This window comes from Phenylobacterium sp. (assembly GCF_030651755.1).
In the GTDB taxonomy this organism is placed as follows: Bacteria; Pseudomonadota; Alphaproteobacteria; order Caulobacterales; family Caulobacteraceae; genus Phenylobacterium.
This window is the reverse complement of sequence record NZ_JAUSBZ010000017.1, coordinates 1-42,418: the sequence shown is the minus strand read 5'-3', so window position 1 is coordinate 42,418 and position 42,418 is coordinate 1. Positions and strand designations below refer to the sequence as shown.

37 protein-coding genes, 4 pseudogenes and 1 riboswitch are annotated in these 42,418 nt (G+C 69.4%); of the genes and pseudogenes, 22 read left to right on the top strand and 19 right to left on the bottom strand.

All coding sequences use genetic code 11. The features are described 5' to 3' along the window. Together Q7V15_RS01630 and Q7V15_RS01625 are read left to right on the top strand one after the other, a co-directional pair. A pseudogene (locus Q7V15_RS01630) lies at positions 1-492 on the top strand (5-methyltetrahydropteroyltriglutamate--homocysteine S-methyltransferase); the annotation flags it as partial. A 44-nt stretch (positions 493-536) separates the two neighbouring features. After that, positions 537-1,175, top strand: a complete 639-nt coding sequence (locus tag Q7V15_RS01625; protein ID WP_304753285.1) for a pentapeptide repeat-containing protein — start codon at positions 537-539, stop codon at positions 1,173-1,175. Positions 1,176-1,184: 9 nt separating this feature from the next. Here the strand turns inward: Q7V15_RS01625 and dnaN are convergent, their stop codons facing one another. The 3 genes from dnaN to hrcA form a co-directional block, all read right to left on the bottom strand. Continuing rightward, a complete protein-coding gene (dnaN, locus tag Q7V15_RS01620; protein WP_304753284.1) occupies positions 1,185-2,303 on the bottom strand; it encodes a DNA polymerase III subunit beta in 1,119 nt (372 codons plus the stop codon). A gap of 129 nt (positions 2,304-2,432) precedes the next feature. Next, the gene (gene grpE / locus Q7V15_RS01615) at positions 2,433-3,053 is read right to left on the bottom strand and encodes a nucleotide exchange factor GrpE (protein ID WP_304753282.1); all 621 of its coding nucleotides are present in this window, start codon (positions 3,051-3,053) and stop codon (positions 2,433-2,435) included. A gap of 14 nt (positions 3,054-3,067) precedes the next feature. After that, complete coding sequence (gene hrcA / locus Q7V15_RS01610; RefSeq protein WP_304753280.1) at positions 3,068-4,135, bottom strand: heat-inducible transcriptional repressor HrcA; 1,068 nt, start codon at positions 4,133-4,135, stop codon at positions 3,068-3,070. 151 nt (positions 4,136-4,286) lie between these two features. On the opposite strand from hrcA, the gene rph reads away from it, so the two are divergent. Next, the gene (gene rph, locus Q7V15_RS01605) at positions 4,287-5,003 is read left to right on the top strand and encodes a ribonuclease PH (protein ID WP_304753278.1); all 717 of its coding nucleotides are present in this window, start codon (positions 4,287-4,289) and stop codon (positions 5,001-5,003) included. 353 nt (positions 5,004-5,356) lie between these two features. Here the strand turns inward: rph and Q7V15_RS01600 are convergent, their stop codons facing one another. Further along, positions 5,357-5,593 (bottom strand): helix-turn-helix transcriptional regulator, encoded by a 237-nt coding sequence (locus tag Q7V15_RS01600; RefSeq protein WP_304753277.1) that lies wholly within the window; start codon positions 5,591-5,593, stop codon positions 5,357-5,359. Positions 5,594-5,604: 11 nt separating this feature from the next. Continuing rightward, on the bottom strand, positions 5,605-6,135 hold the full coding sequence (locus tag Q7V15_RS01595) for a DUF2975 domain-containing protein (protein WP_304753275.1): 531 nt from the start codon (positions 6,133-6,135) through the stop codon (positions 5,605-5,607). Positions 6,136-6,528: 393 nt separating this feature from the next. On the opposite strand from Q7V15_RS01595, the gene rdgB reads away from it, so the two are divergent. The 7 genes from rdgB (at position 6,529) to Q7V15_RS01560 (ending at position 13,157) form a co-directional block, all read left to right on the top strand. Continuing rightward, on the top strand, positions 6,529-7,131 hold the full coding sequence (gene rdgB, locus Q7V15_RS01590) for an RdgB/HAM1 family non-canonical purine NTP pyrophosphatase (protein WP_304753273.1): 603 nt from the start codon (positions 6,529-6,531) through the stop codon (positions 7,129-7,131). Further along, the gene (gene hemW / locus Q7V15_RS01585; RefSeq protein WP_304753272.1) at positions 7,128-8,282 is read left to right on the top strand and encodes a radical SAM family heme chaperone HemW; all 1,155 of its coding nucleotides are present in this window, start codon (positions 7,128-7,130) and stop codon (positions 8,280-8,282) included. The genes rdgB and hemW overlap by 4 nt, the downstream gene beginning before the upstream one ends. 45 nt (positions 8,283-8,327) lie before the next feature. After that, the gene (gene rsmI, locus Q7V15_RS01580; protein ID WP_304753270.1) at positions 8,328-9,212 is read left to right on the top strand and encodes a 16S rRNA (cytidine(1402)-2'-O)-methyltransferase; all 885 of its coding nucleotides are present in this window, start codon (positions 8,328-8,330) and stop codon (positions 9,210-9,212) included. Continuing rightward, complete coding sequence (locus tag Q7V15_RS01575; RefSeq protein WP_304753267.1) at positions 9,199-9,597, top strand: YraN family protein; 399 nt, start codon at positions 9,199-9,201, stop codon at positions 9,595-9,597. Before rsmI ends, Q7V15_RS01575 begins: the two co-directional genes overlap by 14 nt. Before the next feature lie 10 nt (positions 9,598-9,607). Further along, the gene (locus Q7V15_RS01570; protein WP_304753266.1) at positions 9,608-10,426 is read left to right on the top strand and encodes a transglutaminase family protein; all 819 of its coding nucleotides are present in this window, start codon (positions 9,608-9,610) and stop codon (positions 10,424-10,426) included. Between the two features lie 82 nt (positions 10,427-10,508). Beyond that, positions 10,509-11,456, top strand: a complete 948-nt coding sequence (gshB, locus tag Q7V15_RS01565; protein ID WP_304753289.1) for a glutathione synthase — start codon at positions 10,509-10,511, stop codon at positions 11,454-11,456. Positions 11,457-11,624: 168 nt separating this feature from the next. Further along, positions 11,625-13,157: a YifB family Mg chelatase-like AAA ATPase gene (locus tag Q7V15_RS01560; RefSeq protein WP_304753264.1), complete on the top strand. Its 1,533-nt coding sequence runs from the start codon at positions 11,625-11,627 to the stop codon at positions 13,155-13,157. Here the strand turns inward: Q7V15_RS01560 and Q7V15_RS01555 are convergent. Continuing rightward, positions 13,112-13,558 (bottom strand): hypothetical protein, encoded by a 447-nt coding sequence (locus Q7V15_RS01555; RefSeq protein ID WP_304753262.1) that lies wholly within the window; start codon positions 13,556-13,558, stop codon positions 13,112-13,114. The two genes, Q7V15_RS01560 and Q7V15_RS01555, sit on opposite strands and share 46 nt — an antisense overlap. 89 nt (positions 13,559-13,647) lie before the next feature. After that, positions 13,648-14,004 carry a hypothetical protein gene (locus Q7V15_RS01550; protein ID WP_304753260.1) on the bottom strand — a complete coding sequence of 119 codons (357 nt, stop codon included), beginning with the start codon at positions 14,002-14,004 and terminating at the stop codon, positions 13,648-13,650. Between the two features lie 56 nt (positions 14,005-14,060). Between Q7V15_RS01550 and Q7V15_RS01545 the strand changes: the two genes are divergently transcribed. Continuing rightward, a complete protein-coding gene (locus tag Q7V15_RS01545; protein ID WP_304753258.1) occupies positions 14,061-14,207 on the top strand; it encodes a hypothetical protein in 147 nt (48 codons plus the stop codon). Here the strand turns inward: Q7V15_RS01545 and Q7V15_RS01540 are convergent. Continuing rightward, positions 14,204-14,536: a hypothetical protein gene (locus tag Q7V15_RS01540; RefSeq protein ID WP_304753257.1), complete on the bottom strand. Its 333-nt coding sequence runs from the start codon at positions 14,534-14,536 to the stop codon at positions 14,204-14,206. The two genes, Q7V15_RS01545 and Q7V15_RS01540, sit on opposite strands and share 4 nt — an antisense overlap. Before the next feature lie 145 nt (positions 14,537-14,681). Next, positions 14,682-14,852 (bottom strand): annotated as a pseudogene (locus Q7V15_RS16460) (response regulator transcription factor); the annotation flags it as partial. Between the two features lie 102 nt (positions 14,853-14,954). On the opposite strand from Q7V15_RS16460, the gene Q7V15_RS01535 reads away from it, so the two are divergent. From Q7V15_RS01535 to Q7V15_RS01525, 3 genes are read left to right on the top strand one after another with little or no spacing between them, the layout of a single operon-like run. Then, the gene (locus Q7V15_RS01535; RefSeq protein ID WP_304753255.1) at positions 14,955-15,371 is read left to right on the top strand and encodes a helix-turn-helix domain-containing protein; all 417 of its coding nucleotides are present in this window, start codon (positions 14,955-14,957) and stop codon (positions 15,369-15,371) included. A gap of 56 nt (positions 15,372-15,427) precedes the next feature. Then, positions 15,428-16,984 (top strand): response regulator, encoded by a 1,557-nt coding sequence (locus tag Q7V15_RS01530; RefSeq protein ID WP_304753253.1) that lies wholly within the window; start codon positions 15,428-15,430, stop codon positions 16,982-16,984. 34 nt (positions 16,985-17,018) lie between these two features. Then, positions 17,019-18,779: an MFS transporter gene (locus Q7V15_RS01525; protein ID WP_304753252.1), complete on the top strand. Its 1,761-nt coding sequence runs from the start codon at positions 17,019-17,021 to the stop codon at positions 18,777-18,779. A gap of 89 nt (positions 18,780-18,868) precedes the next feature. On the opposite strand, the pseudogene Q7V15_RS01520 reads toward Q7V15_RS01525, so the two are convergent. The 3 genes and pseudogenes from Q7V15_RS01520 to rlmN form a co-directional block, all read right to left on the bottom strand. Beyond that, positions 18,869-19,693 (bottom strand): annotated as a pseudogene (locus Q7V15_RS01520) (serine protease); the annotation flags it as partial. 7 nt (positions 19,694-19,700) lie between these two features. Then, a complete protein-coding gene (locus tag Q7V15_RS01515) occupies positions 19,701-20,129 on the bottom strand; it encodes a DUF350 domain-containing protein (protein ID WP_304753251.1) in 429 nt (142 codons plus the stop codon). A gap of 68 nt (positions 20,130-20,197) precedes the next feature. After that, the gene (gene rlmN / locus Q7V15_RS01510; RefSeq protein WP_304753250.1) at positions 20,198-21,397 is read right to left on the bottom strand and encodes a 23S rRNA (adenine(2503)-C(2))-methyltransferase RlmN; all 1,200 of its coding nucleotides are present in this window, start codon (positions 21,395-21,397) and stop codon (positions 20,198-20,200) included. Between the two features lie 194 nt (positions 21,398-21,591). Here rlmN and Q7V15_RS01505 point away from each other — a divergent pair, with 194 nt between their 5' ends. From Q7V15_RS01505 to Q7V15_RS01495, 3 genes are all read left to right on the top strand, one after another. Beyond that, entirely contained in the window at positions 21,592-22,593 is a 1,002-nt protein-coding gene (locus tag Q7V15_RS01505; RefSeq protein ID WP_304753249.1) for an NADPH:quinone oxidoreductase family protein, read from the top strand. Between the two features lie 180 nt (positions 22,594-22,773). Next, positions 22,774-23,640, top strand: a complete 867-nt coding sequence (locus Q7V15_RS01500) for an SDR family NAD(P)-dependent oxidoreductase (protein ID WP_304753248.1) — start codon at positions 22,774-22,776, stop codon at positions 23,638-23,640. A 70-nt stretch (positions 23,641-23,710) separates the two neighbouring features. Next, positions 23,711-24,574 carry a DMT family transporter gene (locus tag Q7V15_RS01495; RefSeq protein WP_304753287.1) on the top strand — a complete coding sequence of 288 codons (864 nt, stop codon included), beginning with the start codon at positions 23,711-23,713 and terminating at the stop codon, positions 24,572-24,574. Here Q7V15_RS01495 and Q7V15_RS01490 read toward each other — a convergent pair. After that, on the bottom strand, positions 24,571-25,005 hold the full coding sequence (locus tag Q7V15_RS01490) for a YkvA family protein (protein WP_304753247.1): 435 nt from the start codon (positions 25,003-25,005) through the stop codon (positions 24,571-24,573). The genes Q7V15_RS01495 and Q7V15_RS01490 overlap by 4 nt on opposite strands. 55 nt (positions 25,006-25,060) lie before the next feature. Here Q7V15_RS01490 and Q7V15_RS01485 point away from each other — a divergent pair, with 55 nt between their 5' ends. Continuing rightward, on the top strand, positions 25,061-25,843 hold the full coding sequence (locus Q7V15_RS01485; RefSeq protein WP_304753245.1) for an SDR family NAD(P)-dependent oxidoreductase: 783 nt from the start codon (positions 25,061-25,063) through the stop codon (positions 25,841-25,843). A gap of 93 nt (positions 25,844-25,936) precedes the next feature. Then, positions 25,937-28,252 carry a PAS domain-containing sensor histidine kinase gene (locus Q7V15_RS01480; protein ID WP_304753243.1) on the top strand — a complete coding sequence of 772 codons (2,316 nt, stop codon included), beginning with the start codon at positions 25,937-25,939 and terminating at the stop codon, positions 28,250-28,252. A 59-nt stretch (positions 28,253-28,311) separates the two neighbouring features. Here Q7V15_RS01480 and Q7V15_RS01475 read toward each other — a convergent pair whose 3' ends face one another. Further along, on the bottom strand, positions 28,312-29,805 hold the full coding sequence (locus tag Q7V15_RS01475) for a helicase HerA-like domain-containing protein (protein ID WP_304753242.1): 1,494 nt from the start codon (positions 29,803-29,805) through the stop codon (positions 28,312-28,314). Between the two features lie 492 nt (positions 29,806-30,297). On the opposite strand from Q7V15_RS01475, the gene Q7V15_RS01470 reads away from it, so the two are divergent. Next, the gene (locus Q7V15_RS01470) at positions 30,298-35,172 is read left to right on the top strand and encodes an NAD-glutamate dehydrogenase (protein ID WP_304753240.1); all 4,875 of its coding nucleotides are present in this window, start codon (positions 30,298-30,300) and stop codon (positions 35,170-35,172) included. A 68-nt stretch (positions 35,173-35,240) separates the two neighbouring features. On the opposite strand, the gene purH is transcribed toward Q7V15_RS01470, so the two are convergent. From purH to Q7V15_RS01445, 5 genes are all read right to left on the bottom strand, one after another. Then, positions 35,241-36,854, bottom strand: a complete 1,614-nt coding sequence (gene purH / locus Q7V15_RS01465; RefSeq protein WP_304753238.1) for a bifunctional phosphoribosylaminoimidazolecarboxamide formyltransferase/IMP cyclohydrolase — start codon at positions 36,852-36,854, stop codon at positions 35,241-35,243. A gap of 26 nt (positions 36,855-36,880) precedes the next feature. Further along, a riboswitch (ZMP/ZTP riboswitch) is annotated at positions 36,881-36,964 on the bottom strand. Positions 36,965-37,006: 42 nt separating this feature from the next. Beyond that, positions 37,007-38,695, bottom strand: a complete 1,689-nt coding sequence (locus Q7V15_RS01460) for a heparinase II/III family protein (RefSeq protein WP_304753236.1) — start codon at positions 38,693-38,695, stop codon at positions 37,007-37,009. Between the two features lie 62 nt (positions 38,696-38,757). Beyond that, entirely contained in the window at positions 38,758-39,420 is a 663-nt protein-coding gene (gene rpe / locus Q7V15_RS01455; protein WP_304753234.1) for a ribulose-phosphate 3-epimerase, read from the bottom strand. A gap of 75 nt (positions 39,421-39,495) precedes the next feature. Beyond that, on the bottom strand, positions 39,496-40,779 hold the full coding sequence (locus Q7V15_RS01450) for an RsmB/NOP family class I SAM-dependent RNA methyltransferase (protein ID WP_304753232.1): 1,284 nt from the start codon (positions 40,777-40,779) through the stop codon (positions 39,496-39,498). 48 nt (positions 40,780-40,827) lie between these two features. Further along, the gene (locus tag Q7V15_RS01445; protein WP_304753229.1) at positions 40,828-41,220 is read right to left on the bottom strand and encodes a hypothetical protein; all 393 of its coding nucleotides are present in this window, start codon (positions 41,218-41,220) and stop codon (positions 40,828-40,830) included. A gap of 228 nt (positions 41,221-41,448) precedes the next feature. Between Q7V15_RS01445 and Q7V15_RS01440 the strand changes: the two genes are divergently transcribed. Together Q7V15_RS01440 and Q7V15_RS01435 are read left to right on the top strand one after the other, a co-directional pair. Further along, positions 41,449-41,646: a DUF1674 domain-containing protein gene (locus Q7V15_RS01440; protein ID WP_304753227.1), complete on the top strand. Its 198-nt coding sequence runs from the start codon at positions 41,449-41,451 to the stop codon at positions 41,644-41,646. A gap of 125 nt (positions 41,647-41,771) precedes the next feature. Further along, positions 41,772-42,418: pseudogene (locus Q7V15_RS01435) on the top strand (hypothetical protein); the annotation flags it as partial.

Sequence of the window (42,418 nt, the reverse complement as noted above, 5' to 3'; positions counted from 1 at the left end):
GACGAGGCGGCCCTGCGCGAAGGTCTTCCCCTGCGTCGGGCGCAACAGGCTGAGCACCTGAAATGGACGGTGGACTGCTTCCGGCTCAGCGCTGCGGTGGCGGCGCCGACGACCCAGGTCCATACCCACATGTGCTATTCGGAGTTCAACGAGATCATCGGCGCCATCGGCCAGATGGACGCCGACGTCATCTCCATTGAGACCGCCCGCTCGCAGATGGAGCTGCTGGAGGCCTTCGCCGACTATCGCTATCCGGCCCAGATCGGGCCTGGCCTCTATGACATCCACTCGCCCCGGGTTCCGGCGGTGGGAGAGATGGCCGATCTGCTGCGTCTGGCGGGCCAGCGCCTCTCGGCCGAGCAGCTGTGGGTCAATCCCGACTGCGGCCTGAAGACCCGGGGGTGGGCCGAGGTGAAGCCCGCCGTGGCCGCCATGGTCGAGGCGGCTCAGCGCCTGAGGGCCGAAGCGGCCCAGGGGCGGGTGGGCCAGTAGGTTCGCGCCTTGCGGCTGGGGGCGGCCTTGGGTAGCGGTGCGTCATGACCCGTGGCGCCCCCCTGTTCGAGCCGTCTCCACCGCAGGGCCGCGCTGACCGGGCGGCGCTGACCCAGGTCCTGGAGGCTCATGGCGCCGCCCGGTTCGTCGCCTGGGACCTGGGGGAGGCTGATCTCTCGGACCTGGACCTGGCGGGATGCGTCTTCGCCCGCTGTCGGGCCGGCCACGCCAGTTTCGCCAGCGCCGACCTCACCGAGGCCCGCTTCGAGGCCTGTGATCTCAACAACACCGCCTGGCGCGGGGCGCGGCTGGCGGCGGCCCATCTGGTCGACTGCAAGCTGACCGGCGCCCAGTTCCGCGAGGTCAGCGCGCTGGGCCTGACCTTCGCCCGGTGCCTGCTGGTGAACGCCTATCTGCGGGGGGTGAGCTTCCGCAAGGCCGAGTGCGAGGCCCTGGATCTTCAGGGCGCGGACCTGGCCGGCTGCGATTTCCGCGAGGCCGTGCTGAGCGACTGCAATCTGCGCGACGCTCACCTGACCGACGCCCGGTTCGAGGCCGCCGATCTGCGCGGCGCCGACCTGGGCGACCTGCGGCTGTCGGATGCGGCCCGGTTCCGGGGCGCCTTCATCTCCAAGGCCCAGGCGGCTCAACTGCTCATCGGGCTGGGCCTGAAGGTGGTCTAGGCGCAGGCCTTAGACCCGCAGGGGCATCAGCACATACTGGACGTCGCCGTCCGCCGGATCGAGCACCAGGGCCGGATCATTGGGGCCGCCAAAGCGGAACTCAGCCTCCGGCGCGGTGATCTGGTCGGTGACGTCGAGGATGTAGCGGGCGTTGAAGGACAGCTCGAAGGCCTCGCCGGAATAGTCGGCCTCGATCTCCTCCACCGCCTGGCCGGCTTCCATATTGCGGACGGTCAGAACGATGCGGCCGGGCTCGATGGCCATGCGCACTGAGCGGCTCTTCTCGGCCGAGATGGTGGCCACCCGGTCAACGGCCTTGGCGAACAGCTTGTTGTCGACCCGCAGGATGCGGTCGTTGTCCTTGGGGATCACCCGGCCATAGTCGGGGAAGGAGCCGTCGATGACCTTGGAGGTCAGCGCCGTGGCGCCCAGCTCGAACCGGACCTTCTGCGGCGAGAGCTGCAGGTCAATCTGTTCGCCGGCGTCGTCCAGCAGGCGACGGGCCTCGCCAATGGTCTTACGCGGCACGATGACGCCCGGGGCGCCCACCGAGCCCGCCGGGGCAGGCATTTCGGCCAGCGCCAGGCGGTGGCCGTCCGTGGCCACGGCGCGCAGCTTCTGAATGCCCCCATCATTGACCACGTGCAGATAGAGGCCGTTCAGATAGTAGCGGGTCTCTTCGGTGGAGATGGCGAAACGGGTCTTGTCGATCAGGCGGATGAGTTCGTTCACATCGACGCCGATGCGGGCCGACAGCCCTTCCGCCGACATGATGGGGAAGTCGCCGGCCGGCAGGACCGGCAGGTTGAAGCGCGAACGTCCCGCCTGGACCGTCAGACGCGGATCCTCGCCGGTGAAGCTCAGGGAGACGTCGGCGCCCTCGGGCAGCTTGCGGACAATCTCGTAGAGGGTGTGGGCCGGCGCAGTGATCTGGCCCGGCTGGTCCACCTGGGCCAGGGCCTCGTCGGTGATTTCGAGGTCCAGATCCGTGGCTGAGAAACTCAGGCGCTCACCCTCGGCCGAAAGCAGCACATTGGAGAGGATCGGAATCGTGTTCCGACGCTCCACGGCGCTCTGCACATGACCCAGCGCCTTTAGGAGCGCCGCCCGTTCGATCGTCAGCTTCATGATTCCGTCCGAACCTCCCTGCGCCAGCGAGACGATTCGCCAGCGCCCCCCGGGTGGAGGGGACTTGGGACTTTACTCATTTGGCCAGCCCGCGAAAGCCCTGGCGGGGCTCAAGAAGTCGCTTCTGCCTCAGGCCTTGGTGTCGACCGCGCCGCCGGCCTCCTCGGTCTCGCTGGCGGCGTAGGGATTGGCGCCTGCGCTTTCGGGGGCGGCCGGCGCCAGATCGGCGCCCGAGCCCTTGGCCGCGACCACCACCATGGCCGGCCGCACGATGCGGCCAAACAGCTCGTAGCCGGTCTGCAGGGTCTGCAGGACGCCGCCCGCGGCCACGTCCGCCGCCGCCTGCTCCATCATCGCCTGATGCTTGTGGGGGTCGAACTTTTCGCCGCGGGGGGGCTCGATCTTCTTCAGGCCGTTGCTCTCGAAGGCGGTCTGCAGCGCCTTCTCCGTCATTTCGACGCCCAGCACGAAGTTCTTCACCGCCGGGTCGTCCAGGTCGGACGGCGCGGCCGCCGTGGCCCGCGACAGGTTGTCGGCGGCGCCCAGCAGGTCGCGGGCGAATTTCTGGATGGCGTAGGCCCGGGCGTCATTGGCCTCGCGCTCGGCCCGGCGCTTGGTGTTCTCGGCCTCGGCGGCGAAGCGGAGCACCTGCTCCTTGAGGGAGGCGTTCTCGGCCTTCAGGGCCTCCATCATCTCGATGGCGGCGTCGGCGACGGCTTCGGTCTCGGCCGGCGTGTGATCGTCGGACATGGTCTCAAACTTCCTTACGCGTTCATCACCTGGCCCAGCACCTTGGCGGTGTAGTCCACCAAGGGGATGATCCGGGCATAGTTCAGGCGGGTCGGGCCGATCACGCCGATCGCGCCCAGAACCTTCTGTCGGCCCGTCATATAGGGCGCAGCGATCACGGAGGAACCCGAAAGCGAAAACAGACGGGTTTCGGCGCCGATGAAAATGCGCACCCCTTGGGCCTCGCGGACCCCGTCCAGCAGGCCGATCAGCTGTTCCTTCTGCTCCAGATCATCGAACAGCATGCGGACCCGCTCCAGGTCTTCCAGGGCGTCCCGGTCCCCCAGCAGGTTGGCGCGCCCCCGCACGATCAGCGCCCGCTCCGCGCCATCGCCGCCGCCCCAGGCGGCCAGGCCATCCTCCACCAGGCGCGCGGCCTTGTGATCCAGCTCCCGGCGGGCGCGGTCGAGGTCCAGGCTGATTTCGCTGCGGGCGTCATCCAGGGTCTTGCCGCGGGCCCGGGTGTTGAGGAAGTTCGAGGCCTCCTGCAGGGAGGACGGGGTGACCCCCGCGCCCAGGGCCATGAGCCGGTTCTCCACCGTCCCGTCCTCGAAGACCATGATGGCCAGGGCCTGGTCTCCGCCAAGGGCGACGAACTCCACATGCTTGACCTCGGCGTCCCGCACGGGGGTGACCACCACCCCGGCCCCGCCGGCCAGGCCAGACAGGAGGACGCTGGCCTCGTTCAGGGCCTCTTCGAAGCTGCGCCCCTGGACCCGCAGGCGGGTCTCGATCAGGCGGCGCTCATCCTCGCCCACATCGCCCACCTCCAGCAGGCCGTCGACGAACAGGCGCAGGCCTGCATGGGTCGGCAGGCGTCCGGCGCTGGAATGGGGGGCGCCCAGCAGGCCAAGCTGGGTCAGGTCCTGCATGGTGTTGCGGATCGAGGCCGGCGACAGGGAGACGCCGCCCCGGGACAGGGTTCGTGAGCCGACGGGGTCGCCGGTGTCGAGATAGCTCTCGACGATGCGGCGAAAAATATCGCGCGCCCGCTCGTCCAGTTCGGCGAGCGAGGGCCCGCGGGAGAGCAGTGGTGTGTTCACGTTCTGGCGGCCGAAGCCTTCACCTGTTGCGAGGGCCCATGGACGGGCGGTTCAAGTTTTAGGATAAGCGCGCGCCACGGCCGCGCAAGTGACGCGGCGCTTCAGCGGCCTGGATACCACGTCGCCTACGACCTCAGGAAAGGTTCTCGCCATGCGCCCCTCTCAACGCGCCCCCGACATGCTGCGCGCCGTGACCCTGGAGACCGGGGTCAACCGCTATGCCGAGGGCTCGTGCCTGGTAAGCTTCGGCCACACCAAGGTCCTGGTCACCGCCAGCCTGGAGGAGGGGGTGCCCCCCTTCCTGCGCGGAAAGGGTCAGGGCTGGGTGACGGCGGAGTACGGCATGCTGCCGCGGGCCACCCACACCCGGGGCCGTCGCGAGGCCGCCCAGGGCAAGCAGTCGGGCCGCACCCAGGAGATCCAGCGGCTGATCGGCCGGTCCCTGCGGGCCGTCACCGACATGAAGGCGCTGGGCGAGCGGCAGATCTCCATCGACTGCGACGTGATCCAGGCTGACGGCGGCACCCGCACCGCCTCGATCACCGGCGCCTGGGTCGCCCTGCGCCTGGCCACCCGCTACCTGATGGACGAAGGCGTTCTCACCGCCGACCCGATTCTCGACCAGGTGGCCGCGGTCAGCTGTGGCGTGCACCAGGACACGCCGGTGCTCGACCTGGACTATGAAGAGGATTCCGACGCCGAGGCCGACGCCAACTTCGTGCTCACCGGGGCCGGCGACATCGTCGAGATCCAGGCCACGGGCGAGAAGCGCGGCTTCACCCAGGGCGAGTTCGACGCTCTGTTCGGCCTGGCCCGGAAAGGGATGGACGAACTGTTCGCCCTGCAGCTGGCCGCCGTCGCCCGCTGAGGACGATCACCCAAGAAAAAACGGCCGGCTGCGGGGGTCCGCAACCGGCCGTTCTGATATCTCGAACCTGAAGCGGAGGCTCTGAGGGTGCTCGCCCTTAGAGGCCGATCAGCAGATCCCGCTGGGCCGAAGGCGGCATGCGGGCCAGTTCATTGGCCAGCGGCGCCATCCAGCGGGTCAGGAAGCGTTCAATCGCTGCAAACATGTTCTGCCCCTTTGTGCAGTGCAAAATGTTGCATCGCACATAGGCCTGGGCCTTAGCCCTCGCAACGGCTGAGTGGGAAAAACTGACAGTTGCGCCGCAAGATCACACCGATGTGTTGTCGCAATGCAACATTGCGCCTGGCGGACACCTAGTCGTCTTCCTCGAAAGCCTCATCCCCCGGCCCGGGCTCATACTGCAGCAGGTCGCCGGGCTGGCAGTCGAGCTCGCGGCAGAGGGCCGCAAGGGTGGAGAAACGCACCGCCCGGGCCTTGCCGGTTTTGAGGATCGACAGGTTGGCGATGGTCACCCCGACCCGATCGGCCAGTTCGGTCAGGGACATGCGCCGTTCCAGGAGCACGCGGTCGAGAAGCACGCGAATGGGCACGACTGCGCTCCTCAGATCGTCAGTTCGGCTTCGCGGCGCAGGCGGGCGCCTTCGCGAAACACTTCGGCCAGAACAAAGACCACCAGCACCGAGAACCAGGCCGTCAGGCTGAGCGACGGCTCCATGGCGTTGGACTCCGGCAGGATGGCGCTGGACAGGGCCCAGAAGGCGTAACGGCCAAGCTCCAGCCCGGCCAGGATCAGTCCCACCATGCGCAGGCGGCGCACATTGTCCGGATGGAAGGGGTCTCCGGCGGTGAGGGTGGCGAAGATCTTCCGCAGCTGGGCCACGATGATCAGGATACCGCCCATATAGACCGCCGCGGCCAGCAGGCCGAGGGTCACCACCGGTCCGCGGTTCTCGATCTCCTCTCCCCCAGCCGTGACCGCGATGTCGGCCAGCAGCTCGGGATTGAAGGAGAAGAGCAGGGCCGCCAGCATCAGGACGCCGACGACGCTGACCCCGATCCAGAGGGCCACATAGACCACGTCGAGGATGATCTTCAGAAAGCTCGACACCGAGCCTGGCCCTAGAGCGCGCATGGTTTTCTGGCCCCGCCTATTTCCCGGCCTCAGCCTAGAGGATGCCGGCGCCGGCGACCACGGTGACGATGGGCAGGACGGCCAGGCACAGGGCGCAGACCAGGGCGAAACGTTCAAAACCGTTGGAGAGGGCGAAGCGGGGCATGGGTTCAGGTCCTTGATTCAGGGTCGCCCGGGGGCGGGAAGGGGTTCGTGGAGCGCCGTGCTCCATGTCGTTAGTCGATACGGGCATGCCGTTTTTCGATCAAGAAAATTATCGAATATCGATATTAAATCGTCGTAACGAAGTGAACGAACTGTCACCCTCCCGGCCGCGTCGTGGCGATGGGGATGGCGGTTTGCCCGGCGCGCCCGGGCTGCCTATGTTCGCCCCGTCTCACGAAAGGATGGCCCATGGCCCTGAAGCTTGACCCCGGCGCGCGGCTGGTGGTGGCCACCCACAATCCCGGCAAGGCCCGCGAGCTGGCGGCGATCCTGGAGAACCGCTTCGAGCTGGTGACGGCTGGCGAGCTTGGCCTGCCCGAGCCGGAGGAGACCGAGACCACCTTTGTCGGCAACGCCCTGCTGAAGGCCCGCGCCGCGGCCCGGGGGTCTGGCCTGATCGCCCTGGCCGATGATTCCGGACTAAGCGTGGCGGCCCTGGACGGGGCGCCGGGGGTCTATTCGGCCCGCTGGGCGGGACCGGGCAAGGACTTCGCCCTGGCCATGGCCAAGGTGGAGGAACGGCTGGAGGCCACGGGGCTCAAGGACCGCGCCGCCTGGTTCAGCTGCGCCCTGGCGGTGGCCTGGCCGGATGAGGGCCCGGCCCTGGTGGTGGAGGGGCGGCTGGATGGCCAGCTGGTGTTCCCCGGCCGCGGCGATCGGGGCTTCGGCTATGATCCGATCTTTGTGCCCGAGGGCGGAGGGGAGACCTTCGGCGAGATGGAGCCGGCCGCCAAGGACGCCATGAGCCACCGGGCGCTGGCCTTCGCCAAGCTCAAGGCCGCCCTGCTTTGACGCGCCCCGCGCGCCCCCTGGGGGTCTATGTCCACTGGCCCTATTGCGCGCGGATCTGTCCCTATTGCGATTTCAACGTCTATCGGGACCGGGGCCGGGCGGATGAGCAGTCGGCCCTGGTCGGCGCCATCATCGATGACCTGACCGCCCAGGCGGCCCTGACCGGCCCGCGGACCCTGGTCTCGGTCTTCTTCGGCGGCGGGACGCCGTCGCTCATGGCGCCGGGCGCCGTCGCCCAGGTGCTGGACGCCGCCCGCCGGCTCTGGACCCCGGCCCCCGACCTGGAGGTCAGCCTGGAGGCCAATCCCACGGACGCCGAATCGCGCCGGTTCGTAGCCCTGGCTGACGCCGGTGTCGGTCGCCTGTCCCTGGGGGTTCAGGCCCTCGACGACGACGCCCTGGCCTTTCTCGGCCGAGACCATGACGCCGCAGCCGCCCGCCGCGCCCTGGAGATCGCCGCCAAGGCCTTTCCGCGCCTGTCCCTGGACATGATCTACGCCCGTCCTGGCCAGACGCCCGAGGCCTGGGGCGCGGAACTGCGCGAAGCCCTGTCCTATGGCGCAGAGCATGTCTCGCCCTACCAGCTCACCATCGAGGCCGGGACCGCCTTCGACCGCGCCGTGCGCCGGGGACGTCTTACGCCGCCGGATGATGAGGTGGGCGCGGCCCTCTATGACACCACCCAGGCCGTGCTGGAGGCCGCAGGCTTCGAGGCCTATGAGGTCTCCAACCATGCCCGCGGCGAGGCGGCCCGCTCGCGGCACAATCTCGTCTACTGGCAGGGGCTCGACTATGTGGGCGCAGGCCCAGGGGCGCACGGCCGGATAACTGTTGAGGGCGTCCGCTGCGCCACCGAGGCGATGGCGCGCCTCGCGGACTATATCCGTCAGGTGGCCGAATCAGGCCGCGGCTTTGTGGACCTTGAACCCCTTTCGCCGGTCGCCGCCGCCGAGGAGCGGGTGATCAGTGGCCTGCGTATCTGGCCAGGAGTCACTTTCGTAGAAGTGGCGCCCCTGGGCCTGTCTCCGGAACATGATCGGATCAAAGCCCTTGTGGGAGCGGGCCTGCTGGAAGAAGACAACTCTAGATTGCGCGCCACCCCGGCTGGGCGGCTGTTGCTTGACCATGTGGTGCGACAACTGTTGGTCTGAAGGCGACGCTTGCTTTGCGGGCTCCGACCGGCGAACCCTTGTCCCATGGCCCATCCCGTCGCACCGCCCCCCCTGTCCGACGCGCCCCTGGCCCCCGGGCTCTACATTGTCGCGACGCCTATCGGCAATTTGCGAGACATCACACTTCGCGCTCTGGATGTACTCTCCGCCGCCGATCTGATCCTCGCCGAGGACACCCGGGTGACCGGCAAACTGCTGGCGGCCTTCAAGATCTCCGGGAAGATGGAGCGCCATGACGAGCACGCCGCCGAACGGGCGCGGCCCAAGGCCATGGCGGTCCTGGAGCAGGGGGGCCGCGTGGCCCTGGTGTCCGACGCCGGCACGCCGCTGATCTCCGATCCCGGCTACCGCCTGGTGCGGGAGGCCGCCGCCGCGGGCTTTCCCGTCCATCCCATCCCGGGCGCCTCGGCCCTGCTGGCGGGGCTGTCGGTGGCGGGCCTGCCGTCGGACCGGATCCTGTTCGCCGGATTCCCGCCGCCGAAGGGGGGAGCGCGCCGCACCTTCCTGCAGGAGGTGGCCGGCGTACGGGCGACCCTGGTCTTCTTTGAGGGCGCCTCCCGCCTGGGGGAAAGCCTGGCCGACATGGCCCAGGTGTTCGGTCCCCGGGAGGCGGTGGTCTGCCGGGAGCTGACCAAGCTCTATGAGACCGTGGTGCGCGGTCCCCTCGATGTGCTGGCGGCCGATCCCACCCTGCAGGCCCCCAAGGGGGAGATCGTCATCCTGGTGGGGCCAGGCCGGGATGCAGAGGCGACGGCGGCTGACGCCGACCTCGCCCTGCGCGAGGCCCTGGCGCGCCTGAAGCCCGCAGAGGCCGCCGGCGAGGTGGCCCGGGCGCTCGGTCTGCCAAGACGTGATCTCTATCGCCGGGCCCTGGAGCTGAAAGCCGAACAGGCCGATGCGCAGGCCTGACCTCCCCAGCGCCCCGCAAGCGCGGCAGGCCCGCGGCGCCCTGGCCCGCCGCACCGGCCGGCGGGCCGAGGCCTGGGCGGCGGCCTGGCTGATGCTCAAGGGCTACCGCATTCTGGGCTTTCGCCTGCGTACGCGTCTGGGGGAGATCGACCTGCTGGCCCAAAAGGGCGGCGTGCTTGCGGTGGTCGAGGTCAAGAGCCGCACAACGCTGGACGACGCCCTGGCTGCGGTCAGCGCCGAGCAGCGTGACCGCCTGCGTCGGGCGGGTGAGGCCGTGGCCGGCGGGCGGCCGGCCCTGAAGACCCTGGCGGTCCGCCTCGATCTGGTCGCCGTGGCGCCCGGCCGCTTGCCCCAGCATCGCCCGGACGCCTGGCGCGGCGCATGAGGGGGGCGATGTGACGCGGGAGGAGGCCGAAGAGATCCTTGGGCGGGCGGGGACCCTGGCCAGGACCGACGACTTCCCCCTGCTGGAAGCGGCCATCGCCTGCGCCATTCACGAGGACCCGACCCGCGACCCACAGACCGCCCGTGACCTCGCCGCCGCCGGCGTCGAGCGGCTGACCGCCCGGCTGCGCCTCGAAAGCCAGGAAGAGGCCCTGGCTGAAGCCCTGGCCGGCGATCTTCGTCTGGCTGGCGACCTGTTCACCTACGACCATCCGGACAATGCCGACATCATCGCCACCGCCCAGCGACGCAAGGGTCTGCCGGTGACCCTGGGCATCTTCTATCTGCATGTGGCCAAGCTGGGCGGGCTCGACGTCAAGGGCGTGGACTTCCCGGGCCACTTCTTGCTGCGCATCAATACGCCCGAGGGCCCCCTGGCGCTGGACCCCTTCAGCGAGGGACGGGTGGTCCTACCCTCGGAGCTCACCCGCCGGGCCCTGCATGCGGGCCTGACCCCGAATGTGGCCGATCAGCTGGGCCTGTTGATGGCCCCGGCGCCAGATCCGGCGGTCCTGATCCGGCTGCAAAATAACATCTTCGCGCGCGCCGCGGCGGCGGGCGACTTCCCCCGGGCCGAGCGGGCGGCCCTGCGCCGAGCCCTGCTGGACCCGAAGGATCACCGCCCCTGGCTCGACGTGGCCGCGGCCCGGGAGGGACAGGGGGCTTTGGCGGGCGCCCTGGAGGCCCTCGCCCGGGCGGGGGAGCTGGACCACGGGGCGGCCCTGGCCGCGCGGGCGCAGCGGGAGCGGGTCCGCCTCCGCCTCAACTGACGGCCGCCTGATCGCCATCGCCGGCTAGCGCTCGCCTGCCCCGCCGCCTATGTCGTGGAGGTTGCAAATGCGGGAGAACGCCATGGCCTTGAAGGTCGCCGTCCAGATGGACCCCCTAGAGTCGATCAACATCGAGGGGGACACGACCTTCCTGATGATGCTCAGCGCCCAGGCCCGCGGCCACAGCCTGTGGGTCTACACCCCCGACAAGCTGTCCCTGGAAAACGGCCGGGTCACGGCGAGCGGCCGCTCTGTGCGGGTTCAGGACGTCAAGGGCGACCATGCCGCATTCGGGGCGTGGGAGCGAGGCGACCTGGCGGAGATGGACGTGGTCCTGCTGCGCCAGGACCCGCCCTTCGACATGGCCTACATCACCGCCACCCACATCCTTGACGCCATCCACCCCAAGACCCTGGTGGTCAACAACCCCACCGAGGTGCGTAACGCCCCGGAAAAGCTGTTCGTCACCACATTCCCTGGGGTGCAGCCGCCGACCCTGATCACCTCGGATGTCGACGCCATCTACGCCTTTCGGGCCGAGCATGGGGATGTCGTGCTAAAGCCCCTGCACGGGCACGGCGGCTCGGGCGTGGCGCGCCTGCTGGCCGATGATCCCAATCTCGACGCGCTGCTCGAGCTGCACGCCGCCATCGGCCGCGAGCCCGTCATCATCCAGAAGTTCGTGCCCGACGTCACAAAGGGCGACAAGCGCATCCTGCTGGTGGACGGCGAACCGGTGGGAGCGATTAACCGGGTGCCGGGCGCAGGCCAGATCCGCTCCAACCTGCGGGTCGGCGGCCGGGCCGAGGCGGTCGAGCTGACGGCCCGGGACCGGGAGCTCTGCGGCATCATCGGCCCGGAGCTGAAGGCCCGCGGCCTGCTGTTTGTCGGCATCGACGTGATCGGCGACTACCTTACCGAGATCAATGTCACCTCGCCCACCGGCGCGCGGTCCTTGCAGAAGTTCACCGGCATCGACGCCACCGACCTGATGTGGGCGCGGGTGGAGGCGATTCGCGGCGCGGCATAGTATAATCGTCACAAACCGCCAAACCATTTCAGCCTTGCCCAAGCTTCACCTTCTGTTCTAACTTTGTTCGCGTTCCGGGCCGCAACGACGGGGCCTCTGTGGATAATTTCGCCCCAGCGCCCCAGCGCCCCAGCGCGTCCGGGCGGAAGACGGCGGGGAGGATGAGCCTTGGCAGGTGTCGTCACGGTGGCGTTCGACGGGGTCGAGGCCCGGCGGGTGGATGTCGAAGTCCAGCTGACGGGGGGCGCGGTGGCCTTCGTCGTCGTGGGTCTGGGGGACAAGGCTGTGGCCGAGAGCCGCGAGCGGGTCCGGGCGGCCTTCGCCGGCCTCGGCCTGGCCCTGCCCGCCCGTCGGATCATCGTCAATCTCGCCCCGGCGGACCTTCCCAAGGAAGGCAGCCACTATGACCTCCCCATCGCCCTGGCGGTGATGTCGGCCATGGGGATCATTCCGGCCGACGCCCTGCAGGGCTGGGCCGCGGTGGGGGAGCTTTCCCTGGATGGCCGTATCGTGCAGGTGGCCGGCGCCCTGCCGGCCGCCGTCGCCGCCGGGGGCATGGATCTGGGACTGATCTGTCCGGAGGCCTGCGGCGCCGAAGCGGCCTGGTCCGGTGAGACCCGCATTCTGGCGGCCCCATCGCTGATCGCCCTGGTCAACCACTTCCGGGGAACCCAAATGCTGGCGCCGCCGCTGCCTGGCCCGGTGGTCGAGGGAGAGCGGCCCCCTGACCTGCGCGACGTCAAGGGCCAGGAGAACGCCAAACGCGCCCTGGAGATCGCTGCCGCCGGCGGTCACAATCTCCTGTTCATGGGACCGCCGGGATCGGGCAAGTCGATGATGGCGGCTCGCCTGCCGGGCCTGTTGCCGCCGCTGTCGCCGGCCGAACTTCTGGAAACCTCGATGATCCATTCGGTGGCGGGGTTGATCGCCAAGGGCGAGCTGACCCGGCGGCGGCCTTTCCGTACCCCCCACCACTCCGCCAGCATGGCCGCCCTCACGGGGGGCGGACTCAAGGCCAAGCCTGGGGAAATCTCCCTGGCCCACAACGGCGTGCTGTTCCTCGACGAACTGCCGGAATTCTCAGCCCAGGCCCTGGATTCATTGCGCCAGCCGCTTGAGACCGGTGAGGTGGTGGTGGCGCGCGCCAACGCCCATGTGCGCTATCCGGCTCGCTTCCAGCTGGTGGCGGCGATGAACCCCTGCCGCTGCGGGATCGGCGGGCCAGGCCGCGGCGCTTGTGGCCGGGCGCCCCGCTGCCAGAGCGACTATCAGCGCAAGATCTCCGGCCCGATGATGGACCGCATGGACCTGGTGGTGGAGGTTCCCCCGGTCACCGCCGCCGACATGGCCCTGCCGCCGCCGGCCGCCGGAACAGCCGAGGCCGCCGCCCGGGTGGCTCAGGCCCGCGCCATCCAGATGGACCGCGCCGCCGCGGCCGGGGAGACCGCAGCCCCTCTCAACGCCCAGGCCTCAGGCGAGCGGCTGGAGGCGATCGCCGACCTGGAGCCGGCCGCCCGGGCGCTGCTGTCGCGGGCCGCCGAGGGGGCGGGCCTCACGGCCCGGGGCTGGACAAGGACCCTGCGCCTGGCGCGGACCATCGCCGATCTGGAAGGGGCCGGGGCCGTCCGGCGGGTTCATCTGGCTGAGGCCCTGATCTATCGGCGGATGTCAGCCGACGGGGCGCCTGTTCTGGCCGGTTGAGTCCGATGAACCCAGGCGCCGACCCCCAGGGACGCCAGGGTCAGATAGCTCCAGATCACCAGTCCCCAGCGGTAGGGCAGGGCTGGCACGCCCTCGTCGACCCCCATGGCCACGTGGGTGACGATGCCGAGAAGTTGGAAGGCGGTGGCGAACAACAGCCAAAGGCGGTCGGTGGTCAGGGCCAGGAACAGAAGATAGGCGAGGAACAGGGCGTCGACCCCCAGAACCCCCCACTGAAGCCCCAGGGCGTCCCGATCATAGGCCAGGGGGGTGAGAAACCAGGCCGCCACATTGGCCACCGCCACCCGCTTCTCCGGAACGCCACCCCGCCAAAGGGCCGCCCCGGACACCAGCACCATGGCGACGAACCAGATCTGTTGCGGAAGAACGACGAAATACAAGGCCTGGGTCCCCAATGGGCGCGCGCCCGCCAGGGTGGCAGAGGCCGACGTCCAGGCAAAGGCGCCGGCCTCGATTGTCGGGGGATCGATCAGGCGGCGTTGGTCTCGCCCACCGCGCGCAGGGAGGGCGCCCTCGCCGGTTCGGCGGGCTTGGGCGCTCCGTCGCCATAGAGCACGGCGCCCAGGCCGATCTGCTTCTGGGCGATGCTGAGCTCCTTGTGGGCCTCGATGACCGCCCGACGGGCCTCAGCCAGGGCGGTGATGGAGCGGCTCGTCCACTCCACGGCCTCCTGGCCGATCAGGGCTGAAAGTCCAGCTTGGGCCCGAAGGCCCGGCATGACCCCCGCCAGGGCGGCGGTCTTGGCCAGGGCGGCGTCAATGGCGGTCTCGGCCTCGAAGAGGCTCGCCGCCACCTGGTCGGCATACATGCGACGTTGCTTGAGCATGGGGATTCTCCTTCCCGCCAGCCTTAGGCCGGGGGATTTGGGGGGAAGCTTCAGAGATGTCGAGTCGTCTGCGATTGCGCCTGGAGGCGCGGCCTTCAGACCAGGGTCGCGAGAGCCTGAAGGCCTGCCAGGACGCCCCCGAAGGCGAGGGCCGATCCAAGGGCGATGGCCAGGATCAGACCGATCCTCGCCCCCGGGCCTAGGGCGCCGCTGCTGCCGTGTCGCCATGATGGAAGTTCTCGTCCAGCAACACCCAGGTGAGGCAGAGGATTTCCCTCATCACCATTTCCGGGGGTTTGAAGCCGGCGAGCTTGCGGGTGGCCGAGATCAGATGCTGAGCCATCTCCGCCTGAGTCGGGGAGGCGGCCAGGTCCACGAGCTGGCGTTCGAGTTGGCTCCAGCAGAAGCTCGGCATCGACTCCGCCGGCGGCGAAGGTGTCGGCCACTTTTCTTCGAAGGCCTCGATCTCGCGTCTGAGGTGCAGGGCCCGGTTCATCGACGCCCGTCGATCCTCGCCGTTCCAGTGCTTCATGGGTCTCGCCTCCTGATGAGGCTTGATCGGACCACTGGCCGCCGCCGGCGTCTGTCCTGACTGCGTCCTGTCCTGATCTGATCAGGACAGGATTTCCCGCAGACCCGCCGCCGTCGCGCTCATGGTCGGCCAGCAGCCGGGCGGCGTGATAGCGGTCATGGACCCCCAGCTTGCGCCGGGCCCGATCGCAATAGGTGTCCACCGAGGTCTTGGACATGCCAAGCTCCCGGGCGATCTGCTTGGAGCTGAAATGGCGGTCGACCAGGCGCAGGCACTCACGTTCCCGCGTGGTCAGCCGTTCCACCTGATCCGTCATGACCTCAATCCCCACTGGAGGACTTCACTACACGCTATGCGGGGGCCTGCGTCCATCATCCGCGAGCGCTCGTATAGCTCAATAACAGGGATCGCTCAGAGGTTGAGCGCTAAGATGGAGCTGCAGATGAACGTGACGGAGCCGGATCTGAAGCCCGCGGTCGACAGCGTCGATCGGGCCATCGGCGCCCGGGTCCGGGCCCGACGCAAGTCTCTCAGCATGAGTCAGTCAGACCTTGCCGAGCGTCTGGGCGTGTCCTTTCAGCAGGTTCAGAAGTACGAGCGCGGCGCCAACCGCATATCAGGATCGACCCTGGTGGCCGCCAGCCAGGCCCTGCAGACCACGGTCAGCTGGCTGGTCGGGGAGGAGACGCATGAACATGCGCCTCCGGACGAAGCCTTCACCGCCCTCATGACTCCGGGCGCCCTTGAGATGCTCGAGGCCTACACGGTCATCGCCCGCCCCCGGACGCGACAGGCGCTTCTCGCCCTCGCCCGGGAGATGGGCCGGGAGGACTGAGGCGCGCCGCTGGAGCTTTTGACGCCCCGTTAAAGGACCTGCGGCTAGGTTTGGGCATGCCAAGCCAAACCGATGACATCGACGGACCCGAGGTTGCGGGGGAGCATATCAGCACCGGCCAACTGGCCGCCCTCAGCCATGAGTTTCGCACGCCCCTGAGCGGCGTTCTGGGAATGGCGCGCCTGTTGGAGGGCACCCGGCTCAGCGCCGAGCAGCGGGCCTATGTCAGCGCCATGCGCGACTCCGGCGAGCATCTTCTCGGCCTGGTCAATGAGCTCCTGGACTTCGCCCGGCTGGGGGCCGGCAAGATCGAACTACGCGACGCGCCTACCCCGGTGGAGGCCCTGCTGCGGGCGGTCTGCGAACTGCTCAGCCCCCGGGCCCACGAGAAGGGCCTGGAGATCGCCTGGGCGTCCCCGGATGTCGCCGCCGTCCTGATGGCCGACGAAAGCCGTCTTCGGCAGATACTCCTCAATTTCGCCGGCAACGCCGTGAAGTTCACCGCCTCCGGGGGCGTGCTCCTCGGGGCGGCTCCGGTCGGCGCGGGGCGCTGGCGGTTCACCGTCTCCGACACCGGCCCCGGCGTCAGCCAGGCGGCCCGGGACCTCATCTTCGAAGCCTTCGCCCAGTCCGATCCGAGCCACCAGCTGACCGGCTCAGGCCTGGGACTGGCCATCGCCCGGCGTCTGGCCGCCGCCATGAAGGGCGAGGTCGGCGTGGAGGCGGCCCCAGACGGGGGCGCGGTCTTCTGGTTCGAGGCGCCATTCGAAACCCTGCCTGCCGAGGCCGCGCCAGGACCTGCGCCGCTCTCGGGCCTGCGGGTGGGGGTGGCCTCGCCCAACCCTGTTGTGCGCGAAGCCGCCGCCCGGCAGATTTCGGCCTGTGGCGGCGTCCCCGTGGTCGCCGGCGGGGTCGAGGCGCTGCTGCCCCTCACGGGTCCGCAGGACGTCCTGCTGCTGGATCACGCCCTGGGACAAGGGGGGCGCAAGGTGCGCCGCCCCTTCGACCGCCCAGCCCTGATCCTGCTGGCGCCGGAGGAGCGGGACCGCATCGCCCGCTACCGCTCCTCAGGCTTCTGCGGCTATCTGATCAAGCCCCTTCGCCGGGCCTCCCTGGCCGAACGGGTTCTGGCGGCGCTGCAAAGCGCGACCGATCAGACCCCAGCCCTTGATGACGACCGGGTCGCCCCCGCCGCCGCGCCGGGCGCCCGGGTGCTGTTGGTGGAGGACAATCCGGTCAACGCCCTACTGGCCCGGACCCTGCTCACCCGGGAGGGCTGCGCCGTCGACCACGCCCTGACCGGCCATGAGGCCCTGGCCGCCCTCAAGGTCGGAACCTACGACCTGGTCCTGATGGACATGCGGCTGCCCGACATTCCCGGCGAGGAAACCACCCGGCGCCTGAGGGCCGCGGGGATCGAAACCCCGGTGGTCGCCCTGACCGCCAACGCCTTTCAGGAGGACAAGGAGGCCTGCATGGCGGCCGGGATGAACGACTTCCTGGTCAAGCCCCTCGGGGCCGACGCCCTGCGCCAGGCCCTTTCCCGCTGGACCCGCAGGTCCCTGACCGACGCGGTCTGGACGGAACCGTCCGAGCGGGCCAAGTTCGGCTGAATCCGGCGGGGCGTCCCGCCTTGGGGGAGACGCCATGAACACCCAGGACGCCGACCAAGCGCCCGCGCCCAAGCCCAGCCTCCTGTCGGCCCTGACCGTCTATGGGGAACGTCGCTCCCTGATCATGCTCGCCCTGGGGTTCGCCTCAGGCCTGCCGAATCTGCTGATTTTCGACACCCTGTCGGCCTGGTTGCGGGAGTCGGGCCTGTCGCTCCAGGTCATCAGCATCTTCTCCCTGGCGACGCTCGCCTACTCCATGAAGCTGTTGTGGGCGCCCCTGGTCGACCGGACGAAGATCCCCTGGCTCACCGACCGGCTCGGGCACCGCCGCTCCTGGATGCTGGTGGCCCAGGCCGCCGTGATGATCGGCCTGTGGCTGGTGGCCGGGGGCGATCCTGTGCGCAACCTAGGCATGATGGCCCTGCTCGCGGTTCTGGTCGCCTTCGCCGGCGCCACCCAGGACATCGTCATCGACGCCTGGCGGATCGAGGCGGCCGGTGAAACCCATCAAGGCGCCCTGGCGGCGGCCTACCAGTGGGGCTACCGGATCGCCATCATCGTCGCCGGCGCCGTGCCGCTGATCCTGGCCCAGCAATACAGCTGGAATGTCTCCTATCTGGTCATGGCCGCCCTGATGCTGATCGGGGTCGCCGGCGTGCTGGGCGCGCCGCGGGAGGCCCAGCACATCGTCCGGGCGATCAATCTGGAGGGCGTGCCCTCGCGGCCCGGCCTTGAGCTGCCCGAATGGCTGGCCAGGCTGAGCCTGGTGGTGGCTGGCGCCATCGTCCTGGGCTCGGGCCTTGCCGGCTCGGCCGACATCCTGGCGCAGGGGTTGAGCGCCGTGGGTCAGGCCGGCGCGGGCGAAAGCCTGGTCGGCGCCTGGACCAGCCGGCCCTGGGGGGTCTTCCTGCAGGTGGGGGCGGTGCTGGTCGGGGGTGGGCTCATCGTCCTGGCCGCCTTCCCCATTCCCGGTTTCCGAACCCGGCCCGGAATCTACCTCTCGGCGGCCCTGTTCGACCCCTTCATCGACTTCTTCGAGCGCTATCGCGGGACGGCGGCCCTGATCCTGGCCTTGATCTGCCTCTACCGCCTGGCGGACTTTGTCCTCAACATCATGACGCCCTTCTATCTGGACCTGGGCTTCACCCTGGTGGAGATCGCCGAGGTCCGGAAGGTGTTCGGTGTGGCCATGTCCATGCTCGGCGTCTTCCTGGGGGGGCTGGCGGTGGCGCGGTTCGGACTGCTGCGCGCCCTGCTCATCGGCGCCTTCGCGGGGCCCTTGAGCAACCTGGTCTTCGCCTGGCTGGCCATCGAGGGCGCCTGGCTGCCGGCCCTGTTCATCGCGATCGGGGTGGACAATGTGGCCGGTGGCTTCGCCGGCACCTGCCTGATCGCCTATATGTCCAGCCTGACGGGGCAGGGCTTCACCGCGACCCAGTACGCCGTCTTCTCGTCCTTCTATTCCCTGCCGGGCAAGCTGCTGGCCTCTCAGTCGGGCCGCATCGTCGAGAACACGGCCGCGGCGGCCGAGGCCGGGGGCATGCTGGGCGCCCTGCGGGGCCTGTTCGCCGGCCTGCCCCCTGAAGCCTATGCCGGCGCCATGGAGAAGTCCGGGGTCAGCCCGGCGGCGCTTGGCACCGGCTATGTGCTCTTTTTCGTCTATTCGGCCCTGCTGGGGATCGTCGGCATCATCCTGGCCTTCATGGTGCTGGCCCGCCAGAAACCCCTGGCGCCGGTCGTTCAGCCCCCAGAGGCGGCGGCGGGCGAGACCTCGATGTCTTCGCCTTCGCCCTGAAGGGGCTCTGCGCCTGGGGCGGCTTCCGGGGTCGGCATGGCCGCCGGGGCGCCGCGGTTGGGTCGGCCAGAGGCGCTGGCGGCGCCAGGCGCGATGCAGATGACCTGGGCGACTCGCAGGTCACGGCGCAGATTGTCGGCCACGCGGCCGTAGTTTTCCGGCGTGACGGGCTCGCCGACGGCGTAGTTGGCGGCCCGCCGACCAGAGGCGGTCAGGGCCGTCAGCACGGTCTCCGGCGAGGTGGTGTAGATCCGTCCCCGCCGGGGCGCCTCGGCCACGGTGACGCCGATCACCCGACCGGCGCTGTCCAGGGCCGGCGCGCCGGACAACCCCGCCAGGGTGCCGCTTAGACCGTCGGTGCGGCCGGTCTCGGCCCAGACCAGCACCGACTCGGTACGTTCGCCCCGCCCGCGGACCACCAGATTCTCGCGACCCAGAAGGCGGGAGGTCGCCTCCCCCGCCCGGCCCTGCGGATAGCCGGGGTGGAAGGCCCGGTCGCCGCGCCGCAGGGTGCGGTCGAGACCAAGGGGCAGGGCCGGCGCCCCGCCCTCGGTGACCAGGATGGCGGCCTCGCCCCGGGGATCAATGAACACCTGGGCGTCCACGCCCCGGCCGTTGGCGACCATGATGGCGGCCTTGTCGCACCCTTCCACCACATGGCGGGCGGTCATCCAGACTCCATCGTCGGACACAGCAAAGGCGGTGCCAGCGCCCGGCTCGGCGGTCTGGGGCACTTCCACCACCACGGCGGGGTCGAAGGGTGAGGCCGGACCCAGGGGCAGGCCCTCCTCGCCCGGCACCGGCGGCGGCGGCGGCGGCGCAGCCGCGTTCTCCTGCCGGCCGACAGCCGAAATCAGCAAGGCCAGGACGACGGCGGCATAGACGAGCCAGTCCGGGAGGCGAGGAAAGTGCATCAGGCGATCAGGTGGCCACGGCTGCGGCGAGGATCAGGGCGGTGGCCAGCTTGGCGCCCACCAGCAGGGCGGCGGCGGCGACTTCGCCATCCTGGATGCGCTGGGGCAGGCCCCGCAGCAAAAGGTCCACCACCCGAAACACCAGCAACTGCACCATCACCGTCGAGACGCCCCAGATGATGATCTCCACCAGGGAGGTCGAGGAGTTCAGCGAAAAGGCCAGCGGCGCGGCCAGGCCCACCAGAACCCCGCCCAGGGACACTGCGGCGGCCGCATTGCCGTCCCGGATCAGGGCGACTTCCTTGTGCGGGGTCAGCAGCACATAGAGCGCCGCCCCCAGGAACAGGATCAACACGGCCACGCCGGCATGCAGCAGGGTGGTGGGAAAGCCGATGGCGAAGGCCTGAATTTCCGGCGACTGAAGATCAGGGGGCATGCGGGCTCACAATGACGGCGGGGGGTTGGGGATGGTTAGCACGAGGTCCGCGTCATCAAGCAAACAGTTCAGGCCGCAGGTGCGTCCTTCGCCTCAGGGGCGAGCCCGTCTGAGGCCGCGGCCCGTGAGAGCCGTAGCCGCTCGCTGGCCCGCATCTTCTCGCTCTCCGACTTGAGCTGACCGCAGGCGGCCAGGATGTCCCGCCCCCGGGGCGTGCGGATGGGCGAGGCGTAGCCGGCCCGGTTCAGCACCGCGGCGAAGGCCTCGATCGTCTTCCAGTCCGAGCACTCATAGGGCGAGCCGGGCCACGGGTTGAACGGGATCAGGTTGATCTTGGCCGGAATGCCCTTGATCAGGTTGAGCAGGGCCTTGGCCTCGGCCGGGCTGTCGTTCACGCCCTTCAGCATGACGTATTCGAAGGTCACCCGGCGGGCGTTGGACAGGCCAGGATAGGCGCGGATGCCGGCCATCAGCTGATCCAGCGGATACTTCCGGTTCAGGGGCACCAACTCGTCGCGCAGCTCATCATTGGTGGCGTGCAGGGAGATGGCCAGCATGGCCTGGGTCTGGTCGCCCAGGGGGATCAGCTCCGGAACCACACCCGAGGTCGACACCGTGATCCGGCGGCGCGAGATGGCGATGCCCTCGTTGTCGGCGATGATGTCGATGGCGGCGGCCACATGGGGGAGATTGTAGAGCGGCTCGCCCATGCCCATGAAGACGATGTTGGAAAGCCGGCGATCCTCCTTGGGGCTCGGCCATTCCTCCAGATCATCCCGGGCCACCTGCACCTGGGCGACGATCTCTGCCGCCGTCAGGTTGCGCACCAGGGCCTGGGTGCCGGTGTGGCAGAAGGTGCAGTTCAGCGTGCAGCCCACCTGGCTGGAGACGCACAGGGCGCCCGAGCGGCCCACATCGGGAATGTAGACGGTCTCGACCTCGATGCCCGGAGCCATGCGGATCAGCCACTTGCGGGTGCCGTCCCGGGAGACCTGGCGCTCCACCACCTCAGGCCGCGCCAGGGTGAAGGCGGCTTCCAGGGCCGCGCGGGTCTCCTTGGCCACGTCGGTCATGGCGGCGAAGTCGGTCAGGCCATAGTGGTGGATCCAGCGCCACAGCTGGGTGGCCCGCATCCTGGCCTTGTCCGGACGCACGACGCCGGCCTCGATCAGGGCGGCCGCGAGCTGCGGTCGGGTCAGGCCCGACAGATTTGGCCGGGTCGGCGCGACGGCGGGCGCCGCGCGCGAGAGATCGAGGGTGACGCCCAAGGGTCTGAACTCACTGTCTGGAAGGTCCGCCAATATAGGCGAGGCCGCGCCACCTTCCAACTCGCCCCCGGATGACCCTGGGGAAGCCTTGGGCGTCGCCGGCCTCAAACAAATGTTCGTCTGCGACCTTCCGCCGCCGCCGGGGCTGGGTTAGCGTCCGCGCCAATCGCGAAAACTGGACGTGGGAGAACGACATGAAGGCTGTGCTGAGCAAGGTGACCGGCGGTCCTGAGACCCTGGTGGTGGAGGACATCCCCGCCCCTGTGGCCGGACCGGGTCAGGCCCTCATCTCGGTCAAGGCCGTCGGCGTCAATTTCCCAGACGTGCTGATGATCGAAGACAAGTATCAGGCGCGGCCCCCGCGGCCCTTCTCCCCCGGCGGGGAGCTGTCGGGCGTGATCAAGGCGGTCGGCGAAGGCGTGACCAATGTGAAGGTGGGTGATCGCATCCTGGCCAATACGGGCTGGGGCGGCATGGCCGAAGAGGTGGCGCTGCCGGCCAACCGCCTGTGGCACATCCCCGACAGCATGCCCCATGACGTGGCCGCCGCCTTCATCCTGACCTATGGCACCTCGTTCCACGCCCTGAAGCACCGCGGCCGGGTGAAGGCCGGCGAGAGCCTGCTGGTGCTGGGCGCCGCCGGCGGCGTCGGCCTGGCGGCTGTGGAGCTGGGCAAGGCGATGGGCATGCGGGTCGTCGCCGCCTGTTCCAGCCAGGAAAAGGTGGACCTGGCCATCGAACACGGCGCCGACGAGGGCGTGGTCTATGGCCGGGGCCCCTTCGACCGGGACGGTCAGAAGCAGCTGTCGGAACTGTTCAAGTCCAAGGCCGGCGCGGGCGGCTTCGACGTGATCTATGACGCCGTGGGCGGCGACTATGCCGAGCCGGCCCTGCGCACCATCGCCTGGGAAGGCCGCTACCTGGTCATCGGCTTCGCGGCCGGCGAAATCCCCAAGATTCCCCTGAACCTGACCCTGCTGAAGGGCTGCGAGATCGTCGGCGTCTTCTGGGGCACCTGGGCGGCCAAGGATCCCGAGGCCTTCGCCCAGAGCGTCAAGGACCTGCTGGACCTCTATGCGGCCGGCAAGATCAAGCCGCATGTCTCCGAGCGCTTCCCCCTGGACAAGGGCCCCGACGCCATCGCTCACCTGGCCAGCCGCAAGGCCATGGGCAAGGTGGTGGTCACCATCGACTGACGGTGGTCCCGGCGGCGGGGGAAGCATCGTCCCCTGCCGCCTGTCCCGCTGGAATCTCTGAGTCTGAGCGCGGCCCAGCCGTAAAACCGGGTTCCACTTTTACCGAACGCGCTCTAGTGATCGTCGATCACATAGATGAGGCGCCGACGCCTGTGCGTGCGCCCAAAGGGGAGATGCGTCATGGCCGGTCGTCTTGAGGGCAAGGTTGCGGTGATCACCGGCGGATGCTCCGGCATCGGCCTGGGGGCGGTGGAGCTGTTCGTCGCCGAGGGCGCCAAGGTGGTGGCCGCCGACATCCAGGACGAGAAGGGCGCCATGCTGGAGGCGCGCTTCGGCGATTCCGTCCGCTACGCCCACTGCGACGTCACCTCCGAGGATGACATCGTCGCCGCCTTGAAGCTGGCCGACAGCGCCTTCGGCGGCCTCGACATCCTGTTCAACAACGCCGGCATCTCCGACCGCATGGGGGCCATCACCGAGGTCACCGCCGAGGGCTGGGACTGGATCTTTTCCGTCCTGGTCCGCGGCCCGGCCCTGGGCATGAAGCACGCCGCGCCGATGATGATCGCCCGCGGCGGCGGCTCGATCATCAACACCGCCTCGATCGCCGGCCTGCAGGCGGGTTTTGGCCCGATCGCCTATTCCACGGCCAAGGCCGGCGTCATCCATATGAGCCGGGTGGCCGCCGCCCAGCTCTCGCGTCAGAAGGTGCGGGTCAACGCCATCTGCCCGGGCCTGATCGCCACCTCGATCTTCGGCGCCTCCCTGGGCCTGCCCCGCGAAGTGGCCGACCAGATGGCCGCCCGGGTCGAACAGGGCGCCGCCAGCGTCCAGCCGGTTCCCAAGGCCGGCCTGCCCGCCGATATCGCGCAGGCGGCCCTCTATCTGGCCTCAGACGCCTCGGCCTTCGTGTCGGGGACCCACCTCGTGGTGGACGGCGGCATCACGGTCGGCGGCCGCCACAGCTGGGATACGGACTCGCCTTCGCCCTTCGTGCAGATGTTCGGCGAGGATTCCCCTTTTGCGCCGGCTGCGACCGCCTCGTGAGGCGGGGCGGTTGAGCGACACCAAGGCGCCGCGGCCCCCCCTGGCCCCCAATGTCCATGGCGCCCTGTGGATGGTCGCCTCGGCCCTGGGCTTCACCGTCATGACGACGCTGATCAAGTTCCTCGGCGACGATTATCCGGCGGCCCTGCAGACCTTCTACCGTCAGGTGGCGGGGTTTGTGATCCTGATTCCGTTCATCATCAATCGACGGGGGGCGGCCTTCGCCACCACAAGGCCGGGCATACTGCTGTTCCGCTCGGCGGCGGGCACGCTGGGGATGATCCTGTCCTTCTACGCCTTCCAGAAGATGCCGCTCGCCGACGCCAACGCCCTGTCCTTCACCCGCACCCTCTGGCTGGTGCCGCTGGCCTTCTTCATCGTTCGCGAGCCCGTGGGACCGATGCGCATCGGGGCGGCCCTGGTGGGGTTCGCCGGCGTGCTGATCATGGTCAGGCCCGGCGCCGGGGGCGAGTTCGCCATCGGCTGGCCGGCGGCGGCCATGCTGGCCTCGTCCTTCCTGTTTGCGCTCACCATCACCGGCATGAAGGTGATGACCCGCGATCACAGCCCGATGGTGCTGCTGGTCTGGTCGGCGACCCTGGGCCTGGTCTTCGCCCTGCCCGGAGCGCTCTTCGTCTGGCGCTGGCCAGAGCCCTTCGACCTGTTCCTGCTGTGCGTCATGGGGGTGGTCGGAACCCTGACCCAGGGTTTCTACATCAAGGGCATGTCCATCGGTGACGCCGGCGCCATGGCCCCCATCGACTATATCCGCCTGGTGTTCGCCGCCGGAGCCGGCTTCCTGCTGTTCAATGAGCTTCCGACGATCTGGACCCTGACCGGCGCGGCGGTGGTGGTGGTCTCCACCCTGTTCATCACCTGGCGCGAGCAGCAGATTTCCCGCAAGGCCAGACAGAAGGCGGCCACGGAGATCTAGATCTCGGCGCCATCCTGGGCCTGCCGGTCAAGGAAGGCCTGGGCCGCGACCCGGTGGCGCGGTTTCACATATCGCCCGACCAGGGTCAGCATGGCCGCGAACACGGCGGCGTCATCGGTGAACCCCACTACCGCCAGGACGTCCGGAATGGCGTCGGCGGGCATGACGAAATAGGCCAGCGCCGCCAGCATCATGCCCTTGGCCGCGCTGGGTGTGGCCGGATCGCGGGCGCAGAACCACACGGCGACCGCCTCTGAGGCGAAGGGGATCTTGGCGGCGGTGCGGACGATCTTGGGCCAGAAGCCCTTTCGCACCCGCTCCTCATTGACCTTGATCACCGCCGGAACCAGGGCCCGTTTCGGGTCCAGAGCCTCGGCCGGATTAAATCCGCCGGTCTTGACGTGGGGTGATGCTTTGGTCCGCGCGGTCATCAGGTTAAGCCAGTTTCAGGTTGCACCATTAAACGCATCAGGAGGCGTAGCGTCCATGAAACTTGATTCCTCTGTCGCCGCGGTCGTCACCGGCGGCGCATCCGGCCTCGGCGAGGCCACCGTCCGCGCCCTGGCCGCCCATGGGGTGAAGGTCGCTATCTTCGACATGAACGCTGACAAGGGCGAAGCGGTCGCCAAGGATGTCGGCGGGGTGTTCTGCAAGGTCGATGTCACAGACGACGCCACGGTCGAGGCCGGCTTCGAAAAGGCTCGCGCCGCCCATGGTCAGGAGCGGATCCTGATCAACTGCGCCGGCACCGGCTTTGCGGCCAAGACCGCCAGCCGCGACAAGACCACGGGCGAGGCCAGGTCCCATCCGATCGCGATCTTCGAGAAGATCGTTCAGATCAACCTGATCGGCACCTTCCGCTGCGTGGCCAAGTCGGCCCAGGGCATGCTCTCCCTGGAGCCCCTGGAGGACGGCGAGCGCGGGGTGATCGTCAATACGGCGTCCGTCGCCGCGGTGGATGGCCAGGTGGGCCAGGCGGCGTATTCGGCGTCCAAGGGCGGCGTGGTCGGCATGACCCTGCCCATCGCCCGGGACCTGATGAACGATGGCGTGCGGGTCAACACCATCCTGCCGGGCATCTTCAACACCCCGCTGATGAACGCCGCGCCAGAGAATGTGAAGGCCGCCCTGGCCGCCTCGGTGCCCTTCCCCAAGCGCCTGGGCAACGCCGAGGAATACGCCTCCCTGGCCGTGGAGATGTGCCGCAACGGCTACTTCAACGGCGAGCATGTCCGCCTCGACGGCGCGATCCGCATGCCGCCGCGCTAAGGGTTTGATCACGGCCGGGGTTTCCCCGGCTGCGACATTGCGCCACAGTGGGGGCTTGAGTAGCAAGAGCCCTCACTGGGGGTGCGTCCAGCCATGATGGCCACCTGGGCCCAACGCTTCGCGACAGCCATCGAGCGGCCCGCGATCGCCTACAGCATGGTCGTGGGCGCCGTGGCCGCCTCGTCAGCGGTGCAGGGCGTCCTCGAGCTGGTCCTGACCGGACCGCCAGCCTTCATGATCTATTACCCGGCGATCATCTTCGCCACGGTGGTCGCCGGGGCCAGAGGCGGGCTGAGCGCGGTGGCCCTCAGCGCCCTGGTGGCCGCGGTGCTCTGGCCAGCGGAGGCCCGGGCCGGCGCCACCCTGCCGGTCTCGGTGGGACTCTTCATCTTCACGGGGGGCCTGACCGTCGCCCTGGCCAAGCCGCTGAGGGTGGCGATCCAGCGGGGCGCCGCGGTCCAGGAGCGCTTCCGCATCGCCCAGCGGGCGGCCAAGGACAGCTTTGTCATCCTCGATCCGGTTCGGGAAAATGGCGAGGTCGTCGACTTCGTCTGGATCTACGCCAACACCGCCGCCGATCGGATGGCGCCGAGCGGCGTCTCGACCCTGGTCGGCCGGCGGGTGCTGGAGGTTTTCCCTGACGACACGGGACAGGCGATGTTCGAACGCCTGCGATCGGGCCTGAGCCAGGACGAGGCTGACGAAGTGGAGGTCCGGCGGACCATCGATGGCCAGGAGCATTGGCTAAGGTCCAGCGTCATGCGGGTCGGCGTCGGCGTCGCGGCGACGTTCCGGGATGTCACGGAACAGAGGATGGCGGTCCAGGCCCTGCGCCAGGGAGAGGCGCGGGTGCGGGCCTTTGTCGAGTCGCTGCCGCAGCTCATGTGGGTCAGCGACGCTCAGGGGGCATGGACCTTCGCCAGCTCCCAGTGGTTCGACTTCACCGGTCAGGCGCCGGGCGATCCCCTCGGCGACGGCTGGTTGGCCGTGGTGCACCCGGAAGACTGCGACGCCGTGGCCGAGGCCTGGAGGCAGGCGGTCCAGAACCTGTTGCCCTTCGCCCCGCAGTTCCGCCTGCGCCGGGCCGATGGCGCCTTCCGGTGGTTCCATGGCCGCGCCTCGCCTCTGCTCGACCCCGACGGCGAGGTCCGGCGTTGGTTCGGCTCGGCCTCCGACGTGACCGAGGTGTTGGAGGCCCAGCAGGACCTGGAGGTCCGTGTCGCCCAGCGCACCCGCGACCTGGAGGCCAGCCTCGAGGCCAAGGCCCGCACCGAGGCGGCGTTGGCCCAGGCCCAGCGCCTGGAGACGGTGGGCCGACTGACGGGGGGCGTGGCCCACGATTTCAACAATCTTCTGACCGTCGTAATCGGCGGGCTGGACATGATTCTGAAGAACCCCGCCGATCAGACGCGGGTGGAGCGTCTGGCCGCCGCCGCCCTGGCGGCCGGACGTCGGGGGGAGCGTCTCACCCGCCAGTTGCTGGCCTTTTCCCGCCGCCAGGAGCTGCGCCTGGACAATCTGGCGGTCGCCCCGCTGATCGAGCAGATCGAGCCCCTGGTGCGTCGGGCGGCTGGTGAGGCGATCCATCTGGTCATCGACTGCGCCGCCGACGTCGGGGCCGCCCGCCTGGACGCCGCCCAGTTCGAAGCCGCCATCTTGAACCTGGTGGTCAACGCCGCCGACGCCACGCCCGCCGGAGGCGAAATCCGGATCGAGGTCCGCAGGGTGCGACTGGACGCCGATCAGGTGCGCGAGACCCCGGCGGGGAATTATGTGCGTCTGAGTGTCGCCGATACCGGGGCCGGCATGGCGCCCGACGTGCTCGAACATGTCTTCGAGCCCTTCTTCACCACCAAGGAGACCGGCAAGGGCACCGGCCTTGGGCTCGCCCAGGTCTATGGCTTCATCCGCCAGTGCGGCGGCGGGGTCGATATCCAGAGCGCGCCGGGAGAGGGCTCGACCATCAATCTCTATCTGCCCGCCGCGGAGGTCGCTGGCGTCCTGGCGCTGGACGCCGAGGATCAGGCGGCCGAGCCGGTCATCGGCGGCCTGCGGATCCTGCTGGTGGAGGATGACGATGCGGTCCGTGCCGTCACGGAGGGCCTCTTGAACGACCTGGGCTGCCAGGTCGAAACCGCGACCACCGGGGCCGAAGCCCTGGCTCGCCTGGGCCGCAGCGTCGACTTCGACCTGGTCCTGTCGGATATCGTCATGCCCGGTGGAGTCAGTGGGGTCGATCTTGCGCGGCAGTTGCGACGGGACCATCCCGACCTGCCCGTGGTCCTGGCCACAGGCTATAGCGGCGAGACCCTCGATGACCCCGAGGAGGCGGAGGCCTGGCCGATCCTGCGCAAGCCGTTCCGCGCCGAACAGCTCAGTTCAGCGGTGCGGCAGGCCGCCGGCGGCTAGGCCACGTTCCGTAAGCGTGGAACCGGTCTCACGGTTAACAGCGCTCAAGCCATGACGCCCTAGCGCCGCCGAAGTCCCCCCAGCACGCCGCGGACGATTTCCCGCCCGATCTGACTGCCGACCGTGCGCAGGACCGACTTGGTGAAGGCCTCACCCAGACCCTGGCGGTTGCTTCCGCCGCCGCTGCTGCGACGGCTTGTGGGCGCACTGGGGGCTGATGGGCCCCGGGCGGGGGGGCGAGCCGGGGCGGCGGCCGCCTGGGCGCGCCTCTGCAGCATCTCATGGGCGGACTCCCGGTCCAGGGTCCTGTCATAGAGGCCGCGAACGGGGCTCTGCGCCATCAATGCGTCGCGCTCGGCCGGCGTGGCCGGTCCCAGGCGCGAGGCTGGCGGTCGGATGAGCGTCTTCTGGACGACGCAGGGCGCGCCCTTTTCATCCAGCAGGGAGACCAGGGCCTCCCCCACGCCCAGCCCCTGGATCGCCTCAGCGGTGTCGAAATCGGGATTGGTGCGAAATGATTGCGCCGCCGCCCGCAAGCCCTTCTGGTCGGCCGGCGTATAGGCCCGCAGGGCGTGTTGAATGCGGTTGCCCAGCTGGCCCAGCACGCTGTCGGGAATATCGGCCGGGTTCTGGGTGACGAAATAGACTCCCACCCCCTTGGAGCGGATCAGCCGCACCACCTGTTCGACCTTTTCCAGCAGGCCCCGGGGGGCGTCGCGGAACAAGAGGTGCGCCTCGTCGAAGAAGAAAGCCAGGCGGGGCTTTTCCGGATCCCCCACCTCCGGCAGCTCCTCGAACAGCTCCGACAGCAGCCACAGCAGGAAGGTGGCGTAGAGCCTGGGCGAATTGATCAGCCGGTCGGCGGCCAGGATGTTCACATGGCCTCGGCCAGAGCCGTCCACCCGCATGAGGTCCGAGAGGGCCAGCGCCGGCTCGCCAAAGAAACCTGCGGCCCCCTGATCTTCCAGCACCAGCAGCTTGCGCCGGATCGCCGCGAGGCTGGTCTTGGCCACGGCGCCATAGCGGGCGCTGATATCGGCGGCGTTCTCGCTGACAAAGCCCAGCACCGCCTGCAGATCCTTCAGGTCCAGAAGCAGCAGGCCCTCCTCGTCGGCCACCCGGAAGGCGACGGTGAGCACGCCTTCCTGGACGTCGTTCAGCTCCAGCATCCGCGACAGCAACAGGGGGCCGACCTCCGACACCGTGGCGCGGATGGGGTGGCCCTGTTCGCCAAACAGGTCCCAGAACACGGTCGGCGCCGCCAGGCTGGGCAGGTCGAGGTCCATCTTGGTGGCCCGCGCCAGCAGCTTCTCATTGGGGCTCCCGGCCATGGCCACGCCGGACAGATCGCCCTTCACATCGGCGGCGAAGACCGGCACGCCGGCGTCCGACAGGCCCTGGGCCAGGATCTGCAGGGTCACGGTCTTGCCCGTTCCCGTCGCCCCGGCCACCAGCCCATGGCGGTTGGCGCGGTCCAGGCGCAGGGCCAGCCGCTCGCCGCCCCCCAGACCGACAAGCACCCCTGCTTCGGCCTCTGTGATCGTACGCCCCATGACCCTGGTCCCTTTGCTTCGACACTCAAGCTAGCGACCCGCGCGCGCCTGGACCAGCCATGGCCGGCGCACCGCGTCCAAAGGGCGTGCGAGGCGCAGTCGACCCGGGTTTCCAGAGTTTCAGGCATGAAAATGCCGAACCCGGCTGGCAAGGCGGCGCCGATTTGCAGACCCGTTGACGGCGACGACGGGGCAAAGGACAGTCTCAGAGAATCAGCAGGCTTTTCCCGTATCTTCTCCGGCCGCCCAGGCGGTTCGCGATGATCGGCCCCGACCTCGGAGCTGCGGGATGTGTGGATGACGGGTCTTCCCTTTGACGCTTGAGCACCTATCTGAAGTCCTGTCGGGGGTCGCCCGCCCCCGGCTTCGTCGTATCGCCCCGCATGGGACGCCGATACGGCGAGCCCCCAGGGTTTCGACGGACCCCCCCGTCGGAACCAGGCGCCGCCGGACTCTCTCCTCCGGCGGCGTTCTGCTGAATTGGAGCCTGGCATGAGCACGTCCCCCACCCCGACACCGGAAGAGCTGGGCCGTGTCCTGGCCGACAAGCTGCTGGCCCGCCTGGGGCCGGGCCTCGCCGAAGACCACGCCTTGCAGGCCTTTGCGACCCAGGCGGCCGAGGACGTGGTCCCGTCCGAGCTGCCGGAATTCGACCTGGATGACCTGGCCGCCAATCTGGCCGAGTTCTGGCGGTTCGCCGACAAACGCCGCGGCCTGTCGCCGATCATAAGGGTGGCCCGCGCCGTCCGCGGCTCGGACGCCGCGCCCCTCGCCGACCTGGATCGGGTGGAGATCGTCCAGGAGGACGCCCCCTTCCTGGTGGACAGCGTCATGGGGGAGATCGCCGAGCAGGGCTTCCAGGTCCGGGCGATGTTCCATCCGGTGGTCCAGGCGCCTCGGGACGAGAAGGGCCTGCGCAATGCGCAAGGGACGCTCCGTCGGGAGTCGATGATCCAGGTCTTCGTCGATCGCATCGGTCCTGATCGCGAGGAGGCGCTGCTGAGCGGGCTGCGCGCGGCCCTGTCGGACGCCCGCGCCGCCGTGGCTGATTTCCCCGCCATGCTCGACCTGATGGGGCGAACCGTCTCCGAACTGGAGGCCCTTGCGCCGCACACGCCGCAGCGGGAAGAGGAACTGGCCTTCCTCCGCTGGCTGCACACTGAGCACTTCGTGTTTCTCGGCGCGCGGATCTACGAATACCCCCGCGCCGAGGGTGGCGACTACGCCTCTGAGGAGCCGCTCTTTCAGCCGCAGGATGGGCTGGGCGTCCTGCGCGACCCGCAGCAACGGGTCCTGCGGCGGACCAACGAGCCGGCCGTGCTCACCGCCCAGCTGGCGAGGCGGCTGGAGGATGACTCGGCGGTCACCGTCGCCAAGGCCAATATGCGCTCCCGGGTCCACCGGCGCGGCTATATGGACTATGTGGGGGTGCGCCGGTACGGCCCGGATGGCCGCCCCTCAGGCGAGGTGCGGTTTGTCGGCCTGTTCACCGCCGAGGCCTATGATCAGGCGGTGGCCGCGGTCCCCCTGGTGCGGGCCAAGGCGGCCGGGGCCCTGTCCCGGGCCGCCAAGGCGCCGGGCAGCCACAACGCCAAGCGGCTGAAGAACATCGTCGAGAACTATCCCCGCGACGAACTCTTCCAGATGACCGAGGACGAGCTGCTGACCAATGCGCTCGGTGTCCTGCATCTCCACGACCGGCCCCGGGTGCGCCTGTTCGAGCGCCGCGACCCCTTCGACCGGTTCTGCTCGATCCTGCTGTTCGTGCCGCGGGAGCGCTACGATTCCGACCTGCGGATCAGGGCCGGCCAACTTCTGGCTCAGGCCTATGGGGGCCGGGTCTCGGCCTATTATCCGAGCTTCTCGGACTCCCCCCTGGCGCGGGTGCATTTCATCATCGGCTTCACCGCCGGCCAGAAGCGCGAGCCGGACCTGGCCGCCGTTGAGGCTGAGATCACCGAGGCGGCGCGCACATGGGAGGATCGTTTCGAGGCCGCCGTGCGCGATCTGGACCGCCCGGCGCAGGTCACGGGCGACCTGCTGGGACGCTACTATGGGGCGTTTCCGGCCGGCTATCGTGATCGCTATGACGCCGCCGAGGCCCTGGCCGATGTGGCGGTGATCGACGACCTGTCGGCCGATGAGGTGGTGCGGGTGCGGGCCTTCCGCCGCGACGGAGACACCACCCGAAACTTCCGCTTCAAGCTCTATCGTCCCATGGATCCGGCCCCCCTGGCCGACGTCTTGCCGATCCTGGAGAGCATGGGCCTCAAGGCCATGGCCGAGGCCGGCTATCCGGTTCGCCGGGTCGGCGCCGGGCCGGTCTGGGTCCACGAGTTCGAGCTCGATGATCCCCGGGGCGCTGATCTGGTGTTCGAGGACGTCAAGGCCTGTTTCGAGCAGGCCTTCGTCGCCGTCTGGACCGGCCAGACGGAGAATGACGGCTTCAACCGTCTGGTGCTGGAGCTATCCATCAGCTGGCGGGAGGCCGCCCTGGTCCGGGCGCTGGCCCGCTATCGCCAGCAGACGGGCCTGGATCCGTCCCAGCGCCTGCAGGAAGAGGCGCTGAGCCGCCGGCCCGGAGTCACCCGCCTGATCCTGGACCTGTTCCGCACGCGCTTTGACCCCGCCGTCCGCGCCGACCTTGGCGAACGGCAGGCCCAGGCGGCCGCAGTGATGGACGAGATCACCGAGGCCCTGCAATTGGTCGAGAGTCTGGACGACGACCGGGTGCTGCGCCGCATCGCCCTGCTGGTCCAGTCGATCCTCCGCACCAATTATTACCAGACCGGGGACGACGGCCGGCCGGCACCCTTCATCAGCTTCAAGGTGGCCAGCGAGGATCTGGCCGATCTGCCGGCCCCCAAGCCGTATCGCGAGATCTATGTCTGGTCGACCACGGTCGAGGGCGTCCACCTGCGCTTTGGCCCCGTGGCCCGGGGCGGTCTGCGCTGGTCCGACCGCCGGGATGATTTCCGCACAGAGGTGCTCGGCCTGGCCAAGGCCCAGCAGGTGAAGAACGCCGTCATCGTGCCGGTGGGCGCCAAGGGCGGCTTCTATCCCAAGGCCCTTCCCGTCGGTGGGAGTCCCGATGCGGTCCGCGCGGCCGGGATCGAGGCCTACAAGACCTTCCTGCGCGGCCTGCTGGACATCACCGACAACCTGACCCCCGAAGGCCAGGTGATCGCCCCCAAGGGCGTGGTGGCCCATGACGGGGAGGACCCCTATCTGGTGGTCGCCGCGGACAAGGGTACGGCCACCTTCTCGGACATCGCCAATGAACTGGCCGAGTCCTATGGTTTCTGGCTCGGCGACGCCTTCGCCTCGGGCGGTTCGGCGGGCTACGACCACAAGGAGATGGGCATCACCGCCCGGGGGGCCTGGGAGGCGGTCAAGCGCCACTTCCGGGAGCTGGGCAAGGACATCCAGGCCGAGCCCTTCACCGTCATCGGCGTCGGGGACATGTCCGGGGACGTGTTCGGCAATGGCATGCTGCTGTCGCGGCAGATCCGTCTGCAGGCGGCCTTCGACCACCGCCATATCTTCCTCGATCCCAATCCCGATCCCGAGGCCAGCTTTGTCGAGCGCGAGCGCATGTTCGCCCTGCCGCGCTCGTCCTGGGACGACTATGACCGGGAGAAAATCTCAGCGGGCGGCGGGGTCTTCCCCCGCAGCCAGAAATCGATCCCGCTCAGCCCCGAGGTTCGCAGCCTCCTGGATGTCCACGCCGAGAGCCTGACCCCCATTGAGCTGATCAGCGCCATCCTGAAAGCGAAAGCCGAGCTGCTCTATCTCGGCGGCATCGGCACCTATGTGAAGGCCGCGGCCGAGAGCCATGCCGATGTCGGCGACAAGGCCAATGACGCCCTGCGGATCAACGCCCAGGACCTGCGCGTGCGGGTGGTGGGCGAGGGCGCCAATCTGGGTCTGACCCAGGCCGCCCGGATCGCCTTCGCCGAATCCGGTGGTCGAGTGAACAGTGACGCCATCGACAATTCGGCCGGAGTCGATTCCTCCGACCATGAGGTCAATATCAAGATCCTCACCGGCATGGTCGAGCGGGCCGGCGACCTCACCCGGCCTGATCGCGACATGCTGCTGCGCTCGATGATCGACGACGTGGCCGCCCATGTGCTGGAGCACAACTACGATCAGAATCAGGCGCTGTCGCTGCTGGAGCTGGACGCCGTCGGCGAACTGGAGCCCCACGCCCGCTTCATGACGCGCCTGGAGTCCATGGGCCGCCTGGACCGGGCCGTGGAGGGGCTGCCCGACGCCCTGGCCCTCACTGAGCGGGCCGACGCCGGGCTGGGCCTTAGCCGACCCGAACTGGCGGTGTTGATGGCCTATGGCAAGATCCAATTGTTCCGCGAAATGGTCGAAACCGAGGTTCCAGACGACCCCTGGTTCGAACAGGTGCTGGAGGGCTATTTCCCCGCGCCCCTGATGCGCTACGCGCCCGAAATGCGTCGCCACCGGCTGCGCCGGGAGATCATCGCCACGGTGGTGGCCAATGACGTGGTCAACCGCTGTGGCCCCAGTTTCCCCAGCCGCCTGATGGCTGCGGCCGGCTGCGACGCCCGGGCCTTCTTCGTGGGCTATGAGGCCGCCCGCGCGGTGCTGGGCGTGGCGCCCCTCTGGGAGTCTATCGAGGCGTTGGACCATCAGGTCCCCGCGCACGCCCAGTTGCTGCTGTTGCGCCAGGTGGCCCGTCAGTTGCGCGGCCTGACCTTCTGGTTCGCCCGCCGCGCCTTCCGCCAGGGCGAGGGGGTCAGCGCCTTGATCGATCGCTACGCCAAGCCCGCCCGGGCGCTGAAGGCCCTGGCGCCGGAGGTGCTGACCCCGGTGGAGCGCGCTGATCTGGAGGCTCTGGCCGACCGGCTGACCGCCGCCGGCGCCCCCGCAGACATGGCCAAGGCCGTGGTCGAGCTGCAGCCCCTGACCGTGGCCGCCGACCTCGCCGACCTGGCTGAGGTTTCAAGCTGGCCAGTGGAGAACGTCGCCCGGCTGCATCACAAGGTGGGCGAGATGTTTGGCTTTGACCGGCTGCGGGCCGCCGCCGGAAGCCACTCGGCCGGGGACATCTTCGAACGGACCGCCGTTCGAAGGTTGGTGGAGGACCTGCTGGGCGAACAGACCATCGTGGCCAAGGCGGTGATGGCCAAGGCCCGTGGAGCCGGAGCCGGCGCAGACTCCCAGGCCGCCGAGACCGCGATCAAGGTCTGGGCGAAAATCCACGACGAGACTGTGGCCGCCGCAGGTCGCACCATGGGAGAGATCGAGGCCGCGCCAGGAGGCTGGACCTTCGCCAAGCTGACCATCGCCCACGGCGCCCTGCGCGAACTGGCGGTCCGAGCAGGGGGCTGAGCGGCCAAAGCGCGTTCCGATAAGGGGATCCGGTTATCGGAAGAAACGCCCTCAAGACTTAGAGTGGCCTAGTGCCGGAAGACCCGCACGCCGGTGAAGGCCATGGCCAGGCCGGCCGCATCGGCCGCGGCGATCACCTCTTCGTCGCGAATCGAGCCGCCCGGCTGGATCACCGCGGTCGCCCCGGCCTCGGCGGCCTGGATCAGGCCGTCGGCGAACGGGAAGAAGGCGTCCGAGGCGCAGGCCGAACCCTTGGCGAGCGACTCCGGCAGGCCGGCGGTCTCCGCAGCCTCAGCCGCGCGGAGGGCGGCGATCCGAGCGGAGTCCTTGCGGTTCATCTGGCCCGCCCCGATGCCAGCGGTCTGGCCATCGCGGGCATAGACGATGGCGTTGGACTTCACATGCTTGGCCACGGTGAAGGCGAACAGCATGTCGCGCAGCTCCGCCTCCGTCGGCTGGCGCTTGGTCACGATCTTCAGGTCGGCGGCGGTGATGTGGGCGTTGTCCCGGCCCTGCACCAGGAAGCCTCCGGCCACCTGCCGCCAGGTGAGCCCGGCGGCCCTGGGATCGGGCAGGCCGCCGGTGATCAGCAGGCGCAGGTCCTTCTTCTTCTTGAAGATGGCGATGGCTTCATCGTCCGCCTCAGGGGCCACCACCACCTCGGTGAAGACCTTGACGATTTCCCGGGCTGCGGCCGCGTCCAGCCGGCGGTTGACCGCCACGATGCCGCCGAAGGCCGAGACTGGATCGCACTGCAGGGCGCGGTGATAGGCCTCGGCCAGGTCAGCGCCGAGCGCCACGCCGCAGGGGTTGGCGTGCTTGATGATGGTCACCGCCGCGCTGGCGGCGGGGTCGAACTCGGCTGCCAATTCGATGGCCGCATCGGTGTCGGCGATGTTGTTGTAGGACAGGGCCTTGCCCTGCAGCTGGGTGGCGCTGGCCACCCCTGGACGGTTCGAGCCGTCAGAATAGAAGGCCGCGGCCTGGTGCGGGTTTTCCCCATAGCGCATGGTCTGGACCAGCTCGCCGGCGAAGGCCCGGCGGCGCGGCGCCTGCTCTTCCAGCTCCGCGGCGAACCACTGGGAGATGGCCGCGTCATAGGCTGCGGTGCGGGCATAGGCGCGGGCGGCCAGACGCTTGCGCAGGGCTAGAGACGTGGACCCCTCGGCCTTGAGGGCCTCGATCACCTCTTCCAGGTCGGCGCGCTCGGTGCAGACGGCGACGTATCCGTGGTTCTTGGCGCCCGACCGGATCATGGCCGGCCCGCCGATGTCGATGTTCTCGACGCAGGACGCGAAATCGCCGCCCCCGGCCACGGTCTGCTCGAAGGGATAGAGGGTCACATAGACGATATCGATCGGGCCGATGCCGTGCTCGGCCATGGCCTGGGCGTGGTGATCAGCGTCCCGAACCCCCAGCAGGCCCCCATGCACCACCGGGTGCAGGGTCTTGACCCGGCCGTCCATCATTTCCGGGAATCCGGTGAGGTCGGCGACGTCCTTCACCGGCAGACCGGCCGCGGCGATGGCCGCCTTGGTGCCGCCGGTGGAGACCAACTCCACCCCCATGTCCGAGAGCGCCCGGGCGGCCTCCACCAGGCCGGTCTTGTCGGAGACCGACAAGAGGGCGCGGACAGGTTTGACGGCGTCGGGGGCGGCGGGGAAGTCGGGGGCGGCGGGCACGGCGGTCTCCTGGCGGGAAAGGTGACGAGGCGTGCCCAGGCGAGCGGCGTATGAGGTCCTGGCTCCCCGGTGGTCACCCACCTCGATTTTCGCCAGTCACGCAGGACAGGGGGCTCGTAGCGCCGCCCGATCATCGGAGTCAATGCGCCGCCTCACCGCGGGGGCGGCCAGGGTTCGGCGGCCGCCAGCTTCCAGCGCAGACGGGCGCCGGCCTCCTGCCGGACCTGACCGCGGAGCACCACCTGACTGGTCCGCCGGGCCTGGCCTTCCTGGAAGAAGACCGAGGCCTCGATGGCCACCTCCATGGCGTCATTGCGCAGCCACCAGCCGGTCTCTTCTCCGTCGGCCTTGATCAGGACGCTCTTGCCGTCCCTCGCCAAGGAGGCGCGGGCGTCGGGGTGGATGTGGAAACGAACGGAGAAGGGGATGAACCGCCGGGGATCCTCCCCCGGAGCCGCGTCGGACACTGGCGTGAACCGGTCCTCGCCGCGAAGTTCGTCGGTGGCCAGGTCCAGATAGAGCCGTCGCTCGTGGCGCAAGCCGAACCGCCGGACCCACCCATCGTGGGACATTTCCAGCCACAGCGCCCCGTCGGCCTGCTGGCGGCGGGCCGCCACGGCGGCGTCGGCGCCGATCAGCCGAGGCCCCAGCGCCCGTGCCTGCAGGCCGCGAACCGGTTCGCCGCAGGGCAGGTCTCCGAGGGAGGCGGTGGAGGCCGCATCGGCCAGACGCAGGGCCTCGGGACCTACCGCGTCGGGGGACCAGCCGCAGTTGGTGATCGCCCGGCGACCGCTAATCAGCACTTCCAGGGCCAGGGGCTGGGCGCAGGCGCTGACGCTCCACGGGCCGCTCGCCGGCGGCGCGGCGTCAGCGACCAGTTGCAGGCTGCGGCTCTCCAGGCGCTGATAGCCGTTGCGGGAGGTCGGCAGGGTGCGGCCGGCGTCGTTCTCGCTGGCCCGGGCGGCGGCCACCAGGGCCGGCCGCAGGGCCTCGCCCCCTTGGAAGACCGGCAAGGCCCCATCGGCCAGGGTGAAGAATCGCACCGCCCCCACGAGCCGGTCGATGGCCCGCATCATCTCGTCCGGCGGGGCGATCCCGCGCTGAACCAAGGCCTCGTCCAGGGTCTGGAGGTCCAGGAGCAGTTGCAGCGCCGCTTGGGGGGAGCGGGACGCGTGACCCCCATCGGCCTCGACAGTGTCGGCCAGGGCCCTGACCAGGCGCTCCAGGGCCTTGGCGACCAGCCGGTCGCCGGCCTCGCCGGCCAGGACAGCGCCGGCCAGCGCCACGGCGCAGGCCCGCTCGGCAGCGCGCACGGGACCATCGATCGCCGCCAGCAGGTGGCGGGCCTGTCGGGCGAGATCCAGGGCGATCTGGCTGGACTCGGCGTCCGAGGCTCCGGCGCAGATGGCCGGCGCCCCGCAGGCCAGGTTGAACACCCGGCGCTCCAACACCTCGGGGTCCCAGGAAAAGCCGTTCCAACGGCCAAAGGTGCGTCGCCAGGTCAGGGTCAGGCGCAGGCCTTCGGCCGCCCCGCTCTCGCCGACCGCCAGCAGGTCCCGCAGCCAGTCGAACCGGTGCAGGGCGATGGCGAAGCGCCGGCTGGGATTGGGGCGGTCCCAGGGGTCGCCCTTGGGGCCGGCGTGCAGGGTGGCCCCGGCGAAGGTGAAATCCCCGAGGAGGATGCGCCGGCCGTTCTCGGCCCGACCGGGGCGCGGGTCAGGCGGCGCGCCGGTGAGGCCTTCGGGTCGGGGGCGCGCCAGGATCCAGCGATGCAGGGGAGAGCCCGCCCACTCCCGGCGGATTTGACGGCGCAGGCCCACAGCCAGAGCCAGGGCGGACACCTGGCCAGGCAGACGCCTTCGCGCCGGCGCCGGGGGAGGCTGTCCGGCCACGAGCGCCCCGCTCACCCGCCCCGAAGGGCGGTGATGTTGGCGGCGTAGGCGCTGGCGCCGCCCTTGAAGACGGCGGTGCCGGCCACCAGGGCGCTGGCCCCGGCCTCCAGGCAGAGCGGGGCGGTCTCTGGCGTGACGCCGCCATCAACCTCCAGGTGGATGTCACGACCCGTGGCGTTGATCATCTCTCGCAGGCGGCGGATCTTGGCCAACTGCGAGGTCATGAACTTCTGCCCGCCGAAGCCTGGATTGACCGACATGACCAGGATCAGGTCGACCTGGTCCATGATCGACTCGAGGACGGCGGGCGAGGTGGACGGGTTGAACACCACGCCGGCCTTGCAGCCCAGGCTGCGGATCAGCTGCAGCGTCCGGCTCAGGTGCGGTCCGCTTTCGGGATGGACGCTGATCAGGTCGGCGCCGGCCTTGGCGAAGGCCTCCACATAGGGGTCAGCCGGCGCGATCATCAGATGCACGTCAAAGGGGATGGAGACGTGGGGCTTCAGCGCCTTCACCACATCAGGGCCAATGGTGATGTTGGGCACGAAATGGCCGTCCATCACATCGATATGCACCCAGTCGGCGCCGGCGGCTTCAATGGCCCGGCATTCCTCGCCCAGGCGAGCGAAGTCAGCGGCCAGGATGGAGGGGGCGATGAGAGGCGTGCGCGTCATCGTCTGGACTTAACCCAAGCCGCGGGGCGGCCACAAGGACCGCCGGCCGCGGGGATGACGCAGGTCGGCCGGGGCTCAGCTCTGCCGCAGGAAGCGGGCGACATAGAAGCCGTCGGTTCCGCCCGGGCTGTGGAAGGGCAAGATGCGAAGGGTTCCGTCCGGGCGCACGCTGGCGGCCGGCGCGCCGCCCTCTCCGGCGGCGATGGGCTCTAGGACGAAGTTCGGGTGGCGAGACAGAAACCCCGCGACCTGCGATTCGCCTTCCTCGGGCTCCAGGCTGCAGACGCAATAGATCAGCCGACCCTGGGGGGCGACCCGTGGTGCGGTGGCGTCCAGCAGACGGGCCTGGGTCTCGGCCAGGCTGGCGATGTCGGCCGGCCGCGCGGCCCAAAGGACGTCGGGATGGCGGCGGAAGGTGCCGGTGGCCGAGCAGGGGGCGTCCAGCAGGACGGCGTCGAACAGGTCGGGCGCCTTCCATTCCGTGGCGTTGGCGGTGACAGTGGCCGCCTTCAGCCCCATCCGCTCCAGATTGGCGGCCAGGCGTTTGAGCCGGCCGGCCGAGCGGTCCAGCGCCGTCACGCTGGCGCCGGTGGCGGCCAGCTGGAGGGTCTTGCCGCCGGGCGCGGCGCAGAGGTCAAGCACCTGCTGGTCGGGACCGGCCTCCAGTAGGCGGGCGGGGATGGCGGCCGAGGCGTCCTGCACCCACCAGGCGCCGGCCTCGAACCCCGGCCAGGTCGCCAGATCGCCCCGGCGGGCGGTGCGCAGGCTGCCGCCGGGCAGAATCTCGGCCTCCAGTTCAGTCGCCAGGGCCTCGGCCGTGGCGGAATCGCGAACAGAGAGATCGGTGGCTGGCTCCTGGGCGATCACCTTGGCGATTTCGAGCGCGGTCTCCGGGCCGAACGCCTGGGTCCAACGGGCCATCAGCCAGGGCGGCGCCAAGGCTTCGGGAACATCCAGGTTCGGCGGTTCGCGCAACAGGCCCCGCAGGACGGCGTTGACCAGGCCCTTGAAGGGCGCGGTGTCCCGGCGGGAGGCGGCCAGATCGACGCTGGTGGCCACCGCGGCGAAGGGCGGGGTGTCCAACAGGAAGGCCTGGGCCACGCCGATCCGCAGGATCTGCCGCACCCCGTCCGGCGGCGACTTGGCCAGCTTGGCGTCCAGCGCCCGGTCGATGGGGCCAAGCCGGCGCAGGGTGGCCATGGCCAGGGCCCGGGCGAAGGCCCGGTCCCTCGGCGATAGCGCGCCGAAGGCCGGCGTGGAGATCGCCTCCTCCAGGCCGGTGCGTCGCGCCAGGGCGGCGGTCAGGATGTCGAGGGCTGCGCCCCGGGCGGGAAGGCCAAGATCATTGTCGTCGTTCACCGCCTGCGAGGTGCCCGCTCAGCCGCCCTCAGGCAAGCCTTGATGTGATCAGAGGGCTGTTGAGGGCGCCTTGCGCGCCACGATCACGATGGCGACCGCGAAGACGCCCATCCCGGCCACCATCAGGGCCTCCCCCACCGCCATGACCGGCAGTACGCTCCGGTCGCCCAGCAGCAGCAGCGCCAGCAGCGGCAGCGAGATCAGATTGCCGACATTGGAGACGAAGAAATTGACCCAGGCCAGGCGTCGGGGCGCGAGGTCTCCGGCCAGTCCGTAAAAGGCGCCCATCAGGGCGAGGCTCGCCCAGCCGAGCAGGTTGATATGGGCGTGCACCGGCGAAAGGGTGTGGTCGCCCGAAGCGCCCATCCACACACCCATCACCATGCCTATCAGGGCATAGGCCACCGCCGACCCAAAAAAGGCGACCGACAGTCTGGTCATCGTCGTCTAGATCTCCGTTCGCGCTTAGGGCGAGCACGCCCATCGTATCGCCCCCCAGGCGCGTGTGGCGGCGCATAAACCAAAGTTCGACGAACGCGACAAGGCCCCAGGCGCCGCCTGAACAACTCTGGTTTTTGGCGGCCTCTGGCGCGGCGTCCCTGTCGCCCGGGCGGTTCAGTGACTAACTAGGTTGGCGGCGGCCTTTCCGCCTGACGACCGAGCCCAAAGATGTCCCAAGATCAGATCCCCAATGCGGCCCCCGGCAAGTCCCTGACGGCCGCCGCCCGCCGCGCCCTCGAAGAGGCCCAGGCCCGCCGCGACGCCGAGGCCGCCCTGCAGCCGCCCCCCGAGGAGGGCGGCCCCAAGGGGCCGGAGCCCACGCGCTTCGGCGACTGGGAGCGCAAGGGGATCGCCGTCGACTTCTAGGGCCGGCGGCCCCTCGACCTGACCTGGAAAGCCCTCTGGTCAAGCTCGCGCAGGACTTGCAAGGACTCGCGCCCGCCCACCCTGGCGCGTTAGCGTTCCGTTAAGTTTTGTATCTGGAGCGTAAGATGTCCTGGTCCCACCGCCTGATCGCCGGTTTCACCTTTGCGATGCTGATGGGCGGCGTTGCCGCCGCCTGCCCGGCGCACAATCCCTGTCCGGCGGCGGCCGGCGGCTATTCCAGCGGCTATGGCGGCCAGACCTATCACCACAGTTCCGGCTACAGCGAGACCTATGGGTATGAGCAGGCCACGGTGAGCGACGCCTACGGGACCCGCGGCTACGCCCAGGAATATGGCCCCTATCGGCAGGACTTTGGCCACCCGCCGCATGGTCACCCACAACCGCCGCATCACGGCTATCCGCCGCCGGCCTATGGGCCGCGGCAATATGCGCCCCCCTATCATGGCCCAGCACCCTATCCGCAGCCGGTCTACGGTCCCTGCTGCGCGCCCTGCGTGTCGTCCTGTGGGTCGGCCCATGGGGAGGTCCTGCCCATGAGCTTCTTCGCCGACACAGGCGGGGTCGGCCCGATCCCCTCGGGCGGCTATGGCGGCGGCGGCTACATGATCGTGAACAGCGGCGGCTCGTCCTACGCCTCGGCCCAGGCCTCAGCCTCGGCCCGGGCGTCAGCCCAGGTCTCGGTGCGTGGCGGCTATGTGATCGGCCATGGCGGCCATCACGGCGGTCATCATGGCGGCAAGGGCGGCGGCCA

What these genes read in the sequence shown, in the direction of transcription:
- Q7V15_RS01625 (WP_304753285.1), top strand. Translation starts at nt 537, where the DNA reads ATGACCCGTGGCGCCCCCCTGTTCGAGCCGTCTCCACCGCAGGGCCGC.
- dnaN (WP_304753284.1), bottom strand. Translation starts at nt 2,303, where the DNA reads ATGAAGCTGACGATCGAACGGGCGGCGCTCCTAAAGGCGCTGGGTCAT.
- grpE (WP_304753282.1), bottom strand. Translation starts at nt 3,053, where the DNA reads ATGTCCGACGATCACACGCCGGCCGAGACCGAAGCCGTCGCCGACGCC.
- rph (WP_304753278.1), top strand. Translation starts at nt 4,287, where the DNA reads ATGCGCCCCTCTCAACGCGCCCCCGACATGCTGCGCGCCGTGACCCTG.
- Q7V15_RS01595 (WP_304753275.1), bottom strand. Translation starts at nt 6,135, where the DNA reads ATGCGCGCTCTAGGGCCAGGCTCGGTGTCGAGCTTTCTGAAGATCATC.
- rdgB (WP_304753273.1), top strand. Translation starts at nt 6,529, where the DNA reads ATGGCCCTGAAGCTTGACCCCGGCGCGCGGCTGGTGGTGGCCACCCAC.
- rsmI (WP_304753270.1), top strand. Translation starts at nt 8,328, where the DNA reads ATGGCCCATCCCGTCGCACCGCCCCCCCTGTCCGACGCGCCCCTGGCC.
- Q7V15_RS01575 (WP_304753267.1), top strand. Translation starts at nt 9,199, where the DNA reads ATGCGCAGGCCTGACCTCCCCAGCGCCCCGCAAGCGCGGCAGGCCCGC.
- gshB (WP_304753289.1), top strand. Translation starts at nt 10,509, where the DNA reads ATGGCCTTGAAGGTCGCCGTCCAGATGGACCCCCTAGAGTCGATCAAC.
- Q7V15_RS01550 (WP_304753260.1), bottom strand. Translation starts at nt 14,004, where the DNA reads ATGCTCAAGCAACGTCGCATGTATGCCGACCAGGTGGCGGCGAGCCTC.
- Q7V15_RS01545 (WP_304753258.1), top strand. Translation starts at nt 14,061, where the DNA reads ATGTCGAGTCGTCTGCGATTGCGCCTGGAGGCGCGGCCTTCAGACCAG.
- Q7V15_RS01540 (WP_304753257.1), bottom strand. Translation starts at nt 14,536, where the DNA reads ATGAAGCACTGGAACGGCGAGGATCGACGGGCGTCGATGAACCGGGCC.
- Q7V15_RS01530 (WP_304753253.1), top strand. Translation starts at nt 15,428, where the DNA reads ATGCCAAGCCAAACCGATGACATCGACGGACCCGAGGTTGCGGGGGAG.
- Q7V15_RS01525 (WP_304753252.1), top strand. Translation starts at nt 17,019, where the DNA reads ATGAACACCCAGGACGCCGACCAAGCGCCCGCGCCCAAGCCCAGCCTC.
- Q7V15_RS01515 (WP_304753251.1), bottom strand. Translation starts at nt 20,129, where the DNA reads ATGCCCCCTGATCTTCAGTCGCCGGAAATTCAGGCCTTCGCCATCGGC.
- Q7V15_RS01505 (WP_304753249.1), top strand. Translation starts at nt 21,592, where the DNA reads ATGAAGGCTGTGCTGAGCAAGGTGACCGGCGGTCCTGAGACCCTGGTG.
- Q7V15_RS01500 (WP_304753248.1), top strand. Translation starts at nt 22,774, where the DNA reads ATGGCCGGTCGTCTTGAGGGCAAGGTTGCGGTGATCACCGGCGGATGC.
- Q7V15_RS01495 (WP_304753287.1), top strand. Translation starts at nt 23,711, where the DNA reads ATGGTCGCCTCGGCCCTGGGCTTCACCGTCATGACGACGCTGATCAAG.
- Q7V15_RS01490 (WP_304753247.1), bottom strand. Translation starts at nt 25,005, where the DNA reads ATGACCGCGCGGACCAAAGCATCACCCCACGTCAAGACCGGCGGATTT.
- Q7V15_RS01485 (WP_304753245.1), top strand. Translation starts at nt 25,061, where the DNA reads ATGAAACTTGATTCCTCTGTCGCCGCGGTCGTCACCGGCGGCGCATCC.
- Q7V15_RS01480 (WP_304753243.1), top strand. Translation starts at nt 25,937, where the DNA reads ATGATGGCCACCTGGGCCCAACGCTTCGCGACAGCCATCGAGCGGCCC.
- Q7V15_RS01475 (WP_304753242.1), bottom strand. Translation starts at nt 29,805, where the DNA reads ATGGGGCGTACGATCACAGAGGCCGAAGCAGGGGTGCTTGTCGGTCTG.
- Q7V15_RS01470 (WP_304753240.1), top strand. Translation starts at nt 30,298, where the DNA reads ATGAGCACGTCCCCCACCCCGACACCGGAAGAGCTGGGCCGTGTCCTG.
- rpe (WP_304753234.1), bottom strand. Translation starts at nt 39,420, where the DNA reads ATGACGCGCACGCCTCTCATCGCCCCCTCCATCCTGGCCGCTGACTTC.
- Q7V15_RS01445 (WP_304753229.1), bottom strand. Translation starts at nt 41,220, where the DNA reads ATGACCAGACTGTCGGTCGCCTTTTTTGGGTCGGCGGTGGCCTATGCC.
- Q7V15_RS01440 (WP_304753227.1), top strand. Translation starts at nt 41,449, where the DNA reads ATGTCCCAAGATCAGATCCCCAATGCGGCCCCCGGCAAGTCCCTGACG.